Source organism: Campylobacter sp. (assembly GCF_019423325.1).
GTDB lineage: Bacteria > Campylobacterota > Campylobacteria > Campylobacterales > Campylobacteraceae > Campylobacter_B.
In genome coordinates this window covers 1-57,533 of sequence record NZ_JAHZBQ010000003.1, presented here as the reverse complement: position 1 = coordinate 57,533, position 57,533 = coordinate 1, and the positions used below count along the sequence as shown (strand labels likewise).

Here is a 57,533-nt window from a genome sequence, read left to right as displayed (position 1 = left end):
AATCAGAGACCTTAGAGAGCGCACGCTGCTGCCGATCTGTGCGTATAACGTAAGCGGCGAATACGCGCTTTTGCAGGCGGGTAAAAAAGCGGGCGTGATCGATTATGAGCGCGTGATGATGGAGACGATGATAGGCATAAGGCGCGCCGGCGCGGATATGATCATCACCTATCACGCTAAAGAGATCGCGGAAATTTTAAATTCGCGCAGGTAAAATTTTAAAAATTTTGGAATTTTAAAATTTCGCAGCAGCAGCGAGACTTGGTTTTTGAAATTTACTTCGCGGCACGTAGCGTAAATTTAAAATTTTAAAGCCGAATAAAACGTTACGTAAGCGAAAACAGTGTAAAATTTAACCAAAAAGGAGCGATATGAGGCACTTTCTTACGTTAAACGATTTTAGCAAAGACGAGATAATCGAAATTTTAAATTTAGCCTTTGAGATAAAGAAAGAAGCTAAAGCGCGAAATTTCAAGCCATATTTAAAAGATCAAAAATTAGCGATGATATTTGAAAAAAGTTCGACCAGGACGCGCGTTAGCTTCGACGTAGGGATGAACGAGCTTGGCGGACACGCGTTGTTTTTGAGCAGTCGCGACATACAGCTCGGGCGAGGCGAGCCGGTCAAAGATACTGCGCGCGTGATTTCGCGAATGTGCGATCTAATCATGGCGCGCGTAAATCGCCACGAGACGTTAATAGAGCTTGCGGAATTTAGCCGCGTGCCGGTGATAAACGGGCTAAGCGATAAATTTCATCCCGTGCAGCTAATGGCGGATTTAATGACGATCGTGGAGCGCGGTATTGAAACTCCAAAGATAAAAGCCGCGTACGTGGGCGACGGCAACAATATGACGCATTCGTGGCTCATGCTTGCCAGCAAGCTTGGCTTTGAGCTGCGAATAGCGACGCCCGTGGGCTACGAGGCCGATCCGCAGATACTGGCGCAGGCACGGCAAAATGCCGAAATTTCGGGCGCTAAAATTTTAATAACGAACGATATAAGGGAAGCCGTAGCGGGCGCAAACGTCGTGACGACCGATACTTGGGTTTCGATGGGGCAAGAAGCCGAAAAAGAGCAAAGAATTCGCGATTTCGCGGGCTTTTGCGTGGATGAAAGCTTAATGGCTCTAGCAGGTAGCGGCGCGATCTTTTTACACTGCCTGCCGGCGTACCGCGGATACGAGGTGAGCGAGGCCGTGTTTGAAGCGCACGCGGATGAAATTTTTGCAGAGGCGGAAAATCGCCTGCACGCGCAAAAGGGCGTTATGGTCTGGTTGGATCAAAGAAGGTAAATTTAGGAGAACGCATGGAAGAAAAAGAGAAAGCGCTAAAAAAGATCGACAAAGCGAGCGAATTTTTTGAGCTGGATAGCTCGAAAAGGACGGTTTTTGAAATTTCGCAGGGCGAGGACAACGAGAAAAAACTCACTTTAAAAAGCGGCTCGTGGAGCGACGAGGAGCCGTGGTTCGGCATCGACGAAAATAACGAAGTGCACACGATGATCTCGATAAAATCGCTTGCAAATCTCATCGCTGCGACCAAAAACGCGATGCAGGAAAATTTTAATCTCAAGCTTGAGCGCTCGATCTTGCAGCATACGCCGGTGGATTTCGGCGACGCGTGGATCGTGTGTATGGACGAGATCAGAAGGCTAACGGGCGCAAATCCGAATGCAAAAAGATTAAGCTTAGACGTCGATGCCGTCGTCTCACGCGTAAAAAGCCTGCATCCGAACCTTTTCATCGATATCGAAGAGCTTATCAAAACTAAGGCGGGCGGCCGTGAATAGCATAGACTTCGACGCTTACGCGAAATTTTCGCGCCCTGGGCCCCGCTACACGAGCTATCCGACCGCTTTGGAATTTAGCGAAAACTTCAGCTACGACGGGTATCTGAACGAGCTAAAAAATCAGAAAAGCTCCACTCCGCTGTCGCTTTACTTCCATATGCCGTTTTGTCGCTCCGCCTGTTATTTTTGCGGCTGCAACGTAATCTACACGGGCAAGCGCGACAAGATGGATCGGTATTTGGACTATATCGAGCGCGAAATGCAAATTTTAAGCGGCGTCGTGGACGGCTCGCGGCAAGTCGTGCAGATGCACTTCGGCGGCGGTACGCCTACGTATTTTAGCGCCGAACAGCTCGCGCGCCACATAAAAAATATCAAAAAATATTTTAAAAATTTCAGCCCCGAAGCCGAGATCAGCTGCGAGATCGATCCGCGGTTTTTAAACGCGGAGCAGCTAGGCGTGCTCGTCTCAAACGGCTTTAACCGCATCAGCTACGGCGTGCAGGATTTCGACGAGCGCGTGCAAAAGGAGATCCACCGCATCCAGCCTTTCGAGCTCACGAGAGAGGTCGTAGCTATGGCTCGCGAGAGGGGAATAAAATCGATAAATATGGATCTGATCTACGGCCTTCCGTATCAGAGTCTAGCTAGCTTTAAGCGCACGCTGGAGCTTGCGCTTTCGCTTGATCCGGACCGCTTTGCGATCTTTAACTACGCGCATGTGCCGTGGATCAAAAAATCTATGCGTAAATTTGACGAGACGACACTGCCCGAGCCGAAGGTGAAGCTTGAAATTTTAAAATTTACCCACGATTTTTTGAGCGCGAACGGATATGAGATGATCGGCATGGATCACTACTCAAAGCCCGCCGATGAGCTTCATACTGCACTTAAAAACGGCTCGCTACACCGCAATTTCCAGGGCTACACGACCAAGGGCGGCGCCGATCTGATCGGCATCGGGCTAACTAGCATCGGCGAGGGCGCGCGCCACTACGCGCAAAATTTCAAAGATATGGATGCATATGAAGCCGCGATCGATACGGGCAGGCTGCCGTATTGCAGGGGCATTTTGCTAAATGAAGAGGATCTGCTGCGCAAAGAGGTGATTATGGGGCTGATGAGCAATTTCTGCGTCGATATAGAGGCGATCGAGGAGAAATTTAAGATAAAATTTTTTGAGCATTTTGGCGCGAGCCTAAAACAGCTTGAGGCGCTAAAGGATTTCGTGCAAGTCTCGCCGCATAGAATTTCGGTAACGCCTACCGGTACGCTTTTGATCCGAAATATCGCGATGTGCTTTGATGAGTATATGGATAAAAATTTGGGCGAGAAGCGCTTTTCTAAAACCGTCTAAGCGGCGCGGCTATGAGTAGGGCAAAGCTTGGAGCGTTCGATTTTGCGGCACTTAGCGAGCGCTGCGTAAAATGTGGTAAATGTATCCAAGTCTGCACGGTTCATGGCATTAACGGCGATGAAGTAACGAGCCCGCGCGGATTCGTGGATCTTTTGGGCGCTTACGGCAGAAATGAGCTAAAGCTTGATAAAAATACTAAGAAAATTTTTGAAAGCTGCTTTTTATGCACCAACTGCGTAGATATTTGCGGCGAGTCTTTGCCCATAGATACGGCAATCGAGAATGTTCGCGCGCGCATTGCGGAAAAATTTGGCATCGCGTGGTACAAAAAAGCTGCGTTTTGGCTGCTCGGGCACCGCAAAGCGCTGGATCTAGCAGCAGCGCTTGGATACGTGTTTCTTAGCTGTGGCTTTAAGATGCGAAAAGATACGCAAAGCTCTATGTCGCCTAGATTTGACTTGCCACTACTTAAAAAAGAGCGCTTGTTGCCTGCTCCTGCGAAAAAGAGCTTTATGAACTCGCACGCAGAGCTTATCGACAACGGCGGCGAAAAAACTATTGGAATTTTTATCGGCTGCATGGCAAACTACGCTTACACGGGCGTAGGCGAGGCGGTTTTACATATCGCGCGAGCACTAAAGCTAAACGTAAATTTGATGAAGGAACAAGCCTGTTGCGGCGCTCCTGCGTATTTTACGGGAGATTTTGCGGCGGTTGAACGCGTGGCAAAATTTAATATAGCATATTTCGAAAAAGTCATGCCTGCTCTTGATGCGATTATCGTGCCCGAGGCTACGTGCTCTGCAATGCTGCGGGTGGATTACGCGCATTTTTTTGAAAACGAGCCGCAATGGAAAGCCCGTGCGCAAAAGCTTGCGAGTAAAATTTTTATGGCGAGCGAATACTTTTATAAATTTACAAACTTAAGTGATCTTTTGCTGCGCCGCGGCAAAAGGGCTTTAGCGATTACCTATCACGATCCGTGCCATGCCCGCAAAATGCAGGGTATTTGGAAAGAACCGCGCGGCTTGCTCGCTCAAAACTACGAAATAACCGAGATGGATGAGCCTAATAAATGCTGCGGATTTGGCGGTGTGACGATGCAGACCGAGCGCTACGAGCTCGCGCGCGCAGTGGGATTAGCTAAGGCGCGTGCAATGGCAGATCTACCCGTGCGCGTAGTCTCTGCCGAGTGCAGTGCGTGCAGGATGCAGCTAAATAATTCGCTTTCTTTAAGTGGCTCGCAGATGAGGTGCATAAATCCGCTAGAGCTCATCGCTGAAGCGCTTATGGGCGAGGAAAATTTCAATGGATAAAATTTGCGTTTTAGAAGCTCCTGCATTTCGTTAGCTTTTTACTCAATTCAAATCCTGGGGTAAAATTCTATGCTTTTGAAATTTTGGTTTTTAAAAATTATGATTAAATTTTATCGTTAGCTTGCAGAGGTTATGGTCTACACTTTTAAGCTTTCGGATATATTAAGCCTGGGGTAGCGCTCGGTGCGAGCTCATAGGTTTTGCTCTGCGGCGGGGTTGATTAATATGATTTTAAATACTAAAATTTTGTAGTTTAGAATTTTAGCTGAGGGATTTGCGCAAAATTTTAAGAAGTTGAATTGTAAGATGGATTTTAGCAGGAATTCTAATTTTAGGCGGTATTGTTTGAAATTCTATGGAATTTGCGGCTAATGGCTGGAATTTTGATTTATTAATTCGCGTGGATTTGCTTAGCGTTGCAGGATTAAAGCGCGAATTTTAAATTTCGTAAAATTTAAGAAGTAGTTACGTATGAGCTTCTTGCACTTCGCGGTTTCGACGTTGCGGCAAAATTTCTTTCAAAAATGCCAAAGTCCACTATAAAATATACTCACAATTTTTAGCACAAGATATTTGGCAAAAAGGCTAAGCTAGCGAGATCGGGGCTTTAAATTTAATTTTATTCTTGCTCTTTTACGTCATCTTCAGAGTCCAGCTTTGCTTCTTCGATCAAGAGCCTGTTGGCTTCGGTAGCCTTTTTTATCTCGCTTAAGTTTTCTTCTATCTTATTTAAGCGCTTTTCAAGGGTATTTAGACGCTTTTCCGACCGGGAGATAAAATAATAAATCAAATAAATCATAAAAACTATGATAATCCAAGGTATGATTTTCATATAAAATTCCTTAAAATTTAAAATTGCGCGCATTATAGCAGAAATTTTATGAAATTTTAAAATAGGCTGTTTTAGCCTTGACAATTGGGGATTTTTCGGTTATAATTGCCACTTCAATTTCAAAATGCTGGTGTAGCTCAGCTGGTAGAGCTACTGCCTTGTAAGCAGTGGGTCGGCGGTTCGATCCCGTCCACCAGCTCCATTTTTTGTAACAGTGTTTGACCAGATTTCATCAAAGGGTGAGATACTCAAGTGGCCAACGAGGGCAGACTGTAAATCTGCTGGCTTTGCCTTCCGTGGTTCGAATCCACGTCTCACCACCATGAATTTTTGATGCGGGATTAGCTCAGTTGGCTAGAGCATCAGCCTTCCAAGCTGAGGGTCGCGGGTTCGAGCCCCGTTTCCCGCTCCACAATTTAGGTTTACTGGGAGCTGTAAAACTTAACTGCTTTTATATGCTTACATAATCTAAATTTTGGTCGCATTGTTGGGTATTGGTAGCGATTTCTCTTTGCCTGAGTTTAGGCTCATATGGCTCAGAGGTAGAGCACTTCCTTGGTAAGGAAGAGGTCGCGGGTTCAAGTCCCGCTATGAGCTCCATAAAATAGAGTCGCTTAGTTTGTTGTGTAATCCACAAATCAATAACGGAGGATATGATGGCTAAAGAAAAATTTAATCGTAACAAGCCACACGTAAACATTGGTACCATCGGTCACGTTGACCATGGTAAGACTACTTTGACAGCTGCTATTTCTGCTGTTCTTTCTAGGAAGGGTCTAGCTGAGCTAAAGGACTACGACAATATCGACAACGCTCCAGAGGAAAAAGAGCGCGGTATTACTATTGCTACGTCTCACATCGAATATGAGACCGAGAAACGTCACTATGCTCACGTTGACTGCCCAGGCCACGCCGACTACGTAAAAAATATGATTACCGGTGCGGCTCAGATGGACGGCGCTATTTTAGTTGTTTCTGCCGCAGATGGTCCTATGCCTCAAACTCGCGAGCACATCTTGCTTTCTCGCCAAGTAGGCGTTCCTTATATCGTAGTTTTTCTAAACAAAACCGATATGGTCGATGATCCGGATCTTTTAGAGCTAGTCGAAGAGGAAGTTAGAGATCTTTTAAAAGAGTATAAATTCCCTGGCGACGAGACCCCAATCATTAAGGGCTCTGCTCTTAAGGCTCTTGAGGAAGCTAAGGCTGGACAAGACGGCGAATGGTCTGCAAAGATTATGGAGCTTATGGACGCAGTTGATAGCTATATCCCAACCCCTGTTCGCGATACTGATAAAGATTTCCTTCTTCCGATCGAAGATATTTTCTCAATCTCCGGTCGCGGTACCGTTGTAACCGGTAGAATCGAAAAAGGTATCGTTAAAGTTGGTGATACTATCGAGATCGTAGGTATTAAACCTACTCAAACCACTACCGTCACTGGCGTTGAGATGTTTAGAAAAGAGATGGATCAAGGTGAAGCCGGCGATAACGTAGGTGTTTTATTGCGCGGTACTAAGAAAGAGGAAGTAGAGCGCGGTATGGTTTTATGCAAACCAAAATCGATCACTCCTCATACTAAATTTGAGGGCGAGGTTTATATCCTAACTAAAGAAGAAGGCGGACGCCATACTCCATTCTTTAATAATTATAGACCGCAGTTTTACGTTCGTACTACAGATGTTACCGGTTCGATTACCCTTCCTGAAGGAACCGAGATGGTAATGCCTGGCGATAATGTTAAGATTACCGTTGAGCTAATCGCTCCGATTGCTCTTGAGCAAGGTACTCGCTTCGCGATTCGCGAAGGCGGTCATACCGTAGGCTCAGGCGTCGTTTCGAAAATCATCGCTTAATTTTTTTGCAAGCGGAATTTTAAAATTCCGCTTGCTTTTTTATTCAAGGAAACCAAATGGCAAAGAATTCAAGTAGAGTAAAGGTCGGATTAAAATGCTCCGAAAGTGGCGATATCAACTATACTACTTATAAAAATAGCAAAACTACGACCGAAAAACTAGAACTTAAAAAATATTGCCCTAGATTAAAAAAGCACACGCTTCATAAAGAAGTCAAGTTAAAAGGCTAATTGTTATAGGGCAATAGCTCCAACGGTAGAGCGCCGGATTCCAAATCCGATGGTTGGGGGTTCGAATCCCTCTTGCCCTGCCACGAGGATTGGGTATGGAAAAAGTAAAAGAGTATTATAAACAAGCAAAAGTAGAGTTAGATAAGGTAATTTTCCCGACTAAAGATCAGACTAAAACAGCATATATCTCTGTAGTCGTCGTAGTCGTAGTTATCGCACTGTTTTTAGCGCTAGTGGATCTTATTATGTCCGCTTTGATAACGGCCTAAGTAAGGATCGCAATATGGCAAATAAATGGTATGCGATACAAACTTACGCCGGCAGCGAGATGGCGGTAAAGCGCGCGATAGAAGCGCTAAAGCAAGATGAAGCGCTTGAGGCTAAGATCGGCGAAGTGCTAGTGCCTACCGAAGATGTTATAGAGGTCAAAAATACAAAGCAAACCATTAAGGAGCGCAGCTTATATCCAGGGTATTGTTTTGCAAATTTAGATCTGGATACCACTTTGTGGCATAGAATTCAGATGCTGCCTAAGGTCAGTCGCTTTATCGGCGAGGCGAAAAAGCCATCTCCGCTACCGGAAAAAGATATCGAAATAATTCTAGAAAAGATCAATAATCGCGAGGCTCCTAAGCCCAAGATTAATTTCGATGAGGGCGAGACGGTTAGAATCGTCGATGGACCTTTTGCTAATTTCAACGGCATCGTAGAAGAGTATGATATGATCCATGGCAAGCTTCGCCTCAATGTTTCGATCTTCGGACGAAGCACGCCGATTGAAATTTCATACTCGCAAGTTGAAAAGATTATTTAAATTTTATAAGGAGTAAATTTATGGCTAAGAAAGTTGTTGGCGAAATCAAGCTGCAAATAGCAGCCGCAAAAGCAAATCCAAGCCCGCCGGTAGGTCCTGCACTAGGTCAAAAGGGCGTTAATATTATGGAATTTTGCAAAGCATTTAACGAACGAACCAAAGATATGGCGGGCTTTAATATCCCGGTTATCATCACGGTTTATGCCGATAAAAGCTTTACTTTCATCACTAAGCAACCGCCTGCGACGGATTTGATTAAAAAAGCGGCGAAGATAGATAAAGGTTCGGATAACCCTCTTAAAAAGAAGGTAGCGTCCTTAACTAAGGCTCAGGTTTTAGAGATCGTCGAGAAAAAGATCGCCGATCTGAATACCAAAGATAGAGAGCAGGCGGCTAGGATTATAGCGGGTTCGGCTCGTTCTATGGGTATTACGGTCACTGACTAGACCTTTTGACCGCTAAGGTTTAAAAAAGCGGTAGCACTTTAATTGCGGAGAAATATATGCCAAAAAATTCAAAAAGATTCAACGAACTTTTAAAAAAAGTTGACGTAAATAAAATTTATAGTGTAGACGAAGCGGTAAGCACAGTAAAAACTCTAGCTTCTGCTAAATTTGACGAGACGGTAGAGATCGCTCTTAAACTAAACGTAGATCCAAGACATGCCGATCAGATGGTGCGCGGCTCGGTCGTTTTGCCTGCTGGTACTGGCAAGAGCGTTCGAGTAGCCGTGATTGCAAAAGACGCAAAGGCTAGCGAGGCTAGCGAAGCAGGTGCCGATATCGTGGGCGCCGATGATCTGATCGAAGAGATTCAAAAAGGAAATATAAATTTCGACGTTCTTATCGCCACTCCAAATTTAATGGGACTAGTCGGTAAGGTAGGTCGTATTCTTGGTCCAAAAGGCGTTATGCCGAACCCTAAAACCGGTACCGTTACTATGGATGTCGCTCAGGCCGTTAAAAATGCTAAGGGTGGACAGGTAAATTTCCGCGTCGATAAGCAGGGAAATATCCACGCAGGCCTTGGCAAGGCGAGTTTTAGTAAAGAGCAGCTTTTAGACAATCTTACGACATTTATCAAAACCATAAATAAGCATAAGCCGGCAACTGCGAAGGGCAGATATGTAACTCATGCATCGCTTTCACTTACTATGAGCCCTGCGGTTACGCTGGATAATCAAGAAATAATCGATTTAAAATAAAATTTTAAATTTTTATCTTAGATTGGAGATAGCTCAAGGTTTTTGACTTAATTGATCGAAATTTCAAAATTTCGATCGCTTGGCTTGAAATCACCGATCGGAAAGGAGACCTAATGACGAGAGACGAAAAATCAAAGATAGTAGCGGAGCTTGGCGAGGCTTTCAAAGCTAGCGAAGCTATAGTAATTTCCGATTTTAAAGGCCTTAGCGTTAAGCAGCTTGAAGATCTTAGAAATAGCGCGCGTGAAGCGGGCGTAAAGGTTCGAGTTATCAAAAATACCCTAGCTAATATCGCTTTAAAAAATGCCGAAAAAAACGGACTTAGCTTTAAAGATACCAATATCTTCTTATGGGGCGAGCAGCTTTCTGTATGTAAAGTAGCGGCTAAATTTGAAGAGAAAAATGAAATTTTTAAGCTCAAGACTGCTCATATCGATGGGGAAGTAGCCGGCATAGATAAGGTTAGAGCGCTTTCGAAGATGCCTTCGAGAGACGAGCTTATCGCGATGTTACTTCAAGTATGGAATGCGCCGATTCAAAATTTTACGATCGGCCTCAATGCGCTTAAGCAGAAAAAAGAAGCTAGCGCTTAATTAAAATTTAGGAGAATAAAATGGCAATTTCAACAGATGAAGAGGTTTTGGAGTATATCTCTAATCGTTCGGTGCTAGAGCTTAGCGAACTAGTTAAAAAATTTGAGGAAAAATTCGGCGTAAGCGCAGCTCCGGTTATGGTAGCTGGCGGCGCAGGTGCAGGTGGTGCAGGTGCGGCAGCGGCTGAAGAAAAAACAGAATTCGATGTCGTATTGCTTGATGCAGGCGATAAGAAAATCAACGTAATTAAGGTCGTTCGCGCCTTAACGGGCCTTGGTCTAAAAGAAGCCAAAGATGCTACCGAGGCTACTCCGTCCGTTCTTAAAGAGGGACTTAACAAAGAAGACGCCGAGAAGGCTAAAAAAGAGCTTGAAGAAGCAGGCGCTAAAGTCGAACTCAAATAAATCGCGAAATTTTAAAATTTCGCATACAAATGTGTGCCGGTGCGCTGCATCGGCACTTCTTTCTTTAAAATACAACTACGAGGTAGTGGAATGTTAAATAGCCTATATTCAGGAAATCGTCTCAGGGTGGATTTTTCAAAGGTTCCCAAAGACATCGAAATTCCGAATTTATTACAACTACAAAAGAAAAGTTTTGATCATTTTTTAAATCTTGATAACTCGGGTGGAGAAAGCGGCATAGAGAAAGTTTTCAAAGCCATTTTTCCTATCCACGACGCACAGAATAGACTAAGTATCGAGTATGTAAGCAGCGAAATTTCAAAGCCAAAGTATTCGATCAGAGAATGCATGGAAAGAGGGCTTACTTATTCGGTAAATTTAAAGATGAAGCTTCGTCTGCTCGTGCATGAGCGCGATGAAAAGACGGGCAAAAAAATCGGCGTAAAAGAGATCAAAGAGCAAGATATATTCATTCGCGACATTCCTCTAATGACCGACAGAATCTCATTTATCATAAACGGCGTAGAGCGTGTCGTCGTAAATCAGCTGCACAGAAGCCCGGGCGTAATCTTCAAAGAGGAAGAGAGCCCTACGGTTCTAAATAAACTTATCTACACCGCTCAAATAATACCTGATCGCGGCAGCTGGCTGTATTTCGAATACGACGTAAAAGACGTACTATATGTGCGCATAAATAAAAGGCGCAAGGTTCCGATCACGATCCTATTTCGCGCACTCGGTTACAAAAAACAAGACATAATAAAATTATTTTATCCTATTAAGACGATCTATATTAAAAAAGGAAAATTCCTAACCGATTTCGATCCGAAAGAATACGCGGGCAGGCTCGATTATGACATTATAAACGAAAAGGGCGAAGTACTTCATCAAGCAAGTAAGCGCCTAACATCCAAAAAAGCGGAGAAGCTAGCTGAGGATGGATTAAAACTAATCGAGTATCCGGCTGAAATTTTAGCCGAGCGCTACCTAGCGGGCGCCATCGTCGATAAAAACAGCGGCGAAGTACTTTTTGATTCGCTAACCGCGCTTGATGAGGGCAAGCTAGCCAAGATCGCCAACACCGAGAAAAAATTTACGATTGCCAATGACCTAGCTAGCGGCGTGGATACTTCGATCATAAATTCCTTCATCCAAGATGCCGACGCGCTTAAACTCTTACAGCAAAGCGAAGGCATAGACGACGAGAACGATCTGGCTGCGATTAGAATTTACAAAGTAATGCGCCCCGGCGAGCCGGTGGTAAAAGAAGCGGCAAAGAGCTTCGTAAACGATCTGTTTTTTAACCCGGAGCGCTACGATCTAACTAAAGTCGGTCGTATGAAGATGAACCACAAGCTGGGTATCGAGGCACCGGAGTACGTAACCGTGCTAACCAGCGAGGATATTATCAAAACCGCGAAATACCTAATCAGGGTCAAAAACGGCGACGGCTTCATCGATGATCGCGACAATCTCGGCAATCGCCGCATCCGCTCGATCGGCGAGCTTTTGGCGAACGAGATGCACCTTGGATTTATCAAGGTTCAAAAGGCGATCAAAGATAAATTTACCGGCATTAGCGGAAATTTAGACGAGCTTATGCCGTATGATTTCGTAAACCCTAAAATCATCACCACTACGCTTATGGAATTTTTCACCGGCGGCCAGCTAAGCCAGTTTATGGATCAGACCAACCCGCTTAGCGAGGTTACACACAAGCGCCGTCTATCTGCGCTGGGCGAGGGCGGTTTAGTTAAAGAGCGCGCTGGCTTTGAGGTGCGCGATGTCCACCCTACGCACTACGGTAGAATTTGCCCTATCGAGACGCCGGAGGGTCAAAACATCGGTCTGATCAATACCCTAGCTACCTATGCTAAGGTAAATGATCTGGGCTTCGTCGAGGCTCCGTATAAAAGAGTCGTAAACGGCAAGGTCACCGACGAGATCGTCTATCTTACCGCTACGCAGGAAGAGGGGCTCGTAATCGCTCCTGCGTCCGCTAAATTGGACGAAGAGGGCAATATCGTAGAGGAGCTTTTGGAGGTCAGAAAAGACGGCGAAAATATCATGGCTAAACGCGAGGATATTTCGCTGATAGACCTTTGCTCCGGTATGGTCGCGGGCGTAGCGGCGTCGCTGATTCCGTTTTTGGAGCACGACGATGCTAACCGCGCCTTGATGGGCTCGAACATGCAGCGCCAAGCCGTGCCGCTTCTACACTCTACCGCTCCTATTGTAGGAACTGGCATGGAAGCGATCATCGCACGCGATTCGTGGGAAGCGATCAAGGCCGGTCGCGACGGCGTCGTAGAAAAGGTCGATAATAAAAATATATTTATTTTGGGCGAGGATGAGAAGGGGCCGTTTATCGATCACTACTCGATGGAGAAAAATTTACGCACTAACCAAAACACTACCTTTTCGCAGCGTCCTATCGTGCGTAAAGGCGACGTGATAAAAGCCGGTCAAATCATAGCCGACGGTCCTAGTATGGACGGCGGCGAGCTTGCGATCGGTAAAAACGCTCTTATAGCTTTCATGCCGTGGCACGGTTATAATTACGAGGACGCCGTCGTCATGAGCGAAAAGATGATCCGCGCCGACGAATACACCAGCGTGCATGTTTATGAAAAGGAGATCGAGGCTAGAGAGCTAAAAGACGGCGTGGAGGAGATCACGCGCGACATCCCTAATATCAAAGAGGAGGAGCTTACCCACCTCGATGATAGCGGTATCGTAAAGATCGGTACTCACGTCAAACCTGGCATGATCCTAGTAGGCAAGGTAACTCCGAAGGGCGAGGTTAAACCGACGCCTGAAGAGAGGCTTTTACGCGCGATCTTCGGCGAGAAGGCAGGGCATGTGGTAAATAAATCGCTCTACGCGACCGCCTCTATGGAAGGCGTAGTGATCGGCGTTAAAATTTTTACCAAAAAGGGCTACGAGAAGGATCCGCGCACGAACAAAGCCTATGAGGACGAAAAAACCGAGCTCGAAAGAGAGCATCACGACAGGCTTTTGATGCTCGATCGCGAGGAGATGCTAAAGGTAGTGGCGCTTCTTTCTAAAAGCGCTTTGCAAAGCGATCAAAGCCTAAATAAAAAAGATTATAAAAAGGGCGATAAGGTTAGAAAAGAGGAGCTTGAAAGCTCCAACCGCTTTACGTTAAATTCCTTCGTCAAGGCTTATTCTAAAGCTGTTCAGAAGGAATACGAGGAGCTAAAAAATCACTTCCAAAACGAAAAGCGCAAACTCAAAGAGGAGCATGACGAAAAGATCGAAATTTTAGAAAAAGACGATATCTTGCCAAGCGGCGTCGTTAAGCTCGTAAAGGTCTATATCGCGACTAAGCGCAAGCTAAAAGTGGGCGATAAGATGGCGGGTCGCCACGGAAACAAGGGTATCGTTTCAAATATCGTCCCTGAGGTCGATATGCCGTATCTGCCTAGTGGACAGCGCGTGGATATCGTGCTAAATCCTCTCGGCGTTCCAAGCCGTATGAATATCGGTCAGATAATGGAGAGTCACTTAGGTCTTGTGGGCTGGCGCTTAGGAGAGCAGATCGCTAAAATTTTAGAAGAGAAAACGGGCGAATGGATAAAAACTCTTCGCGCCAAAATGATTGAGATCGCAGGCGTTTCCAAACTAATGCAGGCTAAAAAAACGCTTGAAAAGATCAGCGACGAAGATCTTTTGAAATACGCTAGAGACTGGGCTAAGGGCGTTAGATTTTCCGCTCCGATATTCGAAGGCATTGTGCCGGAGGATTTCAAAAAGCTATTTGAAATGGCGGGCATCGATCAGGACGGCAAGACGGAGCTTTACGACGGCCGCACCGGCGAAAAGATCAAAGAGCGCGTAAACGTGGGCTGCATGTATTATCTCAAACTACACCACCTAGTCGACGAGAAGGTTCACGCAAGAAGCACCGGTCCTTACAGCCTAGTTACGCAGCAGCCGGTCGGCGGCAAGGCGCTATTCGGCGGTCAAAGATTTGGAGAGATGGAAGTTTGGGCTCTGGAGGCATACGGCGCGGCATACACGCTTCGCGAAATGCTAACGATCAAATCCGACGACGTAGATGGACGCTTGGCTGCGTATAAGGCGCTGACAAAAGGCGAAAACGTTCCGTCTACAGGAATTCCTGAGACATTTTTTGTTTTAACAAACGAGCTTAAATCGCTTGCTCTAGACGTTGAAATTTACGAGAATGGAGAGAATAAATGAGCGATAATTCAAATTTAGAAAGAATAGAAATAAAAGAGGACGCCAGAGTCCACGACTTCGACGCGTTTGCAATCAGGCTTGCTAGTCCCGAGCAGATCAAAGCCTGGAGCCACGGCGAGGTCAAAAAGCCCGAGACTATTAACTACCGCACGCTCAAACCGGAGCGCGACGGGCTTTTTTGCGCTAAAATTTTCGGCCCCGTAAGAGACTATGAGTGCATCTGCGGCAAATATAAGAAGATGCGCTACAAAGGCTGGAAATGCGAAAAATGTGGCGTCGAGATCACGAGCTCGAAGGTTCGCCGCACTAGAATGGGGCATATCGAGCTGGTAACGCCGGTGGCGCATATTTGGTACGTAAATTCCTTGCCTAGCCGCATCGGTACGCTTCTAAATATCAAGATGAAAGATCTTGAGCGCGTGCTTTATTATGAGGCTTACATCGTAGAAAGCGCGGGCGAGGCATTTTACGACAACGAAAATTCCAAAAAGGTCGAGAAATACGATGTTTTAAATGAGGAGCAGTATCAGAGCCTAAAAGAGCGCTTTTCGCAGACAGGCTTCGTCGCCAAAATGGGCGGTCAGGTGATCCGCGATATGCTAGCCGAGCTTGATTTGGTCGAAATTTTAAATTCTTTGAAGGAGGAGATGGCTAATACAAACTCCGAAGCGAAGAAAAAAACTATCGTCAAGCGTCTAAAGGTCGTCGAGAGCTTTTTAAATTCCGGCAATAAGCCGGAGTGGATGATGATTACGAATCTTCCCGTGCTGCCTGCCGATCTGCGCCCGCTTGTAAGCCTTGAGGGCGGCAAATTTGCGGTTTCGGACGTAAACGATCTGTATCGCCGCGTCATAAATCGAAATTCTAGGCTCAAAAGGCTGATGGAGCTCGATGCACCCGAGATCATCATCCGTAATGAGAAACGAATGCTTCAAGAGGCGGTGGATGCGCTTTTTGACAACGGACGTCGCGCTAACGCCGTAAAGGGCGCCAATAAGCGACCGCTTAAATCTCTAAGCGAGATCATTAAAGGTAAACAAGGTCGCTTCCGTCAAAATTTACTCGGAAAGCGTGTGGATTTTTCGGGTCGCTCCGTCATCGTCGTAGGTCCAAATTTACGCATGGATCAGTGCGGTCTGCCTAAGACGATGGCGCTTGAGTTATTCAAGCCGCATCTAATCGCTCGCCTTCAAGAGAAGGGCTATGCTACGACCGTCAAGCAGGCTAAAAAGATGATTGAAAATAGGATCAATGAAGTTTGGGAGTGCTTGGAGGAGGTCGTTAAAGATCACCCGGTTATGCTAAACCGCGCGCCGACGCTTCATAAGATGTCTATTCAGGCGTTTCATCCCGTGCTCGTCGAGGGCAAGGCGATCAGGCTGCATCCGTTAGTCTGCGCCGCGTTTAACGCGGACTTCGACGGCGATCAGATGGCGGTGCACGTGCCGCTTAGCCAAGAGGCGATTGCAGAGTGCAAAATTTTAATGCTTAGCTCGATGAACATCTTGCTTCCTGCGAGCGGAAAGCCCGTCGCGGTGCCTAGTCAGGATATGGTTTTAGGAATTTATTATCTAAGCCTCGAAAAGCCGGGTGCAAAAGGAACAAATAAAATTTTTGCAAACGTCGATGAAGTAATGCTCGCCGTGGAGGCAAATGCCCTAGATATCCACGCTAAAATCAAAACGATGATCGATCGCCGCATTATTTTTACGACCGCGGGCCGCTTGATCATCAAATCGATCCTGCCTAGCTTTATTCCAGATCATCTTTGGAATAAGATTATGAAGAAAAAGGATATCGCCGAGCTTGTCGATTACGTCTATAAAAACGGCGGCCTTGAGATAAGCGCGGAATTTTTGGATAATCTTAAAAATTTAGGCTTTGAATCCGCTACTAAAGCGGGTGTATCGATCTCCGTTTCGGACATCATCGTACCGAAGTCCAAAGCAGGTCTTGTAGAAGAGGCTAAAAAGCAGGTCAGAGAGGTTCAGAACCAATACGGCGCGGGCTTGCTAACCGACGGCGAGCGCTATAATAAAACGATCGACATCTGGACCAGCACCAGCAAGAAGCTAGCCGATGAGATGATGAAGATGATGGAGAAGGATAAGGACGGCTTTAACTCGATCTATATGATGGCCGATAGCGGCGCGCGAGGTAGCGCGGAGCAGATCAAGCAGCTAGCGGGCATGAGAGGTTTGATGAGTAAGCCGGATGGCTCGATCATCGAGACGCCGATTACTTCAAATTTTAGAGAGGGTCTAAACGTAAATGAGTACTTCATCTCGACCCACGGCGCGCGTAAGGGTCTTGCCGATACTGCGCTTAAGACTGCAAACGCAGGCTATCTGACGCGAAAGCTGATCGACGTCGCGCAAAACGTCAGAGTTACGATGCACGATTGCGGTACGCACGAGGGTATCGAGGTTACCGAGATTGTAGAGAACGGAACGCAAATAGAAAGCCTAGCCGATAGGATTATGGGTAGGGTGCTAAGCTCGGATGTGATTGATCCAGTATCGAATGAAATTTTATTTACTGAAGGCACGCTATTGGGCGTTAACGAGGTACGCACCATAGTCGATGCCGGCATCAAATCCGTAAGTATCCGCACGCCGATTACGTGCAAGGCCGCAAAAGGCGTCTGCGCGAAGTGCTATGGCGTAAATTTAGGCGAGGGCAAGCTGGTAAAACCGGGCGAAGCGGTCGGTATCATATCGGCGCAATCCATCGGCGAGCCGGGCACGCAGCTTACGCTACGAACCTTCCACGCCGGCGGTACCGCATCTACCGAGCAGCAAGATCGCCAAGTAATCGCCGATAAAGAGGGTTTCATTAGATACTACAACGTCAAGACCTATGAAAACGGCGGCAAAAATATCGTGATGAACCGCAGAAACGCCGCGGTGCTTTTGGTTGAGCCTAAGATCAAAGCCCCAATTACTGGTAAGGTAAGTATCGATATAACCCACGACGATGTGAATATCATGCTAAAGGGTAAGAAGGAAGAATTTAGATATACTATCCGGCGCCACGATCTAGCCAAGCCTACCGAGCTTGCGGGCGTAAGCGGTAAAGTTGAGGGAAAATTCTACATCGTATTTAAAGACGGCGAAACCGTTGGAGAAAATGATAGTTTAGTAGAGGTTATAAAAGAAGACTGGAATATCCCTACTCGAATTCCGTTTGCCAGCGAACTTCGCGTCAAAGACGGCGAGCCGGTAACCCAAAAGATCAAAGCGGGAGCAAATGGTACGCTTAAGTATTTCATCCTAAAGGGCGATTATTTAGAGAGGTTAAGAGATATCAAAAAAGGTCATGTCGTAAGCGAGAAGGGTATGTACGTAGTCATCTCCGATGAAAACGGCAGAGAGGCGATCCGCCACTATATACCGCGCGAATCGGTCATTACCTATGATGATAATAGCGTCGTAAAAAGCGAAGATCTTATCGCCAAGCCTAAAAAAGACGATCGCTTGATCATTGCGGAGTGGGATCCGTATTCCATCCCTGTGGCTGCAGAGTGCGAGGGTAAGATCAGCTTTGAGGATATCGAGCCTGGATACACCGCTACGGAGCAATATGACGAGACTACCGGCCAGAGCCGTTTAGTTATCAACGAGTATCTGCCTCAAGGCGTCAAACCGGCCATCGTCGTTACCCCTAGCAAGGGAGAGCCTATCAAATATAACCTAGGGCCGAAGACCGCCATATTTACGAACAAGGGCGATCAGGTAGCGATTGCGGATATTTTGGCTAGGACGCCTAAGGCTGCTGCGAAATCAAAAGATATCACCGGCGGTTTGCCGCGCGTATCGGAGCTATTTGAAGCGCGCCGTCCAAAAAATACCGCAATCATCGCAGACATCGACGGAACCGTCCGCTTCGATAAGGCTTTGCGCGCGAAAGAGCGTATTATAATCGAGGGCGAGGACGGAACGAGCGCCGAGTATCTAATCGATAAAAGCCGCCAGATCCAAGTGCGAAACGGCGAGTTCGTCCACGCAGGCGAGAAGCTTACCGATGGAGTTATCAGCTCGCACGACGTGCTTAGAATTTTAGGCGAAAAGGCGCTGCATTACTATCTGATAAGCGAAATTCAACAGGTTTATCGCTCTCAAGGCGTCGTTATCAGCGATAAGCATATCGAGATCATTGTATCACAGATGCTCCGCCAGGTCCGAATCGTCGATAGCGGCGATACTCAGCTAATCGTCGGAGATCTCATTAGTCGTCGCAGATTTAGAGAAGAAAACGAGCGCATTATGAAAATTGGTGGCGAGCCTGCGATCGCTGAGTCTGTGCTACTGGGCGTAACTCGTGCAGCTGTCGGAAGTGATAGCGTCATTTCGGCAGCGTCTTTCCAAGAGACTACGAAGGTTCTAACCGAGGCTAGTATCGCGGGTAAATTTGACCGATTAGAGGACTTAAAAGAAAACGTAATTTTAGGTCGCATAATTCCGGTCGGAACCGGTCTGTATAAAGACAAGGAAGTTAAACTTAAAAAATAATTTAGGGCAAAAAGCCCTAAATTTACCTAAATTTAAAGGATGAAACATGAATATGATCAACATAAATTTCGGTCTGTTGTTTATCAGGTTGGGGCTTGGAGTTTGTCTTTTAATGCACGGAATTTTTAAGCTTACTCACGGTATCGACGGCGTAAAATCGATGCTGATAGCCAGAGGAATTCCGGATTTAGTGGCTTACGGCGCATACGTAGGCGAGGTGCTGGCGCCAGCGATGATAATCATAGGCGTATTTTGCCGCATAGGCGCTCTGCTTGTGATCGCAAACGTGCTCATGATAATATATGTCCTACATACTCCGTTGAGCGCACTTACCGGCGTGGGCGGATTTGAGCTGGAAATCGTATATCTGTATCTTTCCGCTGCGATCTGCCTAGTGATCTGCGGCGGCGGAGAGTTTGTACTGATTAGAGATTAAAATTTAGTTAAATTTACGTTTCTGTAAGTTTAAACAAAGTATAATCCAAATCTTTTTGAATAAATTTTTGTGAAAGGAAAGATGTGCCAACCATAAATCAATTGGTCAGAAAAGAGCGCAAGAAGCTTACCGAGAAATCGAAGTCTCCGGCGCTAAAGAATTGCCCTCAACGAAGAGGAGTTTGTACTAAGGTCTACACCACGACCCCTAAAAAGCCAAACTCTGCGCTTCGTAAAGTTGCCAAAGTAAGGCTTACTAGCGGATTTGAAGTCATCAGCTATATCGGCGGTGAAGGTCACAATCTACAAGAGCACTCCATCGTGCTAGTTCGCGGCGGTCGTGTAAAGGACCTACCGGGCGTTAAATACCACATCGTCCGCGGTGCACTCGATACTGCAGGCGTTGCGAAACGAACCGTTGCAAGATCAAAATACGGTGCTAAACGACCTAAAAAATAGTTTAGCCGAAACAGACCGGTACTAGGTTTTGCCGAGTTTGAGTAAAATTTTAAAATTTGAAGGAATAAAATGAGAAGAAGAAAAGCTCCCGTTAGGGAAGTTATGCCCGATCCGATTTATGACAGCAAAGTAATCACAAAATTTATTAATTCGCTTATGTTCGACGGCAAAAAGAGCGTCGCTACCGAGATCATGTACGGCGCCTTAAATTTCATCGACAATAAAGGCGGCGAGAAGAAAGGTATTGAAATTTTTAACGATGCCATCGATAACGTTAAGCCTTTGATGGAGGTAAAATCTCGTCGTGTAGGCGGCGCAACTTATCAGGTTCCGATCGAGGTCAGGCCGGCTCGCCAGCAGGCTCTAGCTATTCGCTGGATCATCTCTTTTGCGAGAAAAAGAAGCGAACGCACGATGATAGAGCGCCTGGCTTACGAGCTTATGGACGCCGCAAATTCTAAAGGCTCTTCATTTAAAAAGAAAGAAGATACCTACAAGATGGCGGAAGCCAACAAAGCTTTCGCGCATTATCGTTGGTAGGAGGGCATTATGGCAAGAAAAACCCCTTTACATATGGTTAGAAATATCGGTATTGCCGCCCACATCGATGCTGGAAAGACGACTACAAGCGAAAGAATTCTATTTTTTACTGGCATGAGTCATAAGATTGGCGAGGTTCACGAGGGCGCTGCTACTATGGACTGGATGGAGCAGGAGCGCGAGCGCGGCATCACGATTACGTCTGCGGCAACTACCTGCTTTTGGAATAATCATCAGATAAATTTGATCGACACCCCGGGCCACGTTGACTTTACTATCGAAGTCGAGCGCTCGATGCGCGTTTTAGATGGTGCGGTAGCAGTATTTTGCTCTGTAGGCGGCGTTCAGCCTCAAAGCGAGACCGTTTGGCGTCAAGCGAATAAATACCATGTTCCGCGCATTATTTTCGTAAATAAGATGGACCGCGTCGGCGCAAATTTTTACAATGTCGAGCAGCAAGTAAAAGATAGGCTCAAAGCACATCCTGTTCCTATTCAAATTCCGATCGGCGCAGAGGATGATTTCAAGGGTGTTATAGATTTGGTTACTATGAAGGCGCTCGTTTGGGATGATAGCAAGGGTCCTTCTGCTCCCGAGATCGTTGAAATTCCTGCTGAATTACGAGAAAAAGCGCAAGAGTATCGCGACAAGATGATTGAGGCGGTAGCAGAGACTGATGAAGCTTTGATGGAGAAGTATTTTAACGGCGAAGAGCTAAGCGTAGAAGAGATTAAAAAGGGCATCAAGAAAGGCTGCTTAAGCCTAAGCTTCTTTCCTATGCTATGCGGTACCGCATTTAAAAATAAGGGCGTGCAACCTTTGCTAGATGCGGTCGTAGATTATCTACCTGCGCCTGATGAAGTGCCTGCGATTAAGGGGCAGTATGAGGATGGCAGCGAGGTTCATGTAAGCTCTACCGACGAGGGCGAGTTCGCGGGCCTTGGATTTAAGATTATGACCGATCCTTTTGTAGGTCAGCTTACCTTTGTACGCGTTTATCGCGGCGTTTTGGAAAGCGGCAGCTACGTCGTAAATACCGGCAAGGGCAAAAAAGAGCGCATCGGTCGCTTGCTAAGAATGCACTCGAATAAACGCGAAGAGATCAAAGAGCTTTACGCAGGCGAAATAGGCGCCGTCGTGGGTCTGAAAGATACCCTTACGGGCGATACTCTAGCTAGCGAAAAAGATAAAGTAATTTTGGAGCGTATGGAATTTCCCGATCCCGTTATCAGCGTAGCGGTAGAGCCTAAAACCAAAGCCGATCAAGAAAAAATGGGTATCGCGCTTCAAAAATTGGCGCAAGAAGATCCGAGCTTCAGGGTCGCGACCGACGAAGAGAGCGGACAGACGATCATTTCGGGAATGGGCGAGCTGCACCTTGAGATCATCGTAGATAGAATGCTTAGAGAATTTAAAGTCGAGGCCGAGGTCGGACAGCCGCAGGTCGCATATCGCGAGACTATCCGCAAAACGGTCGAGCAGGAGTACAAATACGCCAAACAATCGGGCGGTCGCGGTCAATACGGTCACGTATTTTTGCGCCTAGAGCCTTTGGAGCCTGGCGCCGGATATGAGTTCGTAAACGATATCAAAGGCGGCGCGATTCCGAAAGAATATATCCCTGCGGTAGATAAGGGCTGCCAAGAGGCGATGCAAAACGGCGTTTTGGCGGGATATCCGGTCGAGGATGTGCGCGTAACGGTCTATGACGGAAGCTACCACGAAGTCGATAGCTCCGAAATGGCGTTTAAGCTCGCCGCTTCTATGGGCTTTAAAGAGGGCGCTAGAAAAGCGGGCGCCGTGATCTTGGAGCCTATGATGAAGGTTGAGGTAGAAACTCCCGAGGAGTATATGGGCGACGTCATCGGCGATCTAAACAAGCGCCGCGGACAGGTCAATAACATGAGCGAGCGTGGCGGTAACAAGATTATCGACGCGTTTTGTCCGCTTTCGGAGATGTTCGGCTACTCGACCGATTTGCGCTCTCAGACGCAGGGTCGCGCTACCTATTCGATGGAATTTGATCACTACGACGAGGTTCCTAAGAACGTCGGCGAAGAGATCATCAAAAAGCGCAACGGCTAATTTAACGGGCGCTAGGGCGCGGCGATAGTTTTATCGCCAACTCCCGGCGCTTCTTTAAATTTTAAAACGGCGCTTAAATTTAACCCGCTTTACGAGCCGAAATTTAAACTCACACCCTAGCTTCAAATAAAATTTCAACCCATAAGTTTAACTCCTGCCGGTCGCAAATTTAGATCAAAAAATTTCAATTAAATTTAAAAATTCAAAACATAACTTAAAATGCGCTCATGATGCCGCGCCCATCGTTTTACTAGAGATTTATTCATTAGCAGAGAAAGCACGCATGTCGCTATAGCGCTTTGATTTTTATTCACGGACAAAATCGCCGTAAGCTGGATCGCTCAAACAGGGTGAAATTTTACTTTCAGCGCAGCCTTATACTAAGATCACAATCCAGAGAGCGTTATATTAAGTCACGATATTTTAGCAGAGTATTTTGATCGCACTACTTTGCGCCGTAAAATTTCATCTTAGCGTAGCCGATCTATACGGCGATCATATCCGCCGAGCCGACGCCCAAGCTCGCTTGTTTTCGGATTTAGCAGGTGTTTGCTTTCGCGGGCTATAATGCGCCCGTTTTAAATATTTCAAAATAAAGGAAAATTATGCAACAAACCAAATTGCAAGGCGTAAGCGTTAGCCTTTCGGGCAGCGAGCTTAAGCTGGGAGATAAGGCGCCCGAGATCAGCCTAGTCGCGGCCGATCTTAGCGAGGTCAAAGTGGGCGGCGGCACGGGCAAGGCGCAGGTCATCATCGCCGTGCCGTCCCTGGACACGGACGTGTGCGCGACCGAGACTCGCAAATTTAACGAGCGCGCCGCGAGTATAAAAAATACCGAGGTTTTCGTGGTCTCGATGGACCTGCCGTTTGCCGCGGGCAGATTTTGTTCGACCGAGGGGATCAAAAATTTACGCGCCCTAAGCGATTTTCGCGATAAGGAGTTTGCGCGCGCATACGGCGTGCTGATCGCGGACGGGCGCCTTGCTCGCCCGCAACTTTAAATTCTAAAATTCCGTGGCGTCCTGAAATTTAGCAGGCCGCGGCTGAATTTCGGCGGATCTGCGCCCGTGATCCGCTTTGTGTAGTTTGCAACAGAATTTTAAAATTCTATCCCCAATCAATTTATAAATTTATCTCACATTCGGTATGCTTTTCGATCCGTCGGCAAATATTTTGGATTTAGAAAAAACAGCGCGCGATCGAGGTTAAATTTTAGCGCAAAAATACAGGCGGCAGTATCGCCGCTAGGCTAGACGAGGCGCAGATGAAATGCGGATGAAATTTGCGATGGGAGCATATATGCAATACGTTACTGAGCAAATTTTAGACACAACGACGTATAGCAAAGCGAGACAACGCACGCTATTTTTCTTTAGACGAGGCGGAAATGAGCCGAATGAAGGAGCGTATATTTATAATAAGTGACTGAAATTCGGCGAAATTTCTAACGACGTATAAAGAAAAAAGGGGTCGCTAGGTGTTAAAGTCTGGATAATCCCACGCATTATATTCATCCGTCAGATTATCGTTCTCCGCTCCCTTGCAGCACAGCCACTCTAGCCCGCCGCGCCTCTCCATCACGACCTCTTCGTCGAGCCCTGCGCAGTCTGAGCCGTGCACTCGGGCATTGACGCACGCCCAGTGGTAGCGGTAGATGAGATCGAGCGCCTGCAGGATTTCATCCGTGCCCCGCAACTCTACGCGCGCCGAAAAATCGCCGCCAAAGGTATCCATCACAAAGGCGCAGTCGCAGATCTCGCTCGGAAAGCTGAGCTCCTCCACGAGCCCCATCGCCCACATCAGCGCCCACAGCGACTCGTATTTCCAGCCCATATTTACGGCCTCGTCGCGGCTTGCCTCGCCCTGCGTGACGCGGCGCTCCATGCGCGTGAGCTTGTCTATACAGCCGTAGCGGTTCGTAAGAAAGTCCCGCGCGCCCTGCTTATCCTCATCCGCGAGTTTGCCCTCGTCCCTGATCGAGCAGGCGCACATTATCGCCGCGTACGAGCAGATCGCGCGAGCGATGACTTCGTCCTTTTCGCGCGGGATGACCTCGTCCGTCTCGTACCGCAGCGGTAGATGATCGATATACGGCACGCCCTGCGATTTTAAAATTTCGATGCTTATATCCTTGCGCTCCTGCGCGGTCTTGCCGATCTTTGCGGCGTTTGCGCTATTTTTGCCGCCTTTTTTGAAAAAATCTGAAAATGCCATGAGCTCTCCTTAAAATTTTAAACGTATTTTAAAACAATCGCGCAAAATTTTAGCTTACGGCGGCGACGCAGGTTTTTTAAATTTAAGCTCAAACCGAGCTTTGCAAATCGGACGGAAATTTCACGCTACGCTACAAATTTATGCGGCGTCGCGCAGGATCGCCCGTGCCAGTAATGAAGCCTAATGTGGCGTCTGAGTGGATACGTTTATAGTAGCTAAACGCTTAAATTTGCAGGCGTTTTAAATTTATAGCCCTTTGCGAGCCGTCTGCGGCAAGCGGTACAAACTAGCGGCGGCGAAGGCGGCTTTGAGATCGCGCGGCTGCGATATGGCGGAGCGACCTTTCGCTTACATAGACGCCCTTGCGCGAGCGATCGCCTTTTCTTGCATAACCAAGCCGTTTAGGCGGGAAAAAGATTAAATTTTAAAAGCGCGCGTGATCCAAGCGGCGCTTTTTTGCGTAAGCGCCGCCTTTGCTCACGCTAGCGATGCCGCCCGTTTACGGTGTCGTAATATTCGGCAGTTTGTCGTCGTTTAGATCAAATTTTAAAATTTTACCGTCCACGCAGCGCTTCGCGTAAAAATAATCTTTGTAAAAAGAAGCGCCGCAGCTAAGCCCGCGACCGATCGCTTCGTCGTTTTTGAGTTTATTTCCGGAGAAAATTTTCCCAAGTAGCCGCGCCCGGATTTTTTGCGACGAGCCGCAGCGTGATCATCTCTATAGCTTCTTACGTTTCTGCTCGCCCGTGCCTTCTATGATGCTTCGATACATATCGTCGTAAAATACCTTTGCAGGCAATTCGGACTCTTGCGGCGATTCCAGCGAGATAAAAAATTTTAAGCTTTGCCTCAGGTCGGTTAAGTTTTGGAGGTCATTCGAACCTGTTTTGGCGGCGCCATAGGCGCTCTTTTTTGCAAATATACCGTCCCGCCGTAGCCGGCAAGGATGTCCGCGATATACGGAATAAAATCGCCGAGCGGCATAAGAAGGTGGACGCGGGGCATTTTATCTGCGTTTTAAATTTTACTCTTTATGGCTTCAGGGGTCGCGCGCCGCTTTTAATCGATGCTTATCTTTTGATCGCGCGTTCACATAAGCAAAACGCGCTTTGTCGCGTAAATTTAAAAAGCGGCGCCCGAATTTAGCCGAGCGCCGCAATTAAAATTTAACCGATTCGCGCACTCAAACGAGCGGTGCCGTCTGGCGCACATCTCGGTTAAATTTAAGCGGGTGCGATCAATACTTAAATGAGCTACCCGGCTCGATCAACTTAACCTTTTGCTTATAGTTCATCTTAAGCACCGCAGCAGGCCCGAGCACGGTCGCCTTCTCGCCTTCGAGCCAAAACGCCGTACCCTCCGGCATCGCATAAACGGTCGATTTTTGATTAGCGATCAAAAATTCCTCCAGCCTCTCCTCTCTACTCTCGCCGTTGTGCCCCGCAGGCTTGCCCGAGATGAAGTGCGGATTGATCTGGTGCGGGAAGATGTTGAAGGTATTAAACGACTCGGGCTCGATGATCGGCATATCGTTCGTCGTCATCATCGTAGCGCCCGCGACGTTCGAGCCCGCGCTCCAGCCGATATACGGCGTGCCGTCCTCGACCATTTTGCTAATCAGAGCGATGAGCTCGTTTTCGTACATATCGTGCACGAGCTTGAAGGTGTTGCCGCCGCCTACGAATATGCAATCCGCGCTCGCGACTTCCTTCGCGGCATTTTTAGCGTGGTGGACGCCGACTATGTTTAAGCTTAAGCTCGCAAGCGCCTCTTTGACGCGCTTTTCATATTCGTCGTAGCTCCTGCGAAGGCTTGCGTAAGGGATGAAAACGATCTTTTTGCCCGCGAGGTTGTTCTCCTGCGCAAATTTACCGATCCACGACACCGCGTGCGATAGATACTTCGTGTCTTTGTAGCCCGAGCTTGAGAGTAGCAGCGCTCTTTGCTTGCTATGATCGCGCTTTGAGAGCTTAAACGCCTTTTCGCTCGCAGCTAGTTCGCTCGTACCGAGCATCGCAGCGCCCGCCGCCAAAGCGGCCACCTTTAGTAGGTCTCGTCTTTGATTTTGCATCTTTTCTCCTTTAAATCAAAGTTTGTATTTACTTTAAAATTATATTCCTTTACATATAAAGAGGGGCTGAATATTCGGTTTAAATTTCGCTCGCCCCAAGGCCTCGGCAAGGTAAAATTTAAAACTACCAAATTCCGAAATTCAGCGAGGCGCTGCGTCGTAAAATTTTTAAAGCGCGGCTAAATTTAATGAAATTCATGGCGCCGACACTAGGTTAAATTTAGTGAAATTTACGCTTCGTCCTTTGAAATATAGGTGCTTCGATTAAAAAGATAACACGCTGCAAAAGCGAGAAAACAAGGCGATAACACATTGGAGCCGCTCAAGAGCAAGCTTATTATCCTCTCATTATTTTTAGCGACCAGCGCCGCTATTATGAGCGCAAGTGGATAGAGGATTAAAGTCACACTGGCTAAATTTTCGATTATAAAAACTGCCAGAGAAAAACATTGATTTTTTATAAAAAATTTGCTGTATTTTTTCGTCGGATAGCTCTTTAGATAAATTTTCGTAAAAATATATGGCAAAATCAGCACCGCAGCAAGAGAAAAAAGCCCGCCCAGAACGTTATTCACAAAGCTTGTAAACCACGAAACTAGAACCGTAAAGCCCACAAACGTCATGCTAGCACGTCTGATAAGTCTATGCGTGTCGTAGCGATTTTTTAGATTGCGCGGTATATTTTTAAATTTTGCGTCAAGCTCATTTAGTTCGTCCAGTCTTTCCTTTACGGATTTTGCGCTTTGAGCCGCTAGGACAGACTCTCTGCGTAGATCCGGGGTCCCGGAGGCGGGTGTATATGAGCTTTTATTGAAAAAATAGCATATCGTAAAGATTAACAAGCAGATCGGAGCTGCGATAAGACAGTATAAAAATCCGAAAACCTCAAATCCTTCGCCGTCTTTATAAATTGACATCCAAATAAAAAGTAAAATCGGATACAAAAGCAAAACTATGCTGGCAAAATTTTCTATCGTAAAGACCAACAAACTATCTCCTTGATCCTTGATAAAAAGGTTGCTGTATCGCTTAGTCTTAGTGTATCTTAAAAAACAGATCGTCGCGCATATAGGCAAAACTATTATCGCGACATCACAAATATCTCTAAAAATTTTAGACGACGATTCTATACCGATATTCGAAAAAAGCAAATCAAGAAAAAACATTAGCATTAGCGAGAAATAGATGGTTGTAGCTGCCGACGAATAATACCCTATAATCACGCGTCTAATAAATCTATGCATATCGTATCGCTTCTTTAAATTTTCAGGGATAGCGGCAAATTTCTCGTCCAGCTCTTTTGTATCTGCTTGAAATTTCTCGTCCACAGCTCGCTCCTTTTATAAAGTGCTAAATTTTAGAAATTATATCGAATTTAGCGCTGCAAAGCGGCTACATTTAGGTCTAAATTTAAACGCGAAAAAGTATAATTACGCCATGGTTTTGACGCAAAATTTGATCTATGAAATTTTACCCTTGTGGAGGAGATCCCCGCGGGCAGGGTCGCTAGCTACGGACAGATCGCGCGCCTGATCGGGCTGCCCGCTCACTCGCGGCTCGTGGGGCGCGTGCTCTCGCAAGCGTGCTCTACGGCGATTACCCGTGCCACCGCGTCGTAAACCACGCAGGCGCCTTGGCGGCGAGCTTTGCGGCTCAGCGCGAACTGCTAGAGGCCGAAGGCGTGAAATTTAGAGGCGAGCGCGCCCGTATAAAAAAGCACTGCTGGGAGTGCTAAGGCCTAATCGCCGCAGACTGAAGCACGGAATTTGCGGATCGTTTGAAGCGCGAAATTTTGAATTGTCTGCGACCATGGAATTTTAATTTATAAAATTTTTAGATCCGCGCAGGTTTAAGCGGCGGTAGCGGCAGCGCTACCGATCGCTAAGAGCCTGCGAGCTTTATTTGCTTGTAGATGCGGCGCAAATCATCATGCGCGAAAAGATAGAATTTTATCTTTTTTACGCGGCGGTTTAAACGCCGCACTAAGCGGCTCCTTGGCAATCAACCCCGCCGCAGTTTTACGAAGCAGATGCGACGCCGCTTATTAGTTTTTTCGCTGCAGGCTTTCGCGCCTGTTTCGGCACCGCTTATAGATTTTGGCTATCGTAAATTTTGACCCAAAAAGGCAAATTTGGCCGCTAATTTTAGTCAAATTTAAGCTCCTTCGCGAAAAATGCGACGCCGTTTTTTAAAGACATATAAAAATGCCTAGCAAATTTAACGCGCTCACCGATCCGATATTTAAACTCGCAAGCCAAATTTATCCTCAGGATGCGGGTAAATTTACCCTAAGTCTGAAAGCAAAAGACAAAATAAAGCCAAATTTAAGGCGTAAAGCATTGCTGAATATTAACTAAAACCGCATATAATCCGGACTCAAATCAATAAAAAAGGACAAAATGAATGAACTATCAAAACTCCCGACTCCCGATATCGCCGAGCACGGCGCGTTTTTCCCGTCGCCGTTTTCGCTGTCGCAGTTTACGGCGCCCGTGAGTGATCTGGCGGATTTTAATTACGAGAAAAAATACGACGACGATAAAAAAATCCTCATCATCGCGGCTGACGAGCGGTATTTGCTGATGGACAACGAGACTTTTTTCTCCACTGGCAACCACCCTGTCGAGACGCTCGTGCCGATGTATCATCTGGCGCAGGCGGGCTGGGACTTCGAGATCGCGACGCTCTCTGGAAATCCCGTAAAATTCGAGTTTTGGGCGATGCCTGCGAAGGACGAGCGGCTCAAGGGCTTTTTTGAGAGCTACGCGACTAAATTTAAAGAGCCTAAAAAGCCCGCTGATATCGTAAAGAAGGGATTTGACGAGTATTTTGCGCTATATATCCTGGGCGGCCACGGCGCGCTGATCGGGCTTGACGAGAGTCGCGACGTAAAGGCCGCACTAAAATGGTTTCATGAGCAGGGTAAATACATCATCACGATCTGCCACGGCCCAGCCGGGCTGCTAGCCGCGGCGCTTGACGAGGATAAGTTTTTGTTCGAGGGCTACGAGCTCGTGCTGCTGCCCGACGTCATTGATCGCACCTCGCCCGATATAGGCTACATGCCGGGCCATCTGCGCTGGTATATGGGCTCGCGGCTAGCAAAACTTGGGATGAAAACCCTAAACGAAGGTATCGACGGCGCCGTGCACAAAGGCCGCAACCTGCTCTCGGGCGATAGTCCGCTAGCGGCCAATAACCTCGGCAAACTGGCGGCTAAAACGCTTTTAGAGTCGCTGTAAATTTTACGCCGTTAAGGTCGGCATCTCGGCATAAAATTTTAATTTTTACGCGGCGGAAAAATTTAAAATTTCAAAGCGTGCCCGCTTCGGCTTTAAATTTAATGATCGCCGTCCTGCGCGCGGTGTAATCGTTTAAAATCGCCGCTCGCCTTCGATTTGCAAGCGATGCGCTGTGCAGCGTCTAAATTTAAGTATTCAAATTTTATCGCACTTTTGCGCGCGAGCATTAAAATCTTTTGCGGCCTTTTAAATTTGCCGCTTTGCGCCACCGTGCTCTTCGCGGGCGTAAAAAAATCCTCGCATATCGACGCCCCTTGGCTGCAGCAGCTTTATTTTCCTATCGATGCCCCGCCCGCGTAGCCCGTGAGGCTGCCGTGCGTGCCTATGACGCGATGGCAGGGGATGATGATCGAGATTTCGTTGTGCCCTACGGCGCCGCCCACGGCTTGCACGGACATCTTCGCTAGCCCGCGTGCTGCGGCGATTTCGCGCGCGATCTGCCCATAGGTCGTGGTTTTGCCATATGGAATTTTAAGCAAAATTTCCCACACGGCGCGCCTAAACGCCGAGCCTACGGGATTTAGAGCGGGCGTAAAACCGGGCTCACGTCCGCTAAAATACAGATCGAGCCAGCGCTTAGTTTGATCGAAAACGACCAGGTTTTTCTCCTCAAAGTACCCGCCTTGCTCGTTCGCGCAAAAATTTCTGCTCCCGCCTTGCGCCGAAAGATTGGTCGCGCGAGGTTTTTTGCCCGCATCCTGAGCCGCAAAATCGCACATGAAGAATTTTTCGCTCGCTATAAGTGTATGTGCGCAGAATTTTACGTCCGCGCCGCTCGCCGCTTGCCGCTTTTGCCACAATATCGCTCTTTTTCAACGCCGCAAAATCGCGCCGTGTTTCGCTAACGATGTGCTGCTCTTTTGCGAGCAGATCGGCCCGCCCCACTTTTTATCCGCACCGCTTTTCGCCTCTAGCGCACGACCTTTCTCGCAGCAATCTTCTCTCGCGGCGGCATCTGTTTTTGCCGCAATATCGCGCGCGTAGAATTTGTCGTCTGCGCTGCTTGCCGCGAGAGCGTGCGCGTAGTATTCCTCGCCTTCGAACCACAGCCTGCAAAGCCCCGCCTCATCGCCCGCGAGCGTGAGTTTGCCAAGCGGAGAGTCGTAATATGCGATAAAATTTCATCGTTGCTTTTGTTTTGCGATTAAATTTAGGCGCCGCAAATAGCGCCTAAATTTCCCAAATTTCTAAAATTTGCGGACAGATTTTAGCTAGCTTTGCTTAAACTCCGCCTTTTGCGCGCTGCTAGGGTCGCTAATGGCTTCGAATTTAGCAAAAAGCTCCGCTATCTCAAACCAGCCCGTTAGATTTAGATCGAATTTTTCCAAATTCGCCTCGGACAAAAACTCCAAATCATGATCGTAAAACGCGATCTCGCCGCTATTAAAGCTCACGAGCCACAGATCGCCGGTGCCGCTATCTGCAAAGATACAAAACTCGCGCAATAGCTTGCTATCGCCCTCAAAAGGAAATTTCGCCGCGTCGTTGCAGTGCGCGATCTCATACTCTTTCAGCACTCTAAAATCGCTCGCAATCTCCCTACCGAAGTATCCACCTAGGATATTTTTTAGCTCATTTTTATTCAAATTTTATCTCTCCGCTTTAGTTTCGTTTTTTGACGTAGAGCATAAAAAAGCCGACCATCGCCGCAAAAATCACGCACATCGCAAGCGTCACGATGAGCGTGCCGTGCGCCGAGTCGCTTAAAAACAGCCCCGTCGTGTTCATCCCGAAAAAGCTCGTGATGAAATTTAGCGGCAAAAGCAGCGACGAGATGATCGTGAGGATGTAGATATTGCGGCTGATCTTGTCGTTTTTGAGACCTTGGATGAACTGATAGATATCCTCGATCCTGACGGCGTATTCGCTCATCACGCCTTTGAAAACGCCCGCTTCGTAGGCGTAGTTTTTCAGCCGCTTTTTAAGGGCCGCTTGCTCGTTTCCGCAGATGAGCAGCGCCTCGTAAAAATGCGAAATTTTGTTTTGAAATTTGCGGATTTCGTATTTTAGGATCGAATGCCTTTTCATAAATTTTGAAAAATCGCCGTGGCGCGTGTAGATTTTTTCGTAATTCTCAAGCTCCGCGGAGTGCTCTAAAATTTTATCGCGGTACTGCGCTAGGATCTTTTTTACGACTGCGAAAAACTCCTCCTCGCTGCTAAGCCGCACCTCGGCGGCACCCTCTTGCAAATAGATTGCGCCCGCGTCGAAAATAAAGCGGTAGTTTTGCTCGCGCGGCGCGTCCGTCACAAAGTACACATACTCGCGATCCTCGGCGTAGTAGTAGCCCGAAACGCTGCGCTTTTCGGTAATCGGGTTCAATGAGGCCTCCTTATTCAGTCGTTTTAAATTTATGGAATTTTAGAATTTCGTTGCAGATTAGAATTTTGAAATTCCGCTGCCTATAAGAATTCCGAAATTTCGCCACTAATAGGAATTCTAAAATTTCGCCGCCACTTAAATTTTATCGTATTTGGAATTTCAAAATTCTTTTGCGCTTGGAATTTTAAAATTTTGTGAGCTGTAAATTTCGGCTAAATTTTAAAATTTAGCATGCCGTAATTCAACCCCTATTAAAATTTAACGCGAGCCGTAAGGCTCGCCCCTTGAGCGTACCAGGGGTTGGGGGATTTTAAGGGGGAAGGGGGAGCGCCTCGCAAAACGAGCGTAGCGACGCAAGGCTTAGCCTGGCAGCGTTTCTTGCGAGCACAGCGAAGCAGAGCAAGTAGCGCCCCTTCCCCCTTAAGAGAAAACGTCGCCACGACCTAATCTCTAGAGATAAAATTTTATATAGCGAAATTTTAAATTCCAAATTTATATTGCCGTTTCGCTATTTATAAATTTAAAAGTAGCACTTGCCTTTATAAAATTCCGTTTAAATTTTAACCCACGATATGTTTCTCTTGGGGCGGGAAGGGGCCCCAATTACGAGGTCGCTCCCCTTCCCGCCCCGAAAGAAATACACAAAGAGCTAAAAATACTGAAATTTAACATAGTGAAATCTTTATAAATTCGAGCCGGCGTATGCGTTACACATAATCCGTAAGGGGGGGCGGCGCTCAGAGTTAGCGGGGCGCCCCCTTACCAACCCCCACCCGCGCGACGCTAGCGGTGCGGACTACGTCCGCGCTTATTTTACATTGCGACTACACCGTATGAAGTTCTGGTGCAACTACATTTTTATAAAATTTAACGCAAAGCCATACTGAAAACGGCTGTATCGTGTAAATTTGGCGCAAGTTCTCGCTGAAATTTATCGCAAAGCTAAACTATAAAACTCTTGTGCAAAACTGTATTAGAATTTCGCCGCAGAATTTTAAGGTAAAATTCTGCGTCTAAGCTCAGTACCGCATTTGGGGCGGGAAGGGAGCTTGAATTGCGAGGTCGCTCCCCTTCCCGCCCCAAGCCCCACCCAACCCCCGACGACGCTTTAAGCGGTGCGGACTACGTCCGCGTTATTTAAATTGCGGCTGCGCCGCATGAAATTTTAGCGAAAAGCCAAGCTATAAATCCCACGGCGAAATTCCGCGTCTAAATCATTCGCGCTCGCGTCTGAAGCGAAAGGGTCTTCGAGCCTAAGCCTAAAGCGAGACGACCTTTGAGCCGAAGCCCCCTTCTGCGGGCGTGCCGTCGCGAAAGCCCTTGACGCTGGGGTGCGATTTTAAAAACTCCTTTACCGCGAACGCGAGCTTGCCCGTGCCGATGCCGTGTTTCACGATGATCTCATCAAAGCCCATCACGAGGCTTTGGCTGATAAATTTATCAAGCCTGCTGATCGCTTCCTCGGCGCGCAAGCCGTGCAGATCGAGGCTCAGCGACGCGGAGGCGGGCTTTTGCACCTTGATGCTGATATTTTTTGCGGGCACGGGCGCCGCGCCGCTGCGCTTTAGCTCGCTAAGCGGCACGCGTAGCCTGATACCGTCGCTTAGCATCAGCGCCTGGGTTTTGCTGAGCGATAAAATTTCGCCCTTGATCTTGCCGTATTTTACGCGATCGCCCACCTTGAGGCTTTGCGGCTCGGGCGTGCCGAGTTCGGGCTGCTGCACAGCCCGTGCAAGCTCGTTTGCGCGGTTTATGGCGCGCTGCTTTTCGCGCACGTCGCTTAGGCTCACGCTGCGTTTGGCCTCCGAAATGGCGCGGTAGTATTCGTTTTGCAGCTTTGAAAGCTCCGCCTTCAGCTCGCTTTGCGCGCGCTCGCGCTGATCTTTTAGCGCTTCGCTCAGCGCATCCAGCTTCTCCTCTTTTTGCTGCGTCTGTGCCAGCTTTTGTTTTAACTCAAGCTCTAAATTTATCGCTTTTGAGATCGCTTCGTTTAGGTTCTCTTTGTTTTCGCCGTAGTTTTTGCGCGCCGCAGCGATCAAATTTTGCGCTATGCCGTAGCGCAGCGCGGTTTCAAAGGCGTAGGATTTGCCGATCGTGCCCTTTAAAAACTCATATTTCGGCGCGCTGTTTTTCTCGTCGTAAAGTGCCGCCAGCAGCTCCACGCGCGGATCTTTCGCAAGCAGCATCGCCAGGCGCTTATGATGCGTGGTGATGATCATCTTCACGTCGCTGCTTATCAGCTGCTCGATCATCGCGCCGTATAGGCTTGCAGCCTCCTCAAAATCGGTACCCAGCTCGATCTCATCGACGCCGATTAGAATTTCTTTGCGCCCGAACAGCTTGCTAAAGGCAACCATCCTACCCGCGAAGGTCGAGATGTCGTTTTTGGAGTTTTGCGGATCCTCCATTACGAGCTCGAACTCCTTAAAGGTGCCGATGCGGCTGAGGCTTGCGCGAATAGGCATCGGAAGGAGGTACTTGGCTAGCAGCGCCGCGCTTAGAATGCTTTTTAAAAGCATCGATTTTCCGCCCGCATTCACGCCGGTGATGAGCAGAATTTTACCCGTAAATTCGACGCTCACGCGCTTTGGATTTTTAAGCGCGGGGTGGGCGAAGCTGTCTAGGACGATGTCGCGCGAGGGCTCAGGCAAGACGAACTCATAATCGCTCGCTCTTGCCATCGCGGCGCGCGCAATCAGCGCGTCGATCTGATCGAAGGCGATGTTTATAAATTTCAAAAAGGCTAAGTTTTTATTAAAAACCGCGCTGATCTGCTTGCAGTGCTCGAATACGATCTGCTCTTTTTTATCCAAAATCGCGCTTTGAGCGGACTTCAGAGCCGCGATTGCGTCGGGAAGCACGTAAAAATAGCCTCCGCTTGAGCGCGCTACGACGCTGCCTTTTAGCACATGATTAAAGCCGCCGCGCACCAGCAGGGCCTCGGTGTCGCTTATGTAGTGGATCTGCGTGTCGGCGAGATAGGGCGAAAGGGCTTTGGAATAGATCAGCCTTTTTAACGTCTGCTCGATCTCGCCCTTTTTTATTTTAAACGCCTCGTTTAGCGCGCCGAAGCGCTCGTCTATCGCGTCGCGAAAGCCGCCCTGGTCATCGAAATAATCCTTTAATTGCGCAATGGGCGCAGGAATCTCGATCTTCGCAAGCCAAGCGGAGAGTTTGCCCTCAAAAGGCTGCTTTTTGAGATATAAAAAGTAGCGAACGATCTTGCTAAACTCGTAAATTTCGCTGATATGAAGCACGCCATGCTTTGAGATGCGCATCAGCGCGTCGTCTAGGTTCGCGACGCTTTCGCACTGCGCGAGATCAAATTTCGTAAGCTCCGAAATTTTTTCAAAATTTAGCTTGCTATCGCCGCTTAAAAACAGCGGCTTTTCGCGCGCCAAAAAGCTTTTAAATTTCTCTAGGTACTCGCCTAGATCGAGGCGCATAAAGAGTTCGTCACTGATCATAAACGCACTCTTTAATCTTGTAGGTTTTGCCCTTAAACTCCGCGTCCGCGCTCTTTTTGGCGATGAAAGCGCCCATCGAAAAGGAGTAGGTGAAATTTTCTCGTGTTACGATCTGCGCGGAGCCCTGCTCTTTGTCTGCGGCAAAATTTTGCGTAGTTTTAGAATTCTGCGCGGAGGCTTGCGGACTATAGCTTTGCGCGTCGTCTCGTTGCGCGGAATGTTGCGTAGAATTTTGTGAGGCAGAGCTTCGCGTACCTCCTTGATTCTCGGAATTTTGCGGCGTGAGACTCTGCGTATCGTTTTGTTGCGTAGAATTTTGCGAAGTAGGGCTTTGTGCGGAATTTTGCCCGTCCGAGACGGTGCCGTTTATTTGCGCGGCTGAAGCCTGCTCGTTCGTTTGAGCGGCGGAGCTTTGCGTAGCGGAAGCGGCCTCGCCTTGCGCGTTTAAATTTGCTTCGTCGGCTTTCGCGCCCAAATTTTTCGCATCCGCGCCGTGTTTTTCGGGATAGGAATTTGCCGCGCCGCGTGTTTCAGAAGCGGAATTTATTGCGCCGCCGCATCTTAATCTGGCGCCTGCGTTAAATTTAGACACCATCTCCTCCTCAAGCTTGGCGGAGTGCTCGCTCGCGCTTTCATAAAGATACGCTCCCGCGCACAGCAGCACGATCAGCACCGTGGCGATGATTTTGGCCCTTTTGCTTAAAATTTCGTCCCGCACGAAAAAGATCGCCGCGATAAATAAAAATGCGAAAACAAATACTAAAAATCTCAAATTTTATCCTTGCCCGCCCGCTGCGGAGTTTGTCTAATAAATTTGGCGAGAGCTTTCAAGCTTAAAATTCTCCGCGCAGCTGATAGGTGATGTCGCCTGCGCCAAATCCGATCACGAGGCCGTCGTTTATGATGTGGCGGACGCCGAAAATATCGCTAAATTCTATCTTCTCGCCGTTTCTAAAGACCCTCTCGGTAAATAGCGCTCCGAGCCCCTTAAATTCCTCTTTTAGATCGATACCGTTGCTAGGTTCGCCCGCGGCGTAAACGGGCAGCACCACTAGCTCTTCTACACCCGCAAAGCACTCTTTAAAAGCGTTTAAATTCGCCTTAAGTCTGCTGAAGCGGTGCGGCTGAAAGATCGCCGTGATCTTGCTAAGACCTAGCAGGCTAGCGTATTCGCGCGCGCTTTGCAGCGTCGCTCTGATCTCGGTAGGATGGTGGCCGTAGTCGTCGATGAGCACGAAGTTTGGGGTGGCGCACAGGATGTCGAAGCGCTTTTTGATCCCTTGGTAATTCAGTAAATTTTTGCGGATCTGCTCTAGCCCTGTCTCGCACGCTGCGGCTAGGATCGCCAGCGACGCGTCTATGGCGATGTGCCTTCCTAGCCCGTAAACCTCGAAGCGTCCGAGCTCTTTAAGATTAAAGCTCATAAAGGGCTGATGATCGCGTAGCAGCACCTTTAGATCCGTTATGTCGCGCGAAGGAAAGAGCTTGATACAGCCGAGCTTTATCGAGCTTAAAAACTCATCCTCGGCATTTATCACGCGGATCTTGGCGCGCTCCAAAAAGCCGCGATACGCCGCGTGAAATTTATCCAAATCGTTGTCGTAATGATCCATATGTTCGGGCTCGGCGTTGGTAACGACCGCGACGTAGGGATTGGAATTTAAAAAGCTTGAATCGCTCTCGTCGGCTTCAAAGATGATATTTTCGCTGTTTTCGTATTTCATATTCGAGCCGAACTGCTTGGAGATCGCGCCGATGATAACCGAGCCGTCTATCAGCGCCGAGGTTATCGCGCTCGTGGTACTTTTGCCGTGCGCGCCGGCGACTGCGAAGACGCGCTTGTCTTTTAGCACGAAGGGCAGGGCCTCCTTGCGCGAGAGGCAGACGATCCCTTTTTTGCGCGCGGCTTGCAGCTCGACGTTGTCCTCTTTGATCGCGGCGGAGTAGATGACGATCTCCTGATCCTTAATCGCCGAAGCGTCGTGCGGAGTGATGATCTCCATGCCGTCCGCTCTTAGCTTGTAGGTCGTCTCGCTCTCTTTGATATCCGAACCCGAAATGATAAAATTTTTCTCGTGTAAAAATCTCGCTAATGCGGAGATGCCTATGCCGCCGATGCCGATAAAATGAACCTTTTTCACCTTTGTCCTTAAATATTATAATAGAAAATTACGTTTAAATTTTTAAATCCCGCGTCGGCGAAATTTAAAAATTTAAACCATTCCCGCGCGCCTTGAAATTCGCCTTTAATTACGAGCTCGCAGCGTCATGCAACCCCGTCTCGCTACTTTTAAATCCGCTTTTAAAATTTAGCGATCTAAATTTACCTTTAGAATTTCGCCTTTTAAAATTTGAGCGTTCGAAATTCTGCGCTTAAAACTCTGCTTTGAAACGGGAGCGCTTAAATTTTACGACTCAAACTCGTCGTTAAAATTTAGCAGCGAGCGGGGCGCCGCCGTGCCTGCCGCATCGTATCGCGCACCGAAGCCGCGTAAATTTCGGTAAATTTCGTCGCACGTCCATTATTTAAATTTAACGCCCGAAATTTAGCCGCTTGAGCTTCGCGGCAAAACTTATTCGCTGCTTTGCGCTTTAAATTTAGCCGATAAATTTACCCACATAAATTTAAAATTTCATCGAAATTCTAAATTTCAGTGCGCCCGTTGATCGCCTTTATTAGCGAGAGCATATCGACGTTATCTAAGCTCACGCCCGTAGGCACGCCTTGGGCGAGCTTGGTGAATTTCAAACCCAGATCCGCGAGCTTATCCTCGACGTAAAGCATGATCCCGTCGGAGTTGATGCCCGGCGTCAGCGCGAAAATCAGCTCGCTCGCGCCGTTTTGCTCTACCATGGCGCGCAGCGCCGCGATTTTATCTTCGTCAGCGGCGTCTAGCACGAAGTAGCGGCCGTTGTAAATTTTATTACTCTCTAAAATAAAGATATCTTTTGGGTTTTCGACGATGCAAATTTTATCGCTTTCGCGCTCGTCGTCGGCGCAGTATTCGCAGATCTCGCCTTCGCATACCGCTCCGCAGATGCGGCATCTGTGCAGTCCGCGCACCGCCTCTTCGATATTGTGCGCTAAATTTAGCCCTAGGAAGGAGTTTTGCACGCTTACGTAGTAGGCAAAGCGCAGGGCGGATTTTTTGCCCACGCCGGGGAGCTTTTCAAAGCTTGCTACGAGCTCTTCGAACCTGTCTGTGCCGCTCATATGGCGCCCTTCGGCGAAAAGACGATCGAGAAGTAGTGTGTGCCGTCGCTGTAATTGTACTCGAAGCAGAATTTATGCAGCTCGCAAATTTTATCGATGATATAGAGCCCAAGCCCCATGCCGGTGGCTTTCTCGTCTTTATTTCTAATGAAAGCCTGCTTGTAGTGCTCGAATGATTTTGCAAGCGCCGCTCCGCGGTTGGCGACGCTTACTTTGTTTTCATCGCAGATGATGCGGACTTTTTTATCGCTGGAGTATTTTAGGGCGTTATCAATTAAATTTTTAATGGCTAGTGCAAATAGCCCGAAATCCACGTTTATCACCGCGTCACACTCGATATCCGTGCTGATGAGCTCGTCCCAATTATCGAGCATAGACATATCTTTTACTTGCTCTAAAATGAGGCTGAAATGATAATCCTGATAGTTGAGCGAGTAGCTTTTTGAGAGTAGTTGCTCGATTTTGGCAAACTCGTTGATTAAAATTTCAAGCCGCTCGAAGACATTTACGAGCCGCTCTTTTTGTGTTTCGTCATCGAGCATCTCCGTAATGAGTCTACCCTTGCCGATCGGGGTTTTGAGCTCGTGCATGATGGTGCGCAAAAACAGCTGGCGCGAGCGGATCAGCTCTTGAATTTTAGCAATCGCGTTGTTAAATTCCTGCGCGACCTGCCCAATCTCGTCCTCGCTATGCGTGGCGGCTAAATTTACGTCCAAATTACCTTGGGCGAATTTTTTGATATTTTTGCTTAGTTTTTTTAGCGGCGTGAAGCTTCGCACGATTGATAGATAAAGCGAGATTAAAACCGCCATCGTAAGCAGAAACCCGACCCAGAGCGGATCGTTTAAATTCTTCGTGCCGAGGCTTTCGAAAACCACGACGAAAGAGTTGTTTTTTATATTTAAAAACAGTGAATTATTATACTCGACCGAGCTAAACTCGCCGATAGAAGTGTCTTGAACAAAAAAAATTTTACCACTCGTGATGATGTTTTGGATGATATTTTTGTCTTTTACAAGCTCCAAGCCATAGCTGGAGAAGTAGCGCTCAATATCGCTGGGAGGGGCATTACGCTTGTATAGCTCAAGTAGATTATTGACCGCGTTTATTTGATTAGCCTGCATGCTGCCTAGAGCTCTATTCATCTGCATCCGTGCGAACGTGATGAAAAGCACGCAGACTAAGATGATCGCGATTACAAAAAAAACCGAAATTTTGGTGATTAAGGAGTGCTTCATCCGATGAGCTTGTAGCCGATACCGCGAACCGAAAAGATATGCTTAGGCGCTTTGGAGCTGTCGCCGATTTTGGTGCGTAGGCGTCCGATGATGACGTCTAAGCTCTTTGAATCTTTATCTTTTAGGCTCTTGCAATGGTATACGAGCTGTTCGCGAGATACCGAAAAGCTATGCTGCTTGATTAGATATTCTAAAATTTCATACTCCGCAGGCGTTAGCACTAGCGATTCCTCGCCGAAGTAAATTTCATGGCGCTTATCGTCGATACGAAATACGCTATCGGTGGCGGTTTCTTCCTTCTCGCTAGCTTTTTTATAGCGGCGGATGAGGCTCATAATGCGCGCGTGCATCTCCTTTGGATCGTATGGCTTTGGCAGGTAATCGTCCGCGCCGATCTGAAGACCCACTACGCGATCGCTCACGTCGCTTCTAGCCGAGCTGATGATGATCGGAATGTCGTATTTCTCGCGAATCTCTTTGCAAACCTCAAGTCCGTCCATCCCCGGAAGCGTAAGATCCAAAATCAGCAGATCGTAGTTTTTGATCCCAGCGCTAATGCCCAGATACGGGTCTTCGAAGTTTGTAACTTGGATGTTAAATTTAGCCAGATATTCGGTTAGAAGCTGTGCGAACTCGCTGTCGTCTTCTATCATCAATACATTTATCATTTTTTATCCTTTGAATCGTTGATTTGAAATTTTAAATATTGCATTATACATAAAAATAGTTAAGTCTTAACTTGAGTTTTATTAAATTTAGATAAAATTGCCCCTTTTGTTATAGCTTAAGGAGAATTTCGTGGAAGAAGATTATTATGAAATTTTAGGCGTGGCGCGCGATGCGGACGCCGAGACGATAAAAAAGGCGTTTCGAAAGCTCGCTTTGCAATTTCATCCCGACCGCAACCAAGGCGACAAGGAGTCGGAGGAGAAATTTAAAAAGATCAACGAAGCGTATCAAATTTTAAGCGACGATCAAAAGCGCAGGATGTATGATCGCTACGGCAAAGAGGGCATCAGCGGCGCATACGGCGGCACGGGCGGCAGAGGATTTGATTTTAGCTCCATTTTCGGCGATTTTTTTGAGCAGGCATTCGGCGGCGGCGGTCGCTCGACTCGCCCTAGCGATCCATACGGCATAGATACCGAGCTAGCCGTAACGCTGGAATTTAAAGAGGCTCTAGAAGGCGTTCACAAGGAGATAAAATACAAGATCAAAAAGCCGTGCTCCACCTGCGACGCTACCGGCTCGAAGGATAAAAAAAGACATACCTGCTCCGCTTGCGGCGGTACCGGGCGCGTCGCTGTAAGGCGCGGATATATGAGCTTCATCCAAAGCTGCTCCGAATGCGGCGGCACGGGCGAGATCGTAAAAGACAGATGCAAGGATTGCGGCGGCAAGGGCTTTACCGAAGAGGACGTGAGCCTTAAATTTGACATCCCCGCAGGCATAGACGACGGACAGCGCGTGCGCCTAAGCGGCAAAGGCAACGTCTCCAAAACCGGCGAGATCGGGGATCTGTACGTGATAGTGCGCGTGAAGGAGGATAGCCACTTTCTGCGCGACGGAGATGACCTGTATATCGAGGTGCCGGTGTTTTTCACGCAGGCGATCTTGGGCGAGAGCATCGAGGTGCCGACGCCGCGCGGCAAGGCAGAGCTGAAGCTCAAAGTAGGCACGAAGGACAAGCAGCGCTTCACGATCTACGGCGAGGGCGCGCCAAATATCCGAACTAAGAAAAACGGCGATCTGATCGTGCAGGTAAACGTCCAGACGCCTAAAAAATTGAACGAGAAGCAAGAGGCGCTTTTGCGCGAGCTTCAAGAAAGCTTCGGCAGTAAGGGCGGAGACGACGAGGGGATACTCGATAAGATCAAGAATTTTTTCAAGTAAACTGCCTTGATCTGCCTTACGCGGCGATTATTTAAGCTCTAGCTTAGCGGGCTGCGGAATTTTAAATTTAGGCGCTGCCTGTTTGGTCGCTCTGCTGCTTGTTTGTTTGCTCGCTAGCCGTAGTTCATTTGATCGTAGCTTGTTTGATCTTCGCCCGCTGCTTCATGTGATTAGCGACTATCGTTTAGCCGCCGTTTGCCAAGCGTCGTCTGTTTGATCACGGCAAACACTGCACGGCTTTATAGGGTAATGCTTGCGAGTAGAATTTTATCTGTGTCCGCAGCGGTCTTTTTGAGCGCTAGTGCGCCGCAAAACGATAGCAGGGTCGCGATTCGCACACCGCAAGCGACTACAAATTTAAAAAGGACGAAAATGGATCGCAAAAATGAGCCTACAAATTTCAAATCCGCGGATGATGAGATGTTTGCGTTTTTATCGAGCTTGGGCGATCGCTGGCGGGTAAGCGAGGGCGGAGTGAAATTTATAGAGGAAAATTTCGCCTTCGTCGGCTCCAAACCCGTCTTGCGTGGATTGAAAGATTACGCGACCGCGGACTGCCTGAGCTTTGCTGGTGCCAGAAGCTTCATAGACGCAAACCCCGCGGTAAAAGCGAGGATTTTGAGCGGCGAAATCCACTATCTAGGCGATAGTCTAACGAGCGCCGAGGTTAAATTTGCGCCTGAATATTTTTACGATTTTTTAAAATTTATAATGGAGCAGGTCCCAGAACACCACTATTTTTTCAGCCCTACCGCGCGCTGGCTCCTGCTGGTTGCGATGGAGAAATACGTGGAATTCGCGGCTTTGGATTAATGTTTGGGCCCGCGAAAATTTACGAAATTTTACTTCGCCTGTATCGCACGAGTTTGAACTGGTTGCGGCCTGCTACGGCGTGACGGAAGATCGGTTGAAATTTATCGACTGCGGCAAGAACCGCGACGCAGTGGCATAAAATTTAAGCGAGCGCTCCGTTCGCGAACTAGCCCTTGCCTAGCTTGATACGTGCCCTAAAATCGGGCATGATCTGTGCGATGAGCGCGTAAAAATCCGCTCCGTGATTTGCGTGGATGAGGTGCGCGAGCTCGTGCAGCACGACGTATTCGACGAAGCGCGGATCCCGCTCTATCAGGCTTAGCGAGAAGTTGAGATAGCCCTTAGCGTGGTTGCAGCTGCCCCAGCGCGTCTGCATTTTGCGCACCCGTACCCGCGCGATTTTGCGACCTATCCGCGGCGAAAATTTCGCGATATAGCGCAGATAAAGCTCAAGCGCAAAGGCCTTTTTAAACGCCGCAAACTCGCCCTCGCTCTCGCAAAAGATCACGCCTCGTGACATAAAAATTTTATCTTTAAATTTAGAGCTTCGGATAAAATTTTTGATCGTAAAATCGGGCTCGTCGCGCTCCGCCGCTTGCGCGCTTTGCGCTACATTTTGCGGCACGTTTTCGCTCGCGGATTTTGAAATTTTTTCGCTCATGAGCGGAATTTCCTCACTCGTATCAAAACTAAAATTTGAAATTTCTCCGCTCACAGCGGGTTTAAATTTTAAAATTTCTTCGCCCGCGACAGGTTTAAATTTTGAAATTTCATCCCCTGCGGCAGGGTTAAATTTTAAAATTTCACCGCTTGCGGCGGAGTTAAATTTACCTGCGTCGTCGCTTTGTGGAGCGCACCCGTCCGAGTGAAATTTAAAAATCTCGCCGCAGGATTGCTCGAAAACATTTTGAGCCGCCGTATCTATAAACCCGCTGCTTTGTCGCATTGCGCTTTGCTGTGCGAGCCCTTGCGCAGCATCGTCCGGTAGGTCAAATTTCAAATCCTCGCCCGCCGCACTACTTTGCGAAGTGCGTTCGCCCGAGTGAAATTTTAAAATTTCACCTCCCATATCGCCGTCCGCACCGTCATTCATGCCGCCCGTGGCATTGTTTGCGCTGCCGCTCACATCGCCGCCGCTACCGCTTATGTCCGCGCCGCTTTGTAAATGGGCTGAATTTACGCCGCCTGCGCCGCTACTCGCATCGCCATTCGCCCAGTTCATGCAGCTCCGCACGACGCCATCGTTTAAATTTTTACTCGCGCCGCAGTTTGTACCGAGCTCGACCTCGCGGCTAAATTTCAGCTTGTAAATTTTGCCTAAAATTCTAACCTGATCGCTTGCTAAGAGTTTGCTTCGCAGCCGCTCTAGCGTTTGGCGGATCCAGCTTTTGTGCTTTAGGATGAAGTCTTTCGCCTGCGCCGCGGTATAGGAGTGCGGCACGCTGACGCTGATCTCGCACTCTTTATTGATGCGGATGCGCGCGTATTTCATCCGCTTAAAACGCAGACTGATCGGCAAGCCTAGCAAATTTAGACTAACTTTTTGCTCTGCCATTTTTTACTTATCCATCGCGCCGTATTGGCGCTGCCGCGCAGCCACTCGTCGCAGAAAAACCCGATCCAAACGCCCAAAATTCCATACCCCAGATGAATGCCCAAAAGCCAGCCCACGGGGATCGAGACGCCCCACATAAAGATCACGCCCATCGCAAAGGGAAACCTCGCGTCGCCGCTTGCGCGCAGGGCGTTTACGAAGACGATATTAAGCGTCCGTCCGAACTCAAGCCCGAGCGTTAAGTAAAAAAGCGGCCGCATGACCTGCTTGTGCGCCTCGTTTAGGCTCAGTAGCTCCATGATCTGCTCGCGCGCTAAAAACACGATCGCGACAAAAAGCGCCGTCGCCCCAAGCCCAAAGCGCAGCGCGGTAAAAGTGTGTCGGTACGCCTCCTGCGGCTTGGCGGCGCCTACGAGGCGGCCTACGATCACTTCGTTTGCCATGCTGATCGCGCTTCCGCCGAAGAAGATGAATGATGAAATTTGAAAATAGATCGTCTGCACGGTAAGGCTCGCCTCGCCCATGCTCGCTACAAAGGCGAAGGCGACTAGATACTGCACGATCCACAGCATGTTTTCGCCAGCGCTAGGAAGCCCTACGGATAGAATTTTACGCAGCGTGGCGAGCTTGATCTTTAAAAACATCGTGAGGTAAAATTTTATTTTTAGCACCTTCGTAATGATGAGAAAGAATAAAAATACGCCGATCATGCGCCCCGCGATCGTGCTCACGCCGATGCCCTCAAGCCCGTAGTACGGCAGTCCGAACGGCCTAAATAGCACGACGTAGTTGCCCGCGAGAGTTACTAGATTCATCACCACGGAGACCGCGATGATGAAATTTGCGTATCCGTAAACGCGCACGATGGCGCTAAGCACGATCGCGACGGCGTCTATTGCAAAGACGATGCTGATAACCTTAAGATAGATCGCGCTTTCGCTCAAAAGCTCGGCGGGCACCTGCAGCGCGTGCAGCAAAAACGGCGCGCAGCTAAAGACGAAAACGCCGCTACAAAGCCCAACAAGCGCGTTGAACGCGATGCTCGTGTGGATCGCGCGCATGGCTAGGACTTTGTTTTTCGCCCCGAGCGCCTGCGCTACGAGAACCGAGCAGCCCACGGCCAGAAAACCGAAAACGGTGACGAAGAGCAAAAATATCTCGTTGCCCGCCCCAAGCGCGCCTACTAGCGAGACGTCCACGCGCGAGATCATGTAGGTGTTGATAAACGTGGTCACGAGGTGCAAAAACATATCGATGTAGATTGCGAGCGAGAGCCTTAGTAGCGAGATTTCTTTCATATTTTGCCTTTATTTGGGGGAAATTGTAGCCGAAAATTCTTTTAGGTTTGCTTTTACGCAGGGAGCGAGCGGAGTTGTTTTTGCACGCCGTGCGGCATACGTAAAATTAGAATTTACGGCACCCGGCGCGAATATGCGGTGATTTAGCGCAGACGAGCGGTTGATCTCTTTGGCGCTGCGACGGCGGCGAATGGGTGGTTTTAATAAACGGAGCGCGGAATTTTAAACGCAGATGTTTTTAAACGGGCGTCAAGCTATCTCAATAGATTTTGCTTAAATATCGCTAGGATAACGATTGTATCGTTGGGTTCGTCTATTAGATACGGGATTACGAAACCCTTAAATACAAAATCTCTAATTCTATCATCGTCAAAGCTTTTTGATCTACGAAATTTATACGGCATAAAGCTAAGCTCGCCTGCTCGCGCAAAAAGCTCGTTTTTAAAATTTTCTGCCGCATCCTCTGAGCGCTCTGCGATAAATTCTACGATCTTGCTAAGCTGCGCGCGAAATCTTTTAGACTGGATTATTTTCAATTTTTCCAGCCCTTGCCTAGCTCCTCAAAGCCGCTTAGATCGCCGTTTGCGTATGATTTTAAATCTGCATCCATTCCGTTTTTTATCTCGTCGTAACTTTCGCCTGATCTAAACTCCGACAGAATCGTTTCTAAGCTTTTCTCGCCGCTTAGAGTGATCTGCGCGGAGGGATCGATTTTTAAAAAAAGCTTCTTAAAAGTTTCGAGAGTATCGCGATCGACGCCGCTTTGGATCTGCATAGTGATCATTTTAGCTCCTTAAATTTTAGCGATTATAGCAGCTCATAGCTAAATTTAAAATTCCAACCGTTTTAGAGCCAAAGCTCGATAAAATTTTAAAATTTACGCCCGCTAGATCGAATTTCGCTTCCTCATGTGGACCGTGAAGTGCTCCGACGCGTCCTTAAAACCGCACTTTTGTAGGAATTCTCCGGCGCCTTCGGCCTTGTGCAGAGGGGTTACGACAAAGGTGGTGGTGTGCGCAAAGCGCTTATTAAAGGCATTTACGAGCGCCGTGCCGATACCGCGCCTTTGATAATCCTTATGAACTATCACGCAGTAAAGATAGCTCGTAGCGAAGTTGTCGCGGTCGCAAAACGCCTCCAGCACCCCCACGGTCTTGCCTTGCGTTTTGGCGATCGCCACGTAATCATAGGTTCGCCACACCCTGTATGTCTCGTGCGGCGGCACGGAGGCTGCGTTTTGCTCTGTATCCCAACCGATCGAGACCATTATCTCATCCAGATCACTAGGCTTAAAATCGGCGGAATTTTCTAAAATTTCAAACTCCATCTTCGCTCCTTAATTGAAATAGCTTTTCAAATCGCAAGTATATCGCCATAGCTTTAAAACGGCATTAAATATCAATTAGCGGCTCTTTCGTCGAGGTTTAAATTTTAAAATTTAAAGGCGCGGCAGGGCGCGGTGCGTAAATTTAAATCCGAATTTAAAATTCTAACCATTTACCGCAATTTGATATAAACTCGGCAAAATTTTCCCAAGGATCCCCGATGCAAACGCTTGATTTTCACGTCCATCTGCTAAGCAAGGAGGTGCGCTTCGACCGCCCTTACGACAGGCTTGCGCTGCGCCTTTTCGGCAGGCGCTTCGGCATAGACGTATCGCGCGCGATCAAAGAGCCATACGAGGCCTATGTGGACGCTCTGCTCGGCGGGCTTAGAGCTTCGAAATACGTTAAAAAGGCGGTACTTTTCGGCGTGGATGCTAAATTTAGCGACACGGGCGAGCTAATCCATCGCGATAAGACCGTCTGCGCGGACAACGACAGCGTGTTCGAAATTTATCAAAAAAACCCTGATCTCATCGTGCCGTTTTTTAGCATCAATCCGAAGCGAGCGGACGCGCTAGATGAGATCGATCGCTGCTTTGAGCTCGGATTTAAGGGGGCGAAATTTTTACAAAACTATTGGGATCTGGATACGAGGCTGCCTCGCTACGTGCCGTATTTTGAAAAGCTCGCCAAGTTCGGCTTGCCGCTGGTGATCCACGTCGGCAACGAAAGCTCGGTGCCCAGCACTCGCCGCTGCGAGGCGTTGGAGATGATCTACGCGCCGCTTGAGCTGGGCGTTACGACGGTGTGCGCGCACATGGCGATTAACTACGAATATTCGCATATTTTTCGTGCGCTCTCGCGCCGCCCGCGAAATTTCGGACACGATTATTTTGCGCTTCTAGCGCTTCTGCGCACGCACAAAAACCTCTACGCCGACGTTTCCGCGCTTATGACGCCGGTGCGCGCCAAGGCTCTGCCGCATCTGGCGAGCCAAACGGACGTGCACTCGCGCCTGCTTTACGCTTCTGACTTTCCAGTGCCCTATTCTGCGATATACAACACCTACGATCTGCGCCTGTCGCAGCGTATCGCACTGCATAAAGAGCCCAACCCTTTCGATCGCAACGCGCGCGGACTGCTCGCGTATTTCGGCGAGGAGAGCGAGCTGTGGAGCAATTATAAAAAAATTCTGCCCTTTGCGTAGACGGCGAAATTCGATGAAATTTAGAAGGCGGGCGTGAATTTTATAAAATATTTTTTCTCGGAAATTTTTAGGTTATTTAAGCTTCTCGTAGGCGCCGCGCTTGTGCTAACTGCAGGGTTTTTAATCTACAAACTATTCTTTGCGGAGCCGGATTTGGCGGAAAATTATGAGCAAAATCGCGTTCAAATTTTAGCCCTGCGCGATTTTGCACGCGAGATAAAACCTGGGGGAGTTTCTTTTGACGTCCGTTTTGACGGCGACGGGGTCTCAAGCATGATAGCCGTGAATAAAGACAAAAACCGAAGTGCGAGTTTTTATAGTATAGACGAAAAGACGAACGAGCGCGTCGTTTTAAAAATTTTAGGCTGGGATTTTGGGACTTTTAATGAACTTAAAGCCAAAGTAAAAAGCGCAAATGCCCAGGGCGTAAGCATCTGGGAGGGCGAGGATAAAACCGCTATTTATTACAAAGACGGGTTTGTGTCGGAATTTTATGAGATTTTCGAGGGTCCTGCGAGCGAGGCCGTGAAAAAAGACTACGAGATCGGCTGTGATGATAGATTTGCCGCAGACGGCGTGGTGATGGCGCGCGACGGAGGCGCTACGACGAGCTTTATATGCGTGGATAAGGACGGCTACGGTATTAAACGCAGGTAAATTTTACAGCGGTTTTGTATGAAATTTTAGCGGGAATTTTTGTAGGATTTTTTATCCTTGTTGCGGATATATTGCGAGAATTTTTTGCTGTTATTGCAGATATTTTAGGGTTGTAAGAATACTTTGCAGCTCCAGTTTTGTCGAGCCTGTCGTTTAATTGCTCGCTCGACGCTAAATTTTAAAATTTAAACCGAGCGGCGTGTATCGTAGTATCAAAGCACTCTTTGACGCGGTACAAATTTTGAAATTTCAGCAGTTTAATTTAGTTCGCAGGTACGATAAACGAAATGGTGAGATCATACACGGCGCCGCACCGCTTTAAATTTAGCTCACAGACGCGCTAAATCCTAGCCGCGACATGATTTGCTTTAATTTTATAACGACGGCTCGCTTTAAGTTTTAAACCGCTAGCGCAACCTTCAAAATTTAGCGGCAGTCTGCTTGAAATCCGCATACACCGCATCGCCTATGCCGCATCGACGCTGCGTTGCATGATTTACGCTCAAAGCTGCTAAAATACCAACGACGCGTTGTGTCATTCGCGCCGAATTGCGCTGCACCATTCTTGTCGCACCGCTTGCGCTATAAAATTTTAATGCGAGTTTGTTTTAAATTTCATTGCATCGCACAAAAAACCGCTGGCGAGAAATTCTAGCGGCGGCTCGCTTTAAATTTACGCTTCGTGCCGCTTCTCGGCTCGTTTGTTTCAATCTCTCGCAGCGCCTATTTGTCGCGCCTGCCGTTTAATTGCCCGCCCCGCTAAATTTTAAAATTTACTCGAATTTTAGGAATTTATGAGGCTTAAAAGCGCCTTTGAAATTCTTGCGATCTCATCTTGCATATGCCCGCCCGGATTTTGCTCAAACTCCGCTTTCGCACCCGCACTGCGGCATTTTGCGATAAAATTTCGCGCAGTCTCTCCGTAGAGTGCTCCGCGCGGATTTTTCGGGTTCATCTCGGCCTCGCCCAAGGATGCGTAGACATGCGCCAACCCCCTTTGCGGCGAGTGCGCGGCGACGAAGGCATCAAAGCCGCTAAACCAAAACGACGCCGAGACGCAGGCGATCTTTTGAAATTTATCGCTCGCAAACGCCGCATACGCGCTAAAAAGCCCCGCCAGCGAGTATCCCGCGCACGCTCGCCACGTAGGCTTTCCCGCGCCGAATACGTGCCGCTCGATACGCGGGATCAGCTCGTCCGTAAATTTTTCTAAGTGCGCCGCGCCGCCGCCTGCGAAATCGCGCACCCCCTTAAACGGCGATTTTGCCGCCCACGGGCTAAGCTTATCGCCCCACTGCACCTCGTTTAGATAGATCGCCGCAAGCACGAAATCCGCGCCGCTTTGTCGCGAGACGAGCTCGTAAATTTCGCCCATGCCGGTCGCGCCAAAGTCCAAGGCGTGCAGGTATATGATCGGCACGGCACCCAAGCGGGGCGAGGCGATTTGTGCAGACGCGGCTGGCACTATATTCGGCATCGATGACGCGGATGAAATCGAGTCGGTAGCCGCCGTAAATTCGGGTGCAGTATCTAGCACGGACGACGCAGCGGGTTGAATGGCTTGTGCCTTAGGCGCGGCGAGAGAGGAGGGAAAAGCGGGCGCGATGGACGTAACGAGCGGTGTATTCGGTGCTGCAGACGCGGGAGGCTCAGATGAAGTAGCCTGCGCGGACAGACCGAACGGAACGGCGGGCGGATCATCCCGTGCGGATGAGGGGGACGGTAGAAGCTCAGATGAGACAAATTGCGCGGATGCAGAGGTGTCTGGCAGGGTATCCGACGTGGATTTGATAGACTGTGCGTGCGTAGTTGTCCCAAAAGACGGCGCGTGCGGGGCGAAAATTTCTACGCGCAAGCCGTTAAATTCCAAACTTTGCATCGCTAAAGCCTTAAAAGTTATTAAAATTTAATAGAATTTTGTGTAAAATCATCAAATTTAACACTAGAGGAACTTAAAATTGGCTTTGATCGAGCTTATCGATGTTACGAAAAAATTCGGCTCTCATGTCGTTTTGGACGGCGTAAATTTCGCACTGGACGCTAACGAGCGCGTCGCCGTGATCGGCAAAAACGGCGGCGGCAAGTCCACGCTGATGAAGATAATTGCAGGTCTGTGCGAGATTGACGAGGGACGCGTGATCACTCAAAACGGGCTAAATATCCAGATGCTCGCTCAAACGCCTAAATTTGACGAAAATCTCTCAGTCAAAGACGCGCTGCGACGGGAGCTAGCCGAAATTTACGCCGCCCTTAGCGAATACGATGCGATCTCGAGCAAAATCGCCGCACAGCCCGAAAACAAGGAGCTTTTGGCGCGCCAGGACGAGCTGATTAAATTTATCGAGGCCAAGGACGGCTGGCAGATCGATAATAAGATCGAGCAGGTGCTGCAAAATTTCGGACTTAAAATTTACGAAAACCGCTCCGTCTGTACGCTTAGCGGCGGCGAAATTCGTCGCGTGGCGTTGGGTGCGCTGGTGCTTAAAAAGCCCGACGTGCTGCTGCTGGACGAGCCCACGAACCACCTCGACGTCTATATGGTGAAATTTTTAGAGGAGATGCTGCTTAGCTCGAAGCAGACGATCGTTTTTATCAGCCACGATCGCTACTTCATAGACCGCTTGGCGACGCGCAGTATCGAGATCGAAGAGGGTAAAATTTCAAATTTCGACGGCGGATACGAGAACTATCTGAGGCGCAAGCAGGAGATGCTTGCTTCGCTCGAAAAGTCCCACGAGACGCTGCTTAAACAGCTGCGCGCCGAGGAGGAGTGGCTGCACCGCGGCGTAAAAGCTCGCCTAAAGCGCAACGAAGGGCGCAAGGCGCGTATCATGCAGATGAGGCAGGATGCGAAGAAAAACCCGGGCGCGATCCGTCGCGTGCGGCTCGAGCTGGAGCGCGCGAGCAGGAGCTTTAACGGCACGGGCGGCGACAATCGCAAAAAAATGCTCTTTGAATGCACGAATATCGGTAAAATTTTAAATGGCAAGGTGCTTTTCAAGGGCTTTTCGGCGCGGGTTTTGCAGGGCGAGCGTATCGGTATCGTAGGCGCTAACGGCGCTGGCAAAAGCACTCTGCTTAAAATTCTACTCGGTCGCAGCAAGATCGATGCGGGCGAGATCAAACGCGGCGAGATCAGGATCGGCTACTTCGATCAGACCCGCAGCGGTATCACGGACGATAAAAGCATAATCGAAATTTTCTGCCCCAACGGCGGCGATCATATAAGCGTCCGCGGCAGCTACATGCACGTCTATGGGTATTTGAAAAATTTCTTGTTTCCGAAGGAATTTTTAGACAAACCCGTGGGCGTGCTTAGCGGCGGCGAAAAGAACCGCCTGGCGCTTGCCAAGCTCTTTACTGAGCAGTACGATTGCCTGATTTTGGACGAGCCCACAAACGATCTTGATATCGCGACGATCAATATTTTGGAAGACTATCTGCTAAGCTTCGAAGGTGCGGTAATCATCGTAAGCCACGATCGCTATTTCATCGATAAGATTACAAATAAGCTTTGGGTTTTTGAAAAAAACGGCACGATCGATCAAATTCAAATGCCCTATTCGCAGTATTTGGAGTTTGAAGACGAGATGGCGGAGATTGACCAGATCGAGGCCGACGCTGGCGCGAGTGCGAGCGAGGACGAAGGCGGTCGCGAAAACAAAAAGGAAAAAACGAGCGCCGCGAAGCTTAGCTACAAGCAGAATAAAATTTTAGAGGAGTATCCCGCTAAAATCGAGGCTATCGAGGCGCGTATAAAAGAGCTAAATCACGCGCTTTCGACGCCTGAAATTTATCAAAAGCTCGGTATGCAGGGGCTTTTTGAAGAACTTGAAGAAAAAAGAGGAACGTTAAACAGTATGGAAAATGAATATTACGAAGTGCTTTCGCTTGCCGAGAGCCTAAAGTAGGCGCGATGGTTTGGTTTTTGATCTTTTTATACGCGCTTTACACGATTTATAAAATTTCGCTCGATCTGCTCGAGCTAAGCTTCATTCGCGCCAAGCTAAAAGAGCCTGCAGTGGTGCTTAGCGAGGATGATTATCACAAGGCGGGCGAGGTCGGCGCGGTAAATTTAAAATTTAATATATTTTCGCACTGCTTTTCTTTTGCGGTGGCGCTTATTTGGATACTTGCAGGCGCTGGCGCGTTACAGCGCGCAATATATGAGCTAGCTGGCGACGGGATTTTTGCGCAGAGCTGCTTCGTGACGGCGTTTTTAATTATCGGCGGCGCGATATCGCTTCCGCTTGAGATTTACAAAACCTTTGTTAAAGACAGACGCCTAGGCTTTTCCACGATAACGCCCGCCGTTTTCGTAAAAGACGCGCTAAAATCGCTTGCGCTCACGCTGGTTTTTGGCTTTGCAGTAGCCTCTGCGCTCGTTTTTTGCGTAAATAGCCTGGGCACGCACTGGTGGGTCTGGGGCTTTCTGCTAAGCTTCGGCGTAGTTTTACTGATAAATTTGATCTATCCGACCGTTATCGCACCGCTGTTTAATAAGATGCAGCCGCTACAGCAAGGTGAGCTAAAAGAGCGCATAGAGGGGCTTTTGCAGCGCTGCGGCTTTAAAAGTAGCGGCGTTTTTACGATCGACGTAAGCAAGCGCGACAAGCGCCTAAACGCCTATTTCGGCGGCTTCGGCGCGACGAAAAAGGTCGTGCTCTTCGACACGCTCATAGAAAAGCTGAGCGAGGATGAAATTTTAGCCGTTTTAGGGCACGAGCTCGGGCATTTCAAACACGGCGATGTTTTGAAAAATTTAGCGCTTAGCTTCGTGCTTTTGGGCGCGACATTCGCGGTATTCGGAAACCTTCCCGGGGGCGTGTTTGGCGCGCTGGGGCTTAGCGAGGGCGGGGGCGCGACGCTGGTTTTTATGATTTTGTTTGCGCCGATCTTGCATGCGTTTTTTGAGCCGGTGATCTCCAAGTTTAGCCGCATGCACGAATTTAGCGCGGACCGGCACGGTGCCAGCATGCAGGATAAAAAGAGCATGATCGGCGCGCTAAAGAAGCTGGGCAGCGAAAACAAGGCGTTTCCGCTCGCTCATAAAATTTACGCCGCGGTGTATCATTCGCACCCGAGCCTGTATGAGCGCATAAGAGAGCTTGATGAGGATCGCTGAGGCGCTAAGATGGGGCTTGGGGCAGTGCGGCTCAAAATACGTCGCGCGCGAAATTTTAAAATTCTGTGAGCGCCTTGAAGGTGAGCAGCTCGTGCTAAGATGCTCGGAAGAGCTCGCGCATGAAGCGGAATTTCGCGCCAAGATAGCCGAGTTCAAAGACGGTCGCCCGCTTGAATACATCACGCAAAGCTGCGAGTTTATGGGCTTTAAATTTTACGTCGACGAGCGAGTGTTGATACCGCGCTGCGAGACCGAAATTTTAGTGAAAAAAGCTCTTATTTTGGCGCAGAGCTTGGGCGAGCCGCGCATTTGCGAGATCGGCACGGGCAGCGGCATAATAGCTATCTGTTTAAAAAAACTCCTTCCTTCTTGCCGCATCGCGGCCAGTGACATCAGCGCGGATGCGCTTGAGGTGGCGCGCGCAAACGCCGCAAATTTGGGCGCAGACGTCGAGTTTCTACACTGCGCCTACGCGGATGAGATCGCGGGCGAGTTTGATCTCATCGTCTCAAATCCGCCCTATATCGCAAACTCCTACGCATTGGACGCGCGCGTGCTGCAAGAGCCGAAACAGGCGCTGTTTGGCGGCGAGAGGGGGGATGAAATTTTAAAATGCATCGTGCTGATCGCTGCACGGCGCGCAAAATTTCTAGCCTGCGAGATGGGCTACGATCAAAAGCAGAGTTTGTCGGCGTTTTTGCGCGAGCAGGGCTTTAGGGCGGAATTTTACAAAGATTTGGCGCAGTTTGATCGCGGATTCGTCGCGCGAAATTTAAACAGATCGTAGGCGCGCCGTGCAAAGCTCGCAACTACGCAGACTGCTTTATTACAAAGCGTTCGGCTACCGCTACGTAGGCGCCGAAATTTTAAGCGGCGGCGCACGATTTTTTAAGGCGCTGGACGCGCTAAAATCCGCTACCGCCGAGTGCAATCTCTGCGAGCTTGCCAAAACGCGCACGAGCTCTAGCGAGCAAAATTTTAAAAATTTAAAAACTATCAAAAATTTCAAAACTCCTACGAGCATAAAACTTATGATCGTAGCTCTAGCGCCGGGCGTTAGCGAGGGTTTTGGCGGCGGTTTGGAGGCTGAGATTGAAGCGGCGCTGGATCAAATTTGCGCACCGGAAGAAATTTATTTTAGCTTTCTGATAAGGTGCGCGGTGCCGCAAAATAGGCGCATAAGCTCGGAAATAATTTTAAAATGCGCGCCGTATCTGACTGATGAAATCAAAATTTTAAAACCCAAAGTCGTGCTCTGCCTAGGGGAGCTCTGCTGTAAAATCGTGCTGCGAAACGGCGATCTGGCGGGCATGGACGCGCTGCACGGCTCGGTCTTTAACGAGGGCGGCATCAGTTTCGTGCCGAGCTTCGATCCTGCATTCATCGCGCAAAATCCGAGCAAGGCGGAGCTTTTCAAAGAGGATCTGCAAAAGATAAAAGAGCTGTTATGAGGTGCATTTTGGCGCTTTCTTTGCGTGCCGTTTTGATTTTGCGCGCAGCTTTTTGCGCGGACGCCGCGATTTTCATTGCGGCGAGCGGACGGGGCGAATTTAGCCTGCTTAAATTTCACGGACTAGCGGGATTTTAGCGGAGTAAAACACAGACTCGATCTGCGCGGGTTGAAATTTAATGGCGAGAAATTTCATAAAGCGGCGGGGCAAGGCAAAATTTAACGCCATCGCAAAATTCTGATATTTTTAATTTTGCTTTCTATCTGGCTATCTCGGGGCGCGTGAGGGATTTGCGTTGCGACGTAGCGTTAAATTTAAACCTCAATGCCGAGCGAAATTCTATGTCGTAAAATTTTATCTAGCCTGTAAATTTTATTTTGCCTAAGAGCTCTGCGTATCCTTAAATTTTACGCCTAAGGTCGGTCTGCGCTATGTTTGCACCGCACGACTAGGTAAATTTGAACTCGCGAGATAAATTTATCTCAAAGATTTGAAAAATTCTAAAATTTCGGCGCTAAATTTGATTGGCCTGCCGTCTTTTACGAAGGCGATTTTTACGTCCTGCACGTATAAAAGCTCGCTGAAATCTACGTTTTTAATATCTTTGATCTTGTAAATTTCTTGTCGCAAAATGGCGCTGGCGTTTTTGAGCGCAGCTAGGCTCGTGTGAATTTCAAGCGTATCGCCGAGGCGCGCGGGGCGGAGAAATTTAGCGCAAAGCTCGCTAACTACGAAGTGTGCGTCCGCGCGCGCGAAGTCCACCCCTGCCTGCATAAGCGCCTCGCTGCGCGCCCGCTCGCAAAATTTAATGTAGTTGGCGTGATACACGATGCCCTGCGCGTCGGTATCTTCGTAGTAAATTTTAATCTGCATCGGCTGCGCTTTGCTCTGGTGCTGCCTTTTTCGCGGCGAGGGCGGGGAGGATTTTTGCGAAAAACAGCACCATTTGAAACACGATGATGAGTTTCATGCACCATTCGCTAGCCGCGTGGATTTGGGCAAATTCCTGCGTCATCGTCGCTTCTGCACCGATCTTTTGGGCATTTATGACGTAGTCGGTAAAGTAAAGCACGAAAAGCAGGGCAAGTATGATATTTATGAGCGTCAGCATCAGAGTCGAAAGGCGCAAGCGAAAGGATTGCGATTTGTTATTGTTGAAATTTATCATCTCAAAAACGAGACAGATGATCGAGACTGCGATGAGGATGCCGCCGTATTTTACGAAGATCTCGCTCATTAGCTTGCCGCTTTGAAAGTGCGATAGCACGCCCTCTCCGGTAATCTGCTGCGGAAAAAATACCACGGGCGCGACGAGTGCGCCGAGCGAGAGCTCGATGCCGATAAGGGCCGCGATGATGAAGATATAGATAGAAAAAATTGCGCGCATAGAAATCCTTTTAAATTTTGATAAATTTTAAATCGGACGTGATTATAGCGAAATCTTATAATCGTGCGCTTAAGTGTTTTGCAAGCAGGTTTTATGGACGAATGGGTGCGGTCGGCGGTCGCAAACATGATGAAATTTTGAATTTTTGGATGCAACGGCATGCGAAATTTATAAAATTTTTATTGGAGAGCAGAGAAGAAATTTTGTATTAAAACGCACTGCGGCTAAAATTTCATTATGAAATTTAAAATTTTCCAAATCGTTTTTTAAAATTTCTAATGCCCATTCAGCCCCCTTTAAGCATCGCTCTTGTATAATCACAATTCTGTTTCGCACCGA

At 48.2% G+C, this 57,533-nt stretch carries 56 protein-coding genes, 5 tRNA genes and 1 pseudogene (1 of these 62 running past the window's edge); 39 read left to right on the top strand and 23 right to left on the bottom strand.

Features of this window, described 5'->3' with window-relative positions; translation table 11 throughout:
- The 5 genes from hemB to QZ367_RS08090 all read left to right on the top strand — a co-directional run.
- Positions 1-214, top strand: partial view of a porphobilinogen synthase gene (hemB, locus tag QZ367_RS08110; protein ID WP_291939427.1) — the 3' end only. It extends 764 nt beyond the left edge of the window; only the last 214 of its 978 coding nucleotides appear in the window; the start codon falls outside the window, past its left edge; its stop codon occupies positions 212-214.
- Positions 215-371: 157 nt separating this feature from the next.
- Positions 372-1,295, top strand: coding sequence for an ornithine carbamoyltransferase (argF, locus tag QZ367_RS08105; RefSeq protein ID WP_291939425.1), 924 nt, complete (start codon positions 372-374; stop codon positions 1,293-1,295).
- A 14-nt stretch (positions 1,296-1,309) separates the two neighbouring features.
- Positions 1,310-1,792, top strand: coding sequence for a DUF2603 domain-containing protein (locus QZ367_RS08100; protein ID WP_291939422.1), 483 nt, complete (start codon positions 1,310-1,312; stop codon positions 1,790-1,792).
- Positions 1,785-3,149 carry an oxygen-independent coproporphyrinogen III oxidase gene (gene hemN, locus QZ367_RS08095; protein WP_291939418.1) on the top strand — a complete coding sequence of 455 codons (1,365 nt, stop codon included), beginning with the start codon at positions 1,785-1,787 and terminating at the stop codon, positions 3,147-3,149. The genes QZ367_RS08100 and hemN overlap by 8 nt, the downstream gene beginning before the upstream one ends.
- 11 nt (positions 3,150-3,160) lie before the next feature.
- Positions 3,161-4,465, top strand: coding sequence for a (Fe-S)-binding protein (locus QZ367_RS08090; RefSeq protein WP_291939416.1), 1,305 nt, complete (start codon positions 3,161-3,163; stop codon positions 4,463-4,465).
- A gap of 619 nt (positions 4,466-5,084) precedes the next feature.
- Here QZ367_RS08090 and QZ367_RS08085 read toward each other — a convergent pair.
- The gene (locus QZ367_RS08085) at positions 5,085-5,297 is read right to left on the bottom strand and encodes a hypothetical protein (protein ID WP_291939414.1); all 213 of its coding nucleotides are present in this window, start codon (positions 5,295-5,297) and stop codon (positions 5,085-5,087) included.
- 126 nt (positions 5,298-5,423) lie between these two features.
- Between QZ367_RS08085 and QZ367_RS08080 the strand changes: the two genes are divergently transcribed.
- The 21 genes and pseudogenes from QZ367_RS08080 to tpx all read left to right on the top strand — a co-directional run.
- Positions 5,424-5,499: transfer RNA gene (locus tag QZ367_RS08080), tRNA-Thr, on the top strand.
- A gap of 36 nt (positions 5,500-5,535) precedes the next feature.
- Positions 5,536-5,620 (top strand) — tRNA-Tyr (locus QZ367_RS08075).
- A 12-nt stretch (positions 5,621-5,632) separates the two neighbouring features.
- Positions 5,633-5,709 (top strand) — tRNA-Gly (locus QZ367_RS08070).
- Between the two features lie 113 nt (positions 5,710-5,822).
- Positions 5,823-5,897, top strand: a tRNA-Thr gene (locus QZ367_RS08065).
- Between the two features lie 56 nt (positions 5,898-5,953).
- Positions 5,954-7,153, top strand: coding sequence for an elongation factor Tu (tuf, locus tag QZ367_RS08060; RefSeq protein ID WP_040304280.1), 1,200 nt, complete (start codon positions 5,954-5,956; stop codon positions 7,151-7,153).
- A gap of 56 nt (positions 7,154-7,209) precedes the next feature.
- The gene (gene rpmG, locus QZ367_RS08055) at positions 7,210-7,383 is read left to right on the top strand and encodes a 50S ribosomal protein L33 (protein ID WP_005872634.1); all 174 of its coding nucleotides are present in this window, start codon (positions 7,210-7,212) and stop codon (positions 7,381-7,383) included.
- 7 nt (positions 7,384-7,390) lie between these two features.
- Positions 7,391-7,466: transfer RNA gene (locus QZ367_RS08050), tRNA-Trp, on the top strand.
- A gap of 12 nt (positions 7,467-7,478) precedes the next feature.
- Positions 7,479-7,652, top strand: coding sequence for a preprotein translocase subunit SecE (secE, locus tag QZ367_RS08045; protein WP_005872632.1), 174 nt, complete (start codon positions 7,479-7,481; stop codon positions 7,650-7,652).
- A 14-nt stretch (positions 7,653-7,666) separates the two neighbouring features.
- Complete coding sequence (nusG, locus tag QZ367_RS08040) at positions 7,667-8,197, top strand: transcription termination/antitermination protein NusG (protein WP_291939405.1); 531 nt, start codon at positions 7,667-7,669, stop codon at positions 8,195-8,197.
- A 20-nt stretch (positions 8,198-8,217) separates the two neighbouring features.
- Positions 8,218-8,643, top strand: a complete 426-nt coding sequence (gene rplK / locus QZ367_RS08035; protein ID WP_005872629.1) for a 50S ribosomal protein L11 — start codon at positions 8,218-8,220, stop codon at positions 8,641-8,643.
- A gap of 56 nt (positions 8,644-8,699) precedes the next feature.
- Complete coding sequence (gene rplA, locus QZ367_RS08030; RefSeq protein ID WP_291939398.1) at positions 8,700-9,401, top strand: 50S ribosomal protein L1; 702 nt, start codon at positions 8,700-8,702, stop codon at positions 9,399-9,401.
- 113 nt (positions 9,402-9,514) lie between these two features.
- Complete coding sequence (gene rplJ, locus QZ367_RS08025) at positions 9,515-9,994, top strand: 50S ribosomal protein L10 (RefSeq protein WP_291939396.1); 480 nt, start codon at positions 9,515-9,517, stop codon at positions 9,992-9,994.
- A 20-nt stretch (positions 9,995-10,014) separates the two neighbouring features.
- A complete protein-coding gene (gene rplL, locus QZ367_RS08020; protein WP_291939393.1) occupies positions 10,015-10,398 on the top strand; it encodes a 50S ribosomal protein L7/L12 in 384 nt (127 codons plus the stop codon).
- Positions 10,399-10,488: 90 nt separating this feature from the next.
- Complete coding sequence (gene rpoB, locus QZ367_RS08015; RefSeq protein ID WP_291939390.1) at positions 10,489-14,625, top strand: DNA-directed RNA polymerase subunit beta; 4,137 nt, start codon at positions 10,489-10,491, stop codon at positions 14,623-14,625.
- Positions 14,622-19,136 (top strand): DNA-directed RNA polymerase subunit beta', encoded by a 4,515-nt coding sequence (gene rpoC, locus QZ367_RS08010; RefSeq protein ID WP_291939387.1) that lies wholly within the window; start codon positions 14,622-14,624, stop codon positions 19,134-19,136. Before rpoB ends, rpoC begins: the two co-directional genes overlap by 4 nt.
- A gap of 46 nt (positions 19,137-19,182) precedes the next feature.
- A complete protein-coding gene (locus QZ367_RS08005; protein WP_291939385.1) occupies positions 19,183-19,572 on the top strand; it encodes a DoxX family protein in 390 nt (129 codons plus the stop codon).
- An 83-nt stretch (positions 19,573-19,655) separates the two neighbouring features.
- Positions 19,656-20,030, top strand: a complete 375-nt coding sequence (gene rpsL / locus QZ367_RS08000) for a 30S ribosomal protein S12 (RefSeq protein ID WP_291939381.1) — start codon at positions 19,656-19,658, stop codon at positions 20,028-20,030.
- 69 nt (positions 20,031-20,099) lie between these two features.
- Positions 20,100-20,570 (top strand): 30S ribosomal protein S7, encoded by a 471-nt coding sequence (gene rpsG / locus QZ367_RS07995; protein WP_177386837.1) that lies wholly within the window; start codon positions 20,100-20,102, stop codon positions 20,568-20,570.
- A 9-nt stretch (positions 20,571-20,579) separates the two neighbouring features.
- Positions 20,580-22,655 (top strand): elongation factor G, encoded by a 2,076-nt coding sequence (gene fusA, locus QZ367_RS07990; protein WP_291939378.1) that lies wholly within the window; start codon positions 20,580-20,582, stop codon positions 22,653-22,655.
- Between the two features lie 436 nt (positions 22,656-23,091).
- Entirely contained in the window at positions 23,092-23,223 is a 132-nt protein-coding gene (locus QZ367_RS07985; protein ID WP_291939376.1) for a hypothetical protein, read from the top strand.
- Positions 23,224-23,260: 37 nt separating this feature from the next.
- Positions 23,261-23,641 (top strand): annotated as a pseudogene (gene tpx / locus QZ367_RS07980) (thiol peroxidase); the annotation flags it as partial.
- 487 nt (positions 23,642-24,128) lie between these two features.
- Here the strand turns inward: tpx and QZ367_RS07975 are convergent.
- The 4 genes from QZ367_RS07975 to QZ367_RS07960 form a co-directional block, all read right to left on the bottom strand.
- The gene (locus QZ367_RS07975; protein ID WP_291939374.1) at positions 24,129-24,869 is read right to left on the bottom strand and encodes a DUF4272 domain-containing protein; all 741 of its coding nucleotides are present in this window, start codon (positions 24,867-24,869) and stop codon (positions 24,129-24,131) included.
- A gap of 858 nt (positions 24,870-25,727) precedes the next feature.
- Positions 25,728-25,874 (bottom strand): hypothetical protein, encoded by a 147-nt coding sequence (locus tag QZ367_RS07970; protein ID WP_291939372.1) that lies wholly within the window; start codon positions 25,872-25,874, stop codon positions 25,728-25,730.
- Between the two features lie 232 nt (positions 25,875-26,106).
- Entirely contained in the window at positions 26,107-26,940 is an 834-nt protein-coding gene (gene pepE, locus QZ367_RS07965; RefSeq protein ID WP_291939371.1) for a dipeptidase PepE, read from the bottom strand.
- A 230-nt stretch (positions 26,941-27,170) separates the two neighbouring features.
- Entirely contained in the window at positions 27,171-28,268 is a 1,098-nt protein-coding gene (locus tag QZ367_RS07960; protein ID WP_291939369.1) for a hypothetical protein, read from the bottom strand.
- A 150-nt stretch (positions 28,269-28,418) separates the two neighbouring features.
- Between QZ367_RS07960 and QZ367_RS07955 the strand changes: the two genes are divergently transcribed.
- Together QZ367_RS07955 and hchA are read left to right on the top strand one after the other, a co-directional pair.
- A complete protein-coding gene (locus tag QZ367_RS07955) occupies positions 28,419-28,559 on the top strand; it encodes an MGMT family protein (RefSeq protein WP_291939368.1) in 141 nt (46 codons plus the stop codon).
- A gap of 780 nt (positions 28,560-29,339) precedes the next feature.
- Positions 29,340-30,182: a glyoxalase III HchA gene (gene hchA, locus QZ367_RS07945; protein WP_291939365.1), complete on the top strand. Its 843-nt coding sequence runs from the start codon at positions 29,340-29,342 to the stop codon at positions 30,180-30,182.
- Between the two features lie 329 nt (positions 30,183-30,511).
- Here hchA and QZ367_RS07940 read toward each other — a convergent pair whose 3' ends face one another.
- The 10 genes from QZ367_RS07940 to QZ367_RS07900 form a co-directional block, all read right to left on the bottom strand.
- Entirely contained in the window at positions 30,512-31,042 is a 531-nt protein-coding gene (locus QZ367_RS07940) for a methylated-DNA--[protein]-cysteine S-methyltransferase (protein ID WP_291939363.1), read from the bottom strand.
- A 12-nt stretch (positions 31,043-31,054) separates the two neighbouring features.
- Positions 31,055-31,357 carry a hypothetical protein gene (locus tag QZ367_RS10405; protein WP_367116692.1) on the bottom strand — a complete coding sequence of 101 codons (303 nt, stop codon included), beginning with the start codon at positions 31,355-31,357 and terminating at the stop codon, positions 31,055-31,057.
- Positions 31,358-31,453: 96 nt separating this feature from the next.
- Positions 31,454-31,828, bottom strand: a complete 375-nt coding sequence (locus QZ367_RS07935; RefSeq protein ID WP_291939361.1) for a hypothetical protein — start codon at positions 31,826-31,828, stop codon at positions 31,454-31,456.
- A gap of 16 nt (positions 31,829-31,844) precedes the next feature.
- On the bottom strand, positions 31,845-32,564 hold the full coding sequence (locus QZ367_RS07930) for a CorA family divalent cation transporter (protein WP_291939359.1): 720 nt from the start codon (positions 32,562-32,564) through the stop codon (positions 31,845-31,847).
- A 1,259-nt stretch (positions 32,565-33,823) separates the two neighbouring features.
- Complete coding sequence (locus tag QZ367_RS07925) at positions 33,824-36,031, bottom strand: endonuclease MutS2 (protein WP_291939358.1); 2,208 nt, start codon at positions 36,029-36,031, stop codon at positions 33,824-33,826.
- Positions 36,021-36,803: a hypothetical protein gene (locus QZ367_RS07920; protein ID WP_291939356.1), complete on the bottom strand. Its 783-nt coding sequence runs from the start codon at positions 36,801-36,803 to the stop codon at positions 36,021-36,023. Before QZ367_RS07920 ends, QZ367_RS07925 begins: the two co-directional genes overlap by 11 nt.
- 61 nt (positions 36,804-36,864) lie before the next feature.
- Positions 36,865-38,172, bottom strand: coding sequence for a UDP-N-acetylmuramate--L-alanine ligase (murC, locus tag QZ367_RS07915; RefSeq protein ID WP_291939354.1), 1,308 nt, complete (start codon positions 38,170-38,172; stop codon positions 36,865-36,867).
- A 503-nt stretch (positions 38,173-38,675) separates the two neighbouring features.
- Positions 38,676-39,245 carry a recombination mediator RecR gene (gene recR / locus QZ367_RS07910; RefSeq protein WP_291939353.1) on the bottom strand — a complete coding sequence of 190 codons (570 nt, stop codon included), beginning with the start codon at positions 39,243-39,245 and terminating at the stop codon, positions 38,676-38,678.
- Entirely contained in the window at positions 39,242-40,483 is a 1,242-nt protein-coding gene (locus QZ367_RS07905) for an ArsS family sensor histidine kinase (protein WP_291939352.1), read from the bottom strand. Before QZ367_RS07905 ends, recR begins: the two co-directional genes overlap by 4 nt.
- Entirely contained in the window at positions 40,480-41,151 is a 672-nt protein-coding gene (locus tag QZ367_RS07900) for a response regulator transcription factor (RefSeq protein ID WP_005870149.1), read from the bottom strand. Before QZ367_RS07900 ends, QZ367_RS07905 begins: the two co-directional genes overlap by 4 nt.
- A gap of 130 nt (positions 41,152-41,281) precedes the next feature.
- On the opposite strand from QZ367_RS07900, the gene dnaJ reads away from it, so the two are divergent.
- Positions 41,282-42,376 carry a molecular chaperone DnaJ gene (gene dnaJ / locus QZ367_RS07895; protein ID WP_291939351.1) on the top strand — a complete coding sequence of 365 codons (1,095 nt, stop codon included), beginning with the start codon at positions 41,282-41,284 and terminating at the stop codon, positions 42,374-42,376.
- Positions 42,377-42,571: 195 nt separating this feature from the next.
- Positions 42,572-43,189 carry a hypothetical protein gene (locus tag QZ367_RS07890; RefSeq protein ID WP_291939348.1) on the top strand — a complete coding sequence of 206 codons (618 nt, stop codon included), beginning with the start codon at positions 42,572-42,574 and terminating at the stop codon, positions 43,187-43,189.
- 166 nt (positions 43,190-43,355) lie between these two features.
- On the opposite strand, the gene QZ367_RS07885 is transcribed toward QZ367_RS07890, so the two are convergent.
- From QZ367_RS07885 to QZ367_RS07865, 5 genes are all read right to left on the bottom strand, one after another.
- Positions 43,356-44,744, bottom strand: coding sequence for a M48 family metallopeptidase (locus QZ367_RS07885; RefSeq protein ID WP_291939347.1), 1,389 nt, complete (start codon positions 44,742-44,744; stop codon positions 43,356-43,358).
- Complete coding sequence (locus tag QZ367_RS07880) at positions 44,720-46,042, bottom strand: MATE family efflux transporter (protein ID WP_291939345.1); 1,323 nt, start codon at positions 46,040-46,042, stop codon at positions 44,720-44,722. The genes QZ367_RS07885 and QZ367_RS07880 overlap by 25 nt, the downstream gene beginning before the upstream one ends.
- 254 nt (positions 46,043-46,296) lie before the next feature.
- Positions 46,297-46,578, bottom strand: a complete 282-nt coding sequence (locus QZ367_RS07875; protein WP_291939343.1) for a type II toxin-antitoxin system RelE/ParE family toxin — start codon at positions 46,576-46,578, stop codon at positions 46,297-46,299.
- Positions 46,575-46,826: a hypothetical protein gene (locus QZ367_RS07870; protein WP_291939341.1), complete on the bottom strand. Its 252-nt coding sequence runs from the start codon at positions 46,824-46,826 to the stop codon at positions 46,575-46,577. Before QZ367_RS07870 ends, QZ367_RS07875 begins: the two co-directional genes overlap by 4 nt.
- A 102-nt stretch (positions 46,827-46,928) precedes the next feature.
- Positions 46,929-47,369, bottom strand: coding sequence for a GNAT family N-acetyltransferase (locus QZ367_RS07865; RefSeq protein ID WP_291939340.1), 441 nt, complete (start codon positions 47,367-47,369; stop codon positions 46,929-46,931).
- A gap of 218 nt (positions 47,370-47,587) precedes the next feature.
- Here QZ367_RS07865 and QZ367_RS07860 point away from each other — a divergent pair, with 218 nt between their 5' ends.
- Positions 47,588-48,574 carry an amidohydrolase family protein gene (locus QZ367_RS07860; protein ID WP_291939338.1) on the top strand — a complete coding sequence of 329 codons (987 nt, stop codon included), beginning with the start codon at positions 47,588-47,590 and terminating at the stop codon, positions 48,572-48,574.
- Positions 48,575-48,607: 33 nt separating this feature from the next.
- Positions 48,608-49,231: a hypothetical protein gene (locus tag QZ367_RS07855; protein WP_291939337.1), complete on the top strand. Its 624-nt coding sequence runs from the start codon at positions 48,608-48,610 to the stop codon at positions 49,229-49,231.
- 784 nt (positions 49,232-50,015) lie between these two features.
- Here QZ367_RS07855 and QZ367_RS07850 read toward each other — a convergent pair.
- Positions 50,016-50,651: an alpha/beta hydrolase-fold protein gene (locus QZ367_RS07850; protein ID WP_291939335.1), complete on the bottom strand. Its 636-nt coding sequence runs from the start codon at positions 50,649-50,651 to the stop codon at positions 50,016-50,018.
- Between QZ367_RS07850 and QZ367_RS07845 the strand changes: the two genes are divergently transcribed.
- The 7 genes from QZ367_RS07845 to QZ367_RS07815 are packed head-to-tail and all read left to right on the top strand — an operon-like array spanning position 50,641 to position 55,944.
- Positions 50,641-50,787, top strand: a complete 147-nt coding sequence (locus tag QZ367_RS07845) for a hypothetical protein (protein ID WP_291939333.1) — start codon at positions 50,641-50,643, stop codon at positions 50,785-50,787. The genes QZ367_RS07850 and QZ367_RS07845 overlap by 11 nt on opposite strands.
- A complete protein-coding gene (locus QZ367_RS07840) occupies positions 50,788-51,141 on the top strand; it encodes a hypothetical protein (protein ID WP_291939330.1) in 354 nt (117 codons plus the stop codon). It abuts the gene before it with no gap.
- A gap of 48 nt (positions 51,142-51,189) precedes the next feature.
- On the top strand, positions 51,190-53,142 hold the full coding sequence (gene abc-f, locus QZ367_RS07835) for a ribosomal protection-like ABC-F family protein (RefSeq protein ID WP_291939327.1): 1,953 nt from the start codon (positions 51,190-51,192) through the stop codon (positions 53,140-53,142).
- Between the two features lie 5 nt (positions 53,143-53,147).
- Complete coding sequence (locus tag QZ367_RS07830; RefSeq protein ID WP_291939324.1) at positions 53,148-54,356, top strand: M48 family metallopeptidase; 1,209 nt, start codon at positions 53,148-53,150, stop codon at positions 54,354-54,356.
- The gene (gene prmC / locus QZ367_RS07825) at positions 54,343-55,143 is read left to right on the top strand and encodes a peptide chain release factor N(5)-glutamine methyltransferase (protein WP_291939322.1); all 801 of its coding nucleotides are present in this window, start codon (positions 54,343-54,345) and stop codon (positions 55,141-55,143) included. Before QZ367_RS07830 ends, prmC begins: the two co-directional genes overlap by 14 nt.
- Positions 55,144-55,150: 7 nt before the next feature.
- A complete protein-coding gene (locus tag QZ367_RS07820) occupies positions 55,151-55,807 on the top strand; it encodes a uracil-DNA glycosylase family protein (protein WP_291939319.1) in 657 nt (218 codons plus the stop codon).
- Positions 55,804-55,944, top strand: a complete 141-nt coding sequence (locus QZ367_RS07815) for a hypothetical protein (RefSeq protein WP_291939316.1) — start codon at positions 55,804-55,806, stop codon at positions 55,942-55,944. Before QZ367_RS07820 ends, QZ367_RS07815 begins: the two co-directional genes overlap by 4 nt.
- A gap of 340 nt (positions 55,945-56,284) precedes the next feature.
- On the opposite strand, the gene QZ367_RS07810 is transcribed toward QZ367_RS07815, so the two are convergent.
- Together QZ367_RS07810 and QZ367_RS07805 are read right to left on the bottom strand one after the other, a co-directional pair.
- A complete protein-coding gene (locus QZ367_RS07810; protein WP_291939313.1) occupies positions 56,285-56,680 on the bottom strand; it encodes a YbgC/FadM family acyl-CoA thioesterase in 396 nt (131 codons plus the stop codon).
- A complete protein-coding gene (locus QZ367_RS07805; protein WP_291939310.1) occupies positions 56,670-57,194 on the bottom strand; it encodes a DUF4149 domain-containing protein in 525 nt (174 codons plus the stop codon). Before QZ367_RS07805 ends, QZ367_RS07810 begins: the two co-directional genes overlap by 11 nt.
- Between the last annotated feature and the right edge of the window lie 339 nt (positions 57,195-57,533).

Excerpts from the sequence above, each read along its gene's own strand:
- argF (WP_291939425.1), top strand. The coding sequence starts at position 372 with ATGAGGCACTTTCTTACGTTAAACGATTTTAGCAAAGACGAGATAATC.
- QZ367_RS08100 (WP_291939422.1), top strand. The coding sequence starts at position 1,310 with ATGGAAGAAAAAGAGAAAGCGCTAAAAAAGATCGACAAAGCGAGCGAA.
- QZ367_RS08090 (WP_291939416.1), top strand. The coding sequence starts at position 3,161 with ATGAGTAGGGCAAAGCTTGGAGCGTTCGATTTTGCGGCACTTAGCGAG.
- QZ367_RS08085 (WP_291939414.1), bottom strand. The coding sequence starts at position 5,297 with ATGAAAATCATACCTTGGATTATCATAGTTTTTATGATTTATTTGATT.
- tuf (WP_040304280.1), top strand. The coding sequence starts at position 5,954 with ATGGCTAAAGAAAAATTTAATCGTAACAAGCCACACGTAAACATTGGT.
- rpmG (WP_005872634.1), top strand. The coding sequence starts at position 7,210 with ATGGCAAAGAATTCAAGTAGAGTAAAGGTCGGATTAAAATGCTCCGAA.
- secE (WP_005872632.1), top strand. The coding sequence starts at position 7,479 with ATGGAAAAAGTAAAAGAGTATTATAAACAAGCAAAAGTAGAGTTAGAT.
- nusG (WP_291939405.1), top strand. The coding sequence starts at position 7,667 with ATGGCAAATAAATGGTATGCGATACAAACTTACGCCGGCAGCGAGATG.
- rplK (WP_005872629.1), top strand. The coding sequence starts at position 8,218 with ATGGCTAAGAAAGTTGTTGGCGAAATCAAGCTGCAAATAGCAGCCGCA.
- rplA (WP_291939398.1), top strand. The coding sequence starts at position 8,700 with ATGCCAAAAAATTCAAAAAGATTCAACGAACTTTTAAAAAAAGTTGAC.
- rplJ (WP_291939396.1), top strand. The coding sequence starts at position 9,515 with ATGACGAGAGACGAAAAATCAAAGATAGTAGCGGAGCTTGGCGAGGCT.
- rplL (WP_291939393.1), top strand. The coding sequence starts at position 10,015 with ATGGCAATTTCAACAGATGAAGAGGTTTTGGAGTATATCTCTAATCGT.
- rpoB (WP_291939390.1), top strand. The coding sequence starts at position 10,489 with ATGTTAAATAGCCTATATTCAGGAAATCGTCTCAGGGTGGATTTTTCA.
- rpoC (WP_291939387.1), top strand. The coding sequence starts at position 14,622 with ATGAGCGATAATTCAAATTTAGAAAGAATAGAAATAAAAGAGGACGCC.
- QZ367_RS08005 (WP_291939385.1), top strand. The coding sequence starts at position 19,183 with ATGAATATGATCAACATAAATTTCGGTCTGTTGTTTATCAGGTTGGGG.
- rpsG (WP_177386837.1), top strand. The coding sequence starts at position 20,100 with ATGAGAAGAAGAAAAGCTCCCGTTAGGGAAGTTATGCCCGATCCGATT.
- fusA (WP_291939378.1), top strand. The coding sequence starts at position 20,580 with ATGGCAAGAAAAACCCCTTTACATATGGTTAGAAATATCGGTATTGCC.
- QZ367_RS07975 (WP_291939374.1), bottom strand. The coding sequence starts at position 24,869 with ATGGCATTTTCAGATTTTTTCAAAAAAGGCGGCAAAAATAGCGCAAAC.
- QZ367_RS07970 (WP_291939372.1), bottom strand. The coding sequence starts at position 25,874 with ATGCCCCGCGTCCACCTTCTTATGCCGCTCGGCGATTTTATTCCGTAT.
- pepE (WP_291939371.1), bottom strand. The coding sequence starts at position 26,940 with ATGCAAAATCAAAGACGAGACCTACTAAAGGTGGCCGCTTTGGCGGCG.
- hchA (WP_291939365.1), top strand. The coding sequence starts at position 29,340 with ATGAATGAACTATCAAAACTCCCGACTCCCGATATCGCCGAGCACGGC.
- QZ367_RS07925 (WP_291939358.1), bottom strand. The coding sequence starts at position 36,031 with ATGATCAGTGACGAACTCTTTATGCGCCTCGATCTAGGCGAGTACCTA.
- recR (WP_291939353.1), bottom strand. The coding sequence starts at position 39,245 with ATGAGCGGCACAGACAGGTTCGAAGAGCTCGTAGCAAGCTTTGAAAAG.
- QZ367_RS07905 (WP_291939352.1), bottom strand. The coding sequence starts at position 40,483 with ATGAAGCACTCCTTAATCACCAAAATTTCGGTTTTTTTTGTAATCGCG.
- QZ367_RS07900 (WP_005870149.1), bottom strand. The coding sequence starts at position 41,151 with ATGATAAATGTATTGATGATAGAAGACGACAGCGAGTTCGCACAGCTT.
- QZ367_RS07885 (WP_291939347.1), bottom strand. The coding sequence starts at position 44,744 with ATGGCAGAGCAAAAAGTTAGTCTAAATTTGCTAGGCTTGCCGATCAGT.
- QZ367_RS07880 (WP_291939345.1), bottom strand. The coding sequence starts at position 46,042 with ATGAAAGAAATCTCGCTACTAAGGCTCTCGCTCGCAATCTACATCGAT.
- QZ367_RS07870 (WP_291939341.1), bottom strand. The coding sequence starts at position 46,826 with ATGATCACTATGCAGATCCAAAGCGGCGTCGATCGCGATACTCTCGAA.
- QZ367_RS07865 (WP_291939340.1), bottom strand. The coding sequence starts at position 47,369 with ATGGAGTTTGAAATTTTAGAAAATTCCGCCGATTTTAAGCCTAGTGAT.
- QZ367_RS07860 (WP_291939338.1), top strand. The coding sequence starts at position 47,588 with ATGCAAACGCTTGATTTTCACGTCCATCTGCTAAGCAAGGAGGTGCGC.
- QZ367_RS07845 (WP_291939333.1), top strand. The coding sequence starts at position 50,641 with ATGATCGGCACGGCACCCAAGCGGGGCGAGGCGATTTGTGCAGACGCG.
- QZ367_RS07840 (WP_291939330.1), top strand. The coding sequence starts at position 50,788 with ATGGCTTGTGCCTTAGGCGCGGCGAGAGAGGAGGGAAAAGCGGGCGCG.
- QZ367_RS07830 (WP_291939324.1), top strand. The coding sequence starts at position 53,148 with ATGGTTTGGTTTTTGATCTTTTTATACGCGCTTTACACGATTTATAAA.
- prmC (WP_291939322.1), top strand. The coding sequence starts at position 54,343 with ATGAGGATCGCTGAGGCGCTAAGATGGGGCTTGGGGCAGTGCGGCTCA.
- QZ367_RS07815 (WP_291939316.1), top strand. The coding sequence starts at position 55,804 with ATGAGGTGCATTTTGGCGCTTTCTTTGCGTGCCGTTTTGATTTTGCGC.
- QZ367_RS07810 (WP_291939313.1), bottom strand. The coding sequence starts at position 56,680 with ATGCAGATTAAAATTTACTACGAAGATACCGACGCGCAGGGCATCGTG.
- QZ367_RS07805 (WP_291939310.1), bottom strand. The coding sequence starts at position 57,194 with ATGCGCGCAATTTTTTCTATCTATATCTTCATCATCGCGGCCCTTATC.